Source organism: Seonamhaeicola sp. NFXS20, assembly GCF_049132085.1.
In the GTDB taxonomy this organism is placed as follows: Bacteria; Bacteroidota; Bacteroidia; order Flavobacteriales; family Flavobacteriaceae; genus Seonamhaeicola.
The window spans coordinates 115,343-173,013 of the sequence record NZ_JAFMPU010000007.1 but is presented as its reverse complement, the minus strand read 5'-3'; the positions used below and the strand labels follow the sequence as shown (position 1 = coordinate 173,013).

At 31.3% G+C, this 57,671-nt stretch carries 45 protein-coding genes (2 of these 45 running past the window's edge); 21 read left to right on the top strand and 24 right to left on the bottom strand.

From position 1 onward, the window contains the following. Positions 1-1,684, top strand: the 3' portion of a protein-coding gene (locus tag J1D01_RS11675; protein WP_421150936.1) for an OmpA family protein. Its footprint begins 251 nt before the window's first position; only the last 1,684 of its 1,935 coding nucleotides appear in the window; its start codon lies beyond the left edge, outside the window; its stop codon occupies positions 1,682-1,684. Between the two features lie 372 nt (positions 1,685-2,056). On the opposite strand, the gene J1D01_RS11670 is transcribed toward J1D01_RS11675, so the two are convergent. Beyond that, the gene (locus J1D01_RS11670) at positions 2,057-2,497 is read right to left on the bottom strand and encodes a universal stress protein (RefSeq protein WP_421150935.1); all 441 of its coding nucleotides are present in this window, start codon (positions 2,495-2,497) and stop codon (positions 2,057-2,059) included. Positions 2,498-2,667: 170 nt separating this feature from the next. On the opposite strand from J1D01_RS11670, the gene J1D01_RS11665 reads away from it, so the two are divergent. Together J1D01_RS11665 and J1D01_RS11660 are read left to right on the top strand one after the other, a co-directional pair. Beyond that, the gene (locus tag J1D01_RS11665; RefSeq protein WP_421150934.1) at positions 2,668-3,129 is read left to right on the top strand and encodes an RNA methyltransferase; all 462 of its coding nucleotides are present in this window, start codon (positions 2,668-2,670) and stop codon (positions 3,127-3,129) included. 73 nt (positions 3,130-3,202) lie between these two features. Continuing rightward, positions 3,203-3,853 (top strand): peroxiredoxin-like family protein, encoded by a 651-nt coding sequence (locus J1D01_RS11660; protein ID WP_372937593.1) that lies wholly within the window; start codon positions 3,203-3,205, stop codon positions 3,851-3,853. A gap of 75 nt (positions 3,854-3,928) precedes the next feature. On the opposite strand, the gene J1D01_RS11655 is transcribed toward J1D01_RS11660, so the two are convergent. The 7 genes from J1D01_RS11655 to tsaD form a co-directional block, all read right to left on the bottom strand. Further along, positions 3,929-5,104 carry a THUMP-like domain-containing protein gene (locus J1D01_RS11655; protein ID WP_421150933.1) on the bottom strand — a complete coding sequence of 392 codons (1,176 nt, stop codon included), beginning with the start codon at positions 5,102-5,104 and terminating at the stop codon, positions 3,929-3,931. Positions 5,105-5,110: 6 nt separating this feature from the next. Next, complete coding sequence (locus J1D01_RS11650) at positions 5,111-6,199, bottom strand: AI-2E family transporter (protein ID WP_421150932.1); 1,089 nt, start codon at positions 6,197-6,199, stop codon at positions 5,111-5,113. A gap of 43 nt (positions 6,200-6,242) precedes the next feature. Beyond that, positions 6,243-6,743: a TrmH family RNA methyltransferase gene (locus J1D01_RS11645; RefSeq protein WP_421150931.1), complete on the bottom strand. Its 501-nt coding sequence runs from the start codon at positions 6,741-6,743 to the stop codon at positions 6,243-6,245. Positions 6,744-6,968: 225 nt separating this feature from the next. After that, positions 6,969-7,613 (bottom strand): DUF4159 domain-containing protein, encoded by a 645-nt coding sequence (locus J1D01_RS11640; protein WP_421150930.1) that lies wholly within the window; start codon positions 7,611-7,613, stop codon positions 6,969-6,971. A gap of 1 nt (position 7,614) precedes the next feature. Further along, positions 7,615-8,319 (bottom strand): 16S rRNA (uracil(1498)-N(3))-methyltransferase, encoded by a 705-nt coding sequence (locus J1D01_RS11635; RefSeq protein ID WP_372937588.1) that lies wholly within the window; start codon positions 8,317-8,319, stop codon positions 7,615-7,617. Next, the gene (locus tag J1D01_RS11630) at positions 8,319-8,957 is read right to left on the bottom strand and encodes a peptidylprolyl isomerase (RefSeq protein ID WP_421150929.1); all 639 of its coding nucleotides are present in this window, start codon (positions 8,955-8,957) and stop codon (positions 8,319-8,321) included. Before J1D01_RS11630 ends, J1D01_RS11635 begins: the two co-directional genes overlap by 1 nt. Positions 8,958-9,058: 101 nt before the next feature. Beyond that, the gene (tsaD, locus tag J1D01_RS11625; RefSeq protein WP_421150928.1) at positions 9,059-10,081 is read right to left on the bottom strand and encodes a tRNA (adenosine(37)-N6)-threonylcarbamoyltransferase complex transferase subunit TsaD; all 1,023 of its coding nucleotides are present in this window, start codon (positions 10,079-10,081) and stop codon (positions 9,059-9,061) included. A 184-nt stretch (positions 10,082-10,265) separates the two neighbouring features. Here tsaD and J1D01_RS11620 point away from each other — a divergent pair, with 184 nt between their 5' ends. The 5 genes from J1D01_RS11620 (at position 10,266) to J1D01_RS11600 (ending at position 19,075) form a co-directional block, all read left to right on the top strand. Next, positions 10,266-14,645 (top strand): translocation/assembly module TamB domain-containing protein, encoded by a 4,380-nt coding sequence (locus J1D01_RS11620; protein ID WP_421150946.1) that lies wholly within the window; start codon positions 10,266-10,268, stop codon positions 14,643-14,645. Positions 14,646-14,800: 155 nt separating this feature from the next. Further along, the gene (gene pfkA, locus J1D01_RS11615; protein WP_372937804.1) at positions 14,801-15,787 is read left to right on the top strand and encodes a 6-phosphofructokinase; all 987 of its coding nucleotides are present in this window, start codon (positions 14,801-14,803) and stop codon (positions 15,785-15,787) included. Positions 15,788-15,806: 19 nt separating this feature from the next. After that, positions 15,807-16,814 carry a type I glyceraldehyde-3-phosphate dehydrogenase gene (gene gap, locus J1D01_RS11610; RefSeq protein WP_421150927.1) on the top strand — a complete coding sequence of 336 codons (1,008 nt, stop codon included), beginning with the start codon at positions 15,807-15,809 and terminating at the stop codon, positions 16,812-16,814. An 81-nt stretch (positions 16,815-16,895) separates the two neighbouring features. Further along, positions 16,896-17,756 carry an N-acetylglucosamine kinase gene (locus tag J1D01_RS11605; protein ID WP_421150926.1) on the top strand — a complete coding sequence of 287 codons (861 nt, stop codon included), beginning with the start codon at positions 16,896-16,898 and terminating at the stop codon, positions 17,754-17,756. A gap of 98 nt (positions 17,757-17,854) precedes the next feature. After that, a complete protein-coding gene (locus tag J1D01_RS11600; protein ID WP_421150925.1) occupies positions 17,855-19,075 on the top strand; it encodes an ATP-binding cassette domain-containing protein in 1,221 nt (406 codons plus the stop codon). An 18-nt stretch (positions 19,076-19,093) separates the two neighbouring features. On the opposite strand, the gene J1D01_RS11595 is transcribed toward J1D01_RS11600, so the two are convergent. From J1D01_RS11595 to J1D01_RS11580, 4 genes are all read right to left on the bottom strand, one after another. Then, positions 19,094-19,987, bottom strand: coding sequence for a transglutaminase family protein (locus J1D01_RS11595; RefSeq protein WP_421150924.1), 894 nt, complete (start codon positions 19,985-19,987; stop codon positions 19,094-19,096). Beyond that, positions 19,988-22,546 carry a circularly permuted type 2 ATP-grasp protein gene (locus J1D01_RS11590; RefSeq protein WP_421150923.1) on the bottom strand — a complete coding sequence of 853 codons (2,559 nt, stop codon included), beginning with the start codon at positions 22,544-22,546 and terminating at the stop codon, positions 19,988-19,990. Between the two features lie 6 nt (positions 22,547-22,552). After that, on the bottom strand, positions 22,553-25,876 hold the full coding sequence (locus J1D01_RS11585; protein ID WP_421150922.1) for a DUF2126 domain-containing protein: 3,324 nt from the start codon (positions 25,874-25,876) through the stop codon (positions 22,553-22,555). Positions 25,877-26,092: 216 nt separating this feature from the next. Then, on the bottom strand, positions 26,093-27,133 hold the full coding sequence (locus tag J1D01_RS11580; RefSeq protein WP_421150921.1) for a GMP reductase: 1,041 nt from the start codon (positions 27,131-27,133) through the stop codon (positions 26,093-26,095). Positions 27,134-27,266: 133 nt separating this feature from the next. Here J1D01_RS11580 and J1D01_RS11575 point away from each other — a divergent pair, with 133 nt between their 5' ends. Continuing rightward, on the top strand, positions 27,267-28,682 hold the full coding sequence (locus tag J1D01_RS11575; RefSeq protein ID WP_421150920.1) for a response regulator: 1,416 nt from the start codon (positions 27,267-27,269) through the stop codon (positions 28,680-28,682). A 1-nt stretch (position 28,683) separates the two neighbouring features. Here the strand turns inward: J1D01_RS11575 and J1D01_RS11570 are convergent, their stop codons facing one another. Both J1D01_RS11570 and J1D01_RS11565 read right to left on the bottom strand, forming a co-directional pair. Next, entirely contained in the window at positions 28,684-29,064 is a 381-nt protein-coding gene (locus J1D01_RS11570) for a RidA family protein (protein WP_372936642.1), read from the bottom strand. A gap of 12 nt (positions 29,065-29,076) precedes the next feature. Then, positions 29,077-31,797 (bottom strand): putative LPS assembly protein LptD, encoded by a 2,721-nt coding sequence (locus J1D01_RS11565; protein ID WP_421150919.1) that lies wholly within the window; start codon positions 31,795-31,797, stop codon positions 29,077-29,079. Positions 31,798-31,948: 151 nt separating this feature from the next. On the opposite strand from J1D01_RS11565, the gene J1D01_RS11560 reads away from it, so the two are divergent. From J1D01_RS11560 to bshA, 8 genes are all read left to right on the top strand, one after another. Continuing rightward, entirely contained in the window at positions 31,949-33,061 is a 1,113-nt protein-coding gene (locus J1D01_RS11560) for an N-acetylmuramoyl-L-alanine amidase family protein (protein ID WP_421150918.1), read from the top strand. 142 nt (positions 33,062-33,203) lie between these two features. Beyond that, positions 33,204-34,151, top strand: coding sequence for an MlaD family protein (locus J1D01_RS11555; protein ID WP_421150917.1), 948 nt, complete (start codon positions 33,204-33,206; stop codon positions 34,149-34,151). A 1-nt stretch (position 34,152) separates the two neighbouring features. Further along, a complete protein-coding gene (locus J1D01_RS11550; protein ID WP_421150916.1) occupies positions 34,153-35,460 on the top strand; it encodes a 4Fe-4S dicluster domain-containing protein in 1,308 nt (435 codons plus the stop codon). Positions 35,461-35,479: 19 nt separating this feature from the next. Continuing rightward, the gene (locus tag J1D01_RS11545) at positions 35,480-36,271 is read left to right on the top strand and encodes a (Fe-S)-binding protein (RefSeq protein WP_372936632.1); all 792 of its coding nucleotides are present in this window, start codon (positions 35,480-35,482) and stop codon (positions 36,269-36,271) included. 4 nt (positions 36,272-36,275) lie between these two features. Further along, entirely contained in the window at positions 36,276-36,761 is a 486-nt protein-coding gene (locus tag J1D01_RS11540) for an ABC transporter ATPase (protein WP_372936630.1), read from the top strand. Positions 36,762-36,835: 74 nt separating this feature from the next. Further along, positions 36,836-38,059: a phosphoserine phosphatase SerB gene (gene serB, locus J1D01_RS11535; RefSeq protein ID WP_372936628.1), complete on the top strand. Its 1,224-nt coding sequence runs from the start codon at positions 36,836-36,838 to the stop codon at positions 38,057-38,059. Positions 38,060-38,193: 134 nt separating this feature from the next. Beyond that, positions 38,194-41,112, top strand: coding sequence for a glycoside hydrolase family 3 N-terminal domain-containing protein (locus J1D01_RS11530; protein ID WP_372936626.1), 2,919 nt, complete (start codon positions 38,194-38,196; stop codon positions 41,110-41,112). A 58-nt stretch (positions 41,113-41,170) separates the two neighbouring features. Next, entirely contained in the window at positions 41,171-42,307 is a 1,137-nt protein-coding gene (gene bshA, locus J1D01_RS11525) for an N-acetyl-alpha-D-glucosaminyl L-malate synthase BshA (protein ID WP_372936624.1), read from the top strand. 4 nt (positions 42,308-42,311) lie between these two features. Here bshA and J1D01_RS11520 read toward each other — a convergent pair whose 3' ends face one another. The 3 genes from J1D01_RS11520 to J1D01_RS11510 all read right to left on the bottom strand — a co-directional run bounded on the left by J1D01_RS11520 (position 42,312) and on the right by J1D01_RS11510 (position 44,334). Then, entirely contained in the window at positions 42,312-42,731 is a 420-nt protein-coding gene (locus J1D01_RS11520) for a DUF1801 domain-containing protein (protein ID WP_421150915.1), read from the bottom strand. 93 nt (positions 42,732-42,824) lie between these two features. Continuing rightward, positions 42,825-43,313: a hypothetical protein gene (locus J1D01_RS11515; RefSeq protein WP_372936620.1), complete on the bottom strand. Its 489-nt coding sequence runs from the start codon at positions 43,311-43,313 to the stop codon at positions 42,825-42,827. Positions 43,314-43,491: 178 nt separating this feature from the next. Continuing rightward, positions 43,492-44,334 carry a UDP-2,3-diacylglucosamine diphosphatase gene (locus J1D01_RS11510; RefSeq protein WP_421150914.1) on the bottom strand — a complete coding sequence of 281 codons (843 nt, stop codon included), beginning with the start codon at positions 44,332-44,334 and terminating at the stop codon, positions 43,492-43,494. Between the two features lie 185 nt (positions 44,335-44,519). Here J1D01_RS11510 and aroC point away from each other — a divergent pair, with 185 nt between their 5' ends. After that, positions 44,520-45,581 (top strand): chorismate synthase, encoded by a 1,062-nt coding sequence (aroC, locus tag J1D01_RS11505; RefSeq protein WP_372938731.1) that lies wholly within the window; start codon positions 44,520-44,522, stop codon positions 45,579-45,581. Positions 45,582-45,859: 278 nt separating this feature from the next. After that, a complete protein-coding gene (locus tag J1D01_RS11500) occupies positions 45,860-47,014 on the top strand; it encodes a sulfurtransferase (RefSeq protein WP_421150913.1) in 1,155 nt (384 codons plus the stop codon). 71 nt (positions 47,015-47,085) lie between these two features. On the opposite strand, the gene J1D01_RS11495 is transcribed toward J1D01_RS11500, so the two are convergent. The 4 genes from J1D01_RS11495 to J1D01_RS11480 form a co-directional block, all read right to left on the bottom strand. Next, on the bottom strand, positions 47,086-48,105 hold the full coding sequence (locus tag J1D01_RS11495) for a DUF2971 domain-containing protein (RefSeq protein ID WP_421150912.1): 1,020 nt from the start codon (positions 48,103-48,105) through the stop codon (positions 47,086-47,088). A 143-nt stretch (positions 48,106-48,248) separates the two neighbouring features. Next, positions 48,249-48,482, bottom strand: a complete 234-nt coding sequence (locus tag J1D01_RS11490) for a hypothetical protein (protein ID WP_421150911.1) — start codon at positions 48,480-48,482, stop codon at positions 48,249-48,251. Between the two features lie 280 nt (positions 48,483-48,762). Continuing rightward, positions 48,763-49,182 carry a thiol-disulfide oxidoreductase DCC family protein gene (locus J1D01_RS11485; RefSeq protein WP_372938128.1) on the bottom strand — a complete coding sequence of 140 codons (420 nt, stop codon included), beginning with the start codon at positions 49,180-49,182 and terminating at the stop codon, positions 48,763-48,765. A gap of 17 nt (positions 49,183-49,199) precedes the next feature. Next, a complete protein-coding gene (locus tag J1D01_RS11480) occupies positions 49,200-51,077 on the bottom strand; it encodes a tetratricopeptide repeat protein (protein ID WP_421150910.1) in 1,878 nt (625 codons plus the stop codon). A 308-nt stretch (positions 51,078-51,385) separates the two neighbouring features. Here J1D01_RS11480 and J1D01_RS11475 point away from each other — a divergent pair, with 308 nt between their 5' ends. Then, positions 51,386-52,957, top strand: a complete 1,572-nt coding sequence (locus J1D01_RS11475; protein WP_372938130.1) for a thiol-activated cytolysin family protein — start codon at positions 51,386-51,388, stop codon at positions 52,955-52,957. A gap of 39 nt (positions 52,958-52,996) precedes the next feature. Further along, positions 52,997-53,908, top strand: coding sequence for a leucine-rich repeat domain-containing protein (locus J1D01_RS11470; protein WP_421150909.1), 912 nt, complete (start codon positions 52,997-52,999; stop codon positions 53,906-53,908). A 65-nt stretch (positions 53,909-53,973) separates the two neighbouring features. Here J1D01_RS11470 and J1D01_RS11465 read toward each other — a convergent pair whose 3' ends face one another. From J1D01_RS11465 to recG, 3 genes are all read right to left on the bottom strand, one after another. Next, entirely contained in the window at positions 53,974-54,867 is an 894-nt protein-coding gene (locus tag J1D01_RS11465) for a polysaccharide lyase family 7 protein (RefSeq protein ID WP_421150908.1), read from the bottom strand. A 22-nt stretch (positions 54,868-54,889) separates the two neighbouring features. Further along, complete coding sequence (locus J1D01_RS11460) at positions 54,890-57,055, bottom strand: endonuclease MutS2 (protein ID WP_421150907.1); 2,166 nt, start codon at positions 57,053-57,055, stop codon at positions 54,890-54,892. 205 nt (positions 57,056-57,260) lie between these two features. Next, a protein-coding gene (gene recG, locus J1D01_RS11455; protein ID WP_421150906.1) for an ATP-dependent DNA helicase RecG crosses the window boundary here: on the bottom strand, positions 57,261-57,671 show its final stretch. Its footprint extends 1,695 nt past the window's final position; 411 of the gene's 2,106 nt are visible here — the last part of the coding sequence; its start codon lies beyond the right edge, outside the window; its stop codon occupies positions 57,261-57,263.

Genomic DNA, 57,671 nt, shown 5'->3' with positions numbered 1-57,671 from the left:
GTTTAAACTAAATCCTGAGCAGGAAGCAAACCTTTTGTTACGGTACTCTCAATCTCTTAGAGCAATAGGAAATTTGTCAAGTTCAAAAAAATACTATGATGCCTATGTGTCAAAGAGAGGTGGAAATCTACAGCTAAATCAGGCCATAGATTATTTGTCTTTAATAGAAGAGAACTCAGGCCGATATAAGTTACATCCAATAGAGGCAATATATAATGACGATCATATTGCTTTTGGCCATACTCAGGTAGGAGATACGTTGATATATTCTTCAACAGAAGATATAAATACGGTATTAAACAAAAGAAGTGCTTGGGATGGATTGAGTTTTCTTTCGTTGTATGAGGTTGAGATAGATACAGAAGGAAATGCAACAGGTAAGCCACGAAAAATAAAAGGAACACTTAACAGCAAGTACCATGAGTCGTCGGCAGTTTACACTAAGGATGGAACAACTATGTATTTTACCCGTAGTAACTTAACTTACAAAAATAAGAATAACGATCAAAACTTAAAGGTTTATCGTTCAGTTAAGAAGAATGGTAAGTGGCAGGAACCCAAAGAATTGCATTTTAACAGTGATGATTATTCTTGTGCACATCCAGCCTTAAATGCAGATGAGACCAAGTTATACTTTTCCTCAAATCGCCCAGGCGGATATGGAGAATCGGATCTTTATGTAGCAAATATAGCATCAAATGGTACAATAGGAGCGCCCAAAAACTTAGGGCCGAAGATTAATACATCGGGAAAGGAAACTTTTCCATTTGTTTCAAAATCCAATGAGTTGTATTTTTCATCAGACGGTCACTTTGGCTTAGGCGGATTGGATGTTTTTTATGTTAAGATAGAAGACGATGGCTATGGCAACCTTTTAAATGTAGGGCGTCCAGTAAATACGTACGCAGATGATTTTTCTTTTGGGATAGATAGTGAAACAAAACGAGGCTTTATTAGTTCTAATCGCACCGATACCGAAGGCCATTTTGTACGTGATAATATTTATACATTTGTGGAGACAGCGCCTATAAAAGATGTATACAAGGCCTTGATAGAGGGCTATGTTACCGATAAACAAACCTCTAAACCAATATCAGGAACAACCATAACATTGAGGGATTCTGAGGGAAATATCTATAAGGTGCTTAATACGGACAAATCGGGCTATTACTCAGTAGAAGCCAATAAGTATCATACCTATGCTATTCGAGCAACTCACAATATGTATGACACCGATGAGAAAATTTCAGAAACAGGCTATGAGTCTCAAAGAATAGATTTTCAATTACAGAAGAACAGAGCAGAACTTGTAGAAGGAACCGATTTAGCAAAAGTTTTAAATATACCTATTATTTACTTTGATTTTGATAAATCTAACATCCGTCCAGATGCAGCAGTAGAACTAGAGAAAGTAGTGACGGTACTTCAAGAATACCCAGAGTTGCGAATCAATATTAGATCTCATACAGATAGTAGAGGAACCGATTCTTACAATTTGATATTGTCTGAAAAACGAGCCGCCTCGACCTTAAACTATTTGGTATCTAAAGGTATTAGTAGAAATAGGTTGCAATCAGAAGGCCTAGGAGAAACAGAACCGGTAAACGGTTGTAGCAATGGCGCACCATGTACAAAAGCTGAACACCAAAAAAATAGGCGCAGTGAGTTTATAGTAATTAAATAAAAGCTTATGTTAAAATAAAAATAAAAGTAGATGTTATGCTCTTTTTGTAACTAAATACATAGAAAAATATCTGATTAATCTTTTATAAAGCAGAGTGAAGTTTAATAATAAACATTATCTCTTCTATTTTTAGTGATTGTAGATTGAGTTCATAGGGTTAGGTTATCATAATTGGTTAGGATTAATCACAATCACCACAATCCTCACTAGCAATAGTGAGGATTTGTTGTTTTATAACAATTTCTATTGATTATAAGTAACAAATAAACAGATTCTATTTTTACATTTTCATATATAACTTTTTTTAAGGATAATTGTGGTATTTTTCTATGTATTTGGTTGTATAGAAGATGCTTATTTACATCACAAATTCTATACCATAGGAATTAAAAGTACGGGAATATTGGCTATTTTAATAATACTATTAGATACACTCTCAACAAAAAGTTTATAAATAAAGCCATGTTTGTTATTGCCTACAATAATTAAATCTACATCTAAAGTTTCAACCTTATCCATAATGGTTTCTATAGTAGGACCTTGTACCATTAATGCCGTAGAATTTATGCCTTTTTTTGTCAGAATATCAGCGTATTCTTGAATAAGCTTTCGTTCAGTTTTAAGTGTGGTTGCTCTTGCTTCTCTTTCATCAAGAGGACCTGTTCCACTAATGTAAGGCACAAAATCTGGTTCTGGTGCAGCGATGTGTATAAGCCATATTTTTGAATTAAATTTTTCTGCTAATTCTTGGCCTGCATTAATTAATTTTTGAGCCATATTATCAAATTCAATTGGAATTAGTATGTTTTTCATAACAAAGGATTTTAATTTAAAATAATTTAAGAAAAATTAATAAAAAATAAAATGATAAACGTCATTATTTCAGTAGGTTATAATACTGTTTAATGAGTTTGACGTTTTAGAGTTATAGGTTTTATTGAGAAAAAACATTAAAAGCTATTATCTTTCATATTTTTGCACTTATGAATGATAACTTCACAAATGAGTTTTTCGGAATTGGTATTCAAAATGGTAAAACCCCAGAAAACTTAGGTGTTTTATGGCGTTCTGCACAAAACTTAGGTGCTAGTTTTATTTTCACCATTGGTAATAGGTACGCAAAACAAGCCTGCGATACACATAATGCCGTAAAAGCAATGCCATATTTTCATTACGACACGTTTGATGAATTTTTTAAAAACTTACCTAAAGGTGCACGTATAGTTGGTGTAGAGTTAACCGATGAAGCAGAACCGTTAGAAACATTTCATCACCCTAGACGTTGCGTGTATTTATTAGGAGCAGAAGACCACGGATTAACAAAAGAAGCAATACAAAAATCTCATTTTCTTGTAAAGTTTAAATCAGAATTAAGTCTAAATGTATCTGTGGCAGGTAGTATTGTAATGTATGATAGAGGTATTGATAAACCACGTTGTAGGTAATTGAATTAAATTAGATGTATAATTTTAGCAGAAAAAAATAACTCTTAGCTAATTACTAAAATTGTAAAAAAAAATGAAAAAGTTAAAAGAATTAACTGATGCTAAAATTGAATCAGGACGACAAGCAAATCCTGAATTTATGAACGGTGTTGATGATATTATTAAAAAAGAAAAAGAGTTTGAGAAAGGAAAAAATGCCATTAAAATAGGACAAAAAGCTCCAAGCTTTGAACTGCCTAACCCAGAAGGCAAACCTATATCATTAAATAATTTATTAGAGAAAGGACCTGTTGTTATAACGTTTTACAGAGGTAATTGGTGTCCTTACTGTAACTTACAGCTTAGAGCTTTACAAGCTAAATTAGATGAAATACATGCATTAGGAGCTACATTGCTAGCCATTAGCCCACAAGTACCAGACGGATCATTAACAAAAGATGAAATTAGTAATATGGATTTTACCGTATTGTCTGATCAAGATGCAAAAGTTGCTCAGCAATATGGTGTAGCATGGGAAGTACCTGAGTTTTTAGCCGAACATATGCGAGTAGATCGTAAGCTAGATTTAGAAAAAATTAATAATGGCAATGGAAGTATATTACCAATTCCAGCCACATTTATATTAAATCAAGACGGGGTTGTTGTATGGAACTATGTTAACGTTGATTATAGAACACGTTCTGAACCTGATGAAATTATCGAAGCTTTAAAAAATCTGGTATAATAATAATTTTTATCTAGTTTAAGTGTATTTAATTAAATGCAAATCTGCACAAAAACATTAGCCGTAAATACAAAATTAAACCTTTTTAGATGCTACAACTATTTTGTTATTATTCAAATCTGTAGTAAAAAACAAATAGGTGTTGCCACCATCTTTTATCTTGAATTTTTTTCGAATTTGAGCCACGTTTTCAGGGAAATTACGGGTGGTAATATTTGCTTTGTTTAGATTTAAACCTTTTAAAACCTTTTTATTAAAAGGAATAACATTTTCAATTTTAAATACTCTACCAGGAAATTCAATTAACGTGTTACTAGTATATAAATGCGAATGTTGATGAAGTTTAAAAACGTTTAATTGATTAGAAATTTCATTAAAACCACCAGATTTTAAAATAGCTGCATTAGGTTCATACAAATAGGAGAGAGGCTCACTGTAATTAGGTTTATTTTTATCTTTATTATAATTGAAACTGAATATTTCGTTTTGTTCTCTTTTTAAGTTGATGGTTTCAATATTTACAGAACCTTCAAAGTTGTTTTCTAAAATCCAAAGTAATTCTTTTACTTCATTATTTACAGCTATAATATGGATGGTTTTAACATGTTTTAATTCAGACAAACCAACCGAAATATCTAGTAAAGGTGATGTTTTTATTAAAATGTTTTTTGAAGAAGTAAATAAGGAATCTATATGCTCTGGTACATTAGGTAAGCAATCTTTTAAAAAGAAGACTTTGCCTTTGCTATCATGTCGTCTTGAAGGGTCTATATAAATCCAATCAACAGCTTTTGTACTTAATTTTAAATGTGTAATGCCATCAACAGGAAGTGTTTCAATGTTATTGATGGCTAATTGTTTAAAATTATGTTTTACTATCTTAGATAGGTTTTCATTTACTTCACAATGCGTAACATTGTTAAATTGTTTTGAAAAATAAAAACAATCTACGCCAAAGCCGCCAGTTAAATCAATAATTGTTTCCCCAGAAATTAATTTACTTTTATAACTGGCAGTAATTTCAGATGAAGTTTGTTCAATGTTTAATTTATTGGGGTAATAAATATTTTTAGCATTAAACCAAGAGGAGAGTTTTGTTTTGCAGCGTTTTTTAGCTTCAATTTGCTCAATAATTTCTTTGGTTTCAACATTTTTAAAAGCAGTACCTTTTAAAAGTAGTTTGGTGAGGTTAGTGTTTAAGTTTTCAGAAATAAAATTCTGAACTTTAGTATTTAAAATGGCTAAATTCAAAAGAAATTAGAGGTCTTTAGTAAGTTTTTTAACTATTTTATTTTCAGAAAGAAACTCTTTTAATACAACTTTAATAGCGGTATAAGCAGGTATGGCAATAATAAGGCCTAAAACTCCAAATAAAATACCAGCAATAAGAATTACTAAAAAGATTTCTAAAGGATGTGATTTTACACTTTTTGAAAAAATGATGGGTTGACTCCCAAAATTATCAACTAATTGTCCAGTAGCAATAACAAGTAACACCCAAAGCGTTTTAGGTAAAATAACATCGCTAAAACTTTGCCCCAGTGTGCTGGTCATTGTTAGTGTAATCATTAAAGCACCCCCAATTAACGGACCAACGTAGGGAATAAGGTTTAAAAGTGCACATAAAAAAGCAATAACTACGGCATTTTCTACACCAATAATTAATAGCCCAATCATGTAAATAATGAATAGAATGAGTATTTGAAAAATTAACCCCACAAAGTAGCGCGATAGTAAATCTTTAATTTTTTCTGATGAGGTTTTCCATCGTGTCTCTTTATTGTCTGGAATTAAAGTAAGAATACTATTTTCAAATAATTTACTGTCTTTTAAAAAGAAAAATGAAATAAATAATACCGAAAACAGACCAATGCTAAAACTACCTAACCCACTAATAACAGTGTTAAGGAAGTCTGGTATTACCGAAAAATCTAATTTAGAAAACAAGTTAGAATCTTTTAATGATTGTTCTACATCAATTTGGTGTAAATCAAAATAAGTAACAATTTCAATATAAAGATTTTCAATATTTACTTGTAATTCATCAATATTTAATAGTGATAAATTTTGACCCTGTTTAATAATTAAAGGAATAAATAAACTAACTAAACCACCAAAAATGGCAAGTAGTAAAGCCATGGTTGTAACAACCGCAAGGGTATTTTTAAATTTAAGTTTTTCTCTTAAAAAAAGCACAACAGGTCTTCCTATTAACGAAATAACAGCAGCTATAGCAATATAACCAATTACCGATTGAATTTTATATAGTAGGTAAAGCACTAAAACAACGCCACAAATTATGGCAATAGCTCTTAAAATACCATTTGAAATTATTTTAGAATTCATTTAGTAAATATAATAACTATTTGTTAGTACATGTTTTGAAATGTTACAACATTTGTTTAGTTATTTCATACAGTGCAATATTAGTGGCTTGTACCACATTCATACTACTATTTTTTCCGTACATATTAATATGAATAATAGTGTTAGAAAGCTTTAAAATAGCTTCTGAAACTCCAAAATTTTCATCACCAACCACAATAGCTATGGGGTTTTCTTTTGAAAATTTAAAGGTATGGATGGGAGTGCTTGATTCTGTAATTTCTAAAGCAATAATTTGATAATTTTTAGATTTTAAATTTTGAATAACTTTTAAAGCAGATTCATATTTTTCAAAATTTACTGATTTTTCTGTAGCTCTTGACGTTTTAGTCATTTTTCTGCCCATTGGGATATGGCTGCCACAAAGTATTAGTTTATCAACTCCAAAGGCATCACAAACTCTAAAAAGGCTTCCAATATTAGGCGCATTGGTAACATTATCGCTTACTACAATAATAGGAAACTTGTGTTTGGTAAAGTTGGTATTATAATGAGTTAGTTGCAATTTTTGATATTGATTTGTTTGTTTATAATTTGATTTACAGTAAATTAAGTATTACTTTCTTAAAGAAACCATAGAATGATTGTTAATATAATTAGGAAAATTAATACTTTCAAACATAAGATTAGAAGCCCTTTGAATGAGTATATATCTTTTTGGTTTTCAAAATACCATTCCGTGAGCATTACTAAAAATGCTTTCATAATTTATTTTTGTATTGGTACAGATTTAATTTTCAAAAGCATATTTAACAATATTAGCGCCCATTTTAAGAGCTTTCTCGCGTACTTCGGGTGGGTCGTTATGAACCGATTCATCCTCCCAACCATCACCTAAATCACTTTCATAAGTAAATAAAAGTACTAACCTGTCTTCATAAAAAATACCAAAAGCTTGTGGGCGTTTACCGTCATGTTCATGTATTTTTGGTAGTCCGTTAGGAAAACTAAAAGCGGTGTTAAAAATTTGGTGATTAGCAGGAAGTTCTACTAATTCTTTCTCTGGAAATACTTTTTTTAATTGTTCTGTAATATAAGGTTGCATACCGTAATTGTCGTCAATATGTAAAAAGCCTCCAGAAATTAGGTAGTTGCGTAAGTTTTCGGCATCATCGTCACTAAAAAATACATTGCCATGTCCTGTCATGTGTATCAATGGATATTGAAAAATATCTGGACTTCCAACTTCCACAGTTTGAGGTTTCGCTTCTATTTTTGTGTTAATGTTCTTGTTGCAAAACGTTATTAGATTGGGTATAGAGGTAGGGTTGCTATACCAATCGCCACCACCTTTGTATTTTAATACTGCTAATTCTTGCGAATTGATAGTGAGTAGTGAAATGTGAAAAATTAAAAGTATAATTACTTTTTGCATATTACTGGTTTATAAAAGCTACAGAATGACACGCTACTATAGCTGCGGTTTCTGTTCTTAATCTGGTATCTCCCAAAGTTACAGGAATATATTTATTAGCCAATGCCATTTGAATTTCTTTAGTACTAAAATCGCCTTCTGGACCAATTAAAATGGTGATGTCTGTTTTTGGTTTTAATTGGCTTTTAAAAGATTTTTTATTAGTCTCTTCGCAATGAGCAATAAATAAATTACCACTAAAGTTTTGTTTTATAAAATCTTTAAATAAAATAGCATCATTAAGTTTAGGTAAATAACAATTTAAAGATTGTTTCATAGCCGATTGTAAAATGCGCTCAAACCGTGCAGGTTTAATAACCTTACGTTCGCTATGGTCACAAATAATTGGTGTAATGGTATCAATACCAATTTCTGTTGCTTTTTCTAAAAACCATTCATACCTATCGTTCATTTTTGTTGGTGCCACCACCAAATGTAAATTGTAATCACGGGTTGGTTGTTTTGTTTTTGATGTGATAGTAACCAAACATTTGTTAATGTTGGGTATTGTTAATTCTGCTTTAAACAACCAACCGTTACCATTTGTAATATGTAATGTGTCTCCTGTGTTTTTACGTAAAACTTTTACAATATGTTTGCTTTCATCTTTAGGAAAAGTGAATTGTTTGGTGTTTTCTGTGATATTTGGATTGTAAAAGAGTTGCATTAGTTTTTAGGTTCAACAATTTTAAGGACTTCAATTTCTGTTATATCTTTAGGTTTATAGGTTTGAAGCACAACATAATACCAGTTTTTTGAAGGAATATTAATAGTGTAAATATCATTTAAAGCATGCTCATTATTAATTAAAGCGCTCTCAAAATCTGGATGCATATCTCCTGCTGTAAACCATCCGGTGTCACCACCTTTTTGAGCATTACTATCCATAGAATATTGATTAGCTAACTGATAAAAAGGTGTACCATTGTTGTATTTTTTAATTAAGGTTTTTCTAAGTTCTTCAATACTTTCTAATGAATATTTGTTTCCATCTAAGAAAATATAAGATACTCGGTAATATGATTTGGTATTTCTATTTAATATTTTATATAGTATTTTTTCAAATTCTTTTTCTTCTTGTTTTACCTGGCCTTTGTCTAATTTAAATAAAGATTTTGCTAGTAATGTTTTGTGTTTTTCTTCATTAAAGACAATTATTTTACTATTAAAATTATATTTATCCTTAATAAATTTCTCAGCTTGTTTGTGGGTTTCTATATTAGCTAATTCTTGTTCTGTATTAGTTTGGGCAGTTAAAATAGATGATAAAAAAGTAAAACTGTAAATAAGTAGGTGTTTTTTCATAGTATATAAATTAATTGAAATTTTTTCAAAATTAAATTTAAAACCATACGGTTATTTTAAAACTTAGATAAGTTTTTAAGAACAGGTTGTTTACAACTTATTTAAATTTTTAACCTAGCCGAAGCCATTATATCTTGTTTGGTAAAATTGCCTTCTAAATATTTTAAGTAGCCAACAATGGCAATCATAGCAGCATTATCAGTGGTATATTCAAATTTAGGCACATAGGTTGTCCACTCAAATTTTTGTTCGCCATCTTTTAAAGCTTGTCTAATTCCGGAGTTAGCAGATACCCCGCCACCAATAGCAATGTGTTTAATACCAGTTTCTTTTGAAGCTTTTTTTAGTTTATCAACCAAAATATCAATAATTGTATATTGAATAGAAGCACAAATATCATTTAAGTTTTCTTTAATAAAATTGGGATTTACTTTTGTTTCGCGTTGTACAAAATAAAGAATACCAGTTTTTAATCCAGAGAAACTAAAATTCAATCCATCTACTTTTGGTTTTGTGAATTTAAAGGCTTTCGGGTTTCCTAATTTAGCGCGTTTATCAATTTCTGGTCCAGCAGGATAACCAAGTCCCAGTATTTTTCCACTTTTATCAAAGGCTTCACCAACGGCATCATCAATAGTTTCGCCAATAACTTCCATATCAAAATAATGGTTCACTTTAACAATTTGGGTGTGCCCACCAGAAATAGTCATAGCTAAAAACGGAAAGGGTGGTTTTTTAAAACCTTCCTCATCAATGTAATGGGCTAAAATATGGGCTTGCATATGGTTAACATCTATTAATGGTATGTTTAAACCATAAGCCAAAGATTTAGCAAAAGAGGTACCAACAAGCAAACTCCCCATAAGTCCTGGACCACGAGTAAAGGCAACAGCACTTAATTCTTCTTTGGTAACACCTGCTTTTTTTAGAGCTTGGTGTACAACAGGTACTATATTTTGTTGGTGTGCTCTAGAGGCTAATTCTGGCACAACACCACCGTATTCTTCATGAATTTTTTGACTAGCAATTACATTACTTAAAATTTTTCCGTTATATATTACAGAAGCTGCTGTATCATCGCAAGATGACTCAATTCCTAGAATGAAAATATTTTGTGAATCCATTAATAAATTTTAGGCACAATAATTGTTAATTTTGGCAACGAATAGACATCTAAGGGTACTTTAACATTCGTAAGTACAAATGTAGTTTATTCTTAATAATATCATAACTTTAGCAGGTATCAAAAAAGTATTAAAAATAGCATCTAAAATAGCGGGTATTTTCCTGCTTATCTTCATCATTTTGGTGTTAGTGCTTTCTATTCCAGCAGTACAAACAAGTTTAGGTAATTATGCTACAAAAAGGCTTAATGAAGAGTTTGGTACTAATATTAGTATTAAAAGAGTAGGGCTACAACTAAACGGAGACGTAGAGTTTAAAAATATTTTTATTGAAGATTATAAAAAAGACACACTAATAAATATTGCAGAATTAAATACTTCTATTTTAAGTTTTCATAATCTGTATAATAACAAGATGACCTTTGGTGATGTTGATATTATTGATTTGTATTTAAACATTAAAACATATAAAGACACAACCGATACTAATCTTGATATTTTTGTTAAAAAAATTGAAGGAGATAACCCCAAAAAAGGAGATGGTACCTTTTTGTTATCGTCTAGTGATGTGTCAATTTACAACGGTGTTTTTAAGTTAACAGATGAAAATAGAGAGGTGGCTAAACGTTTAGACTTTAAAGACTTAAATGTTAATGCTACCAATTTTTTAATTAAAGGAAGTGATGTAAGTACCAGAATTAATAAGCTGTCATTTATAGATAGCAGAGGTTTGAGTATTAAAAATATGATGACCAATTTTAAGTACACACTCACCGGAATGACCTTTGATAATTTAAACATTAAAACACCACAATCTACACTAAAAGGAGACCTTAAATTTTTATATAAGAGAGAAGATTTACAGTATTTTACCGATAAGGTTTTAGTTGAAGCTAACTTTAAAGAATCTGATATCTTGTTAGATGAACTTAATTTAATTTATGATGAGTTTGGATACAATCAAAGAGCTATTTTTGATGTTAATTTAACCGGCACTTTAAACAATTTAAGGGCAACAAACTTAAACCTTAAAACTAATAGAAATACTAAAGTACTTGGTGATATAGACTTTAAAAATCTGTTTAGCAAAGAAGAAAATAATTTCTTTATGGATGGCAGATTTTCTAATTTAACATCAACTTATACAGACTTAAAAGCTCTTTTGCCCAATGTTATAGGAGAAGCTATACCTTCTACTTTTGAAAGATTAGGTAGGTTTACAATTACCGGAAACACACAAATAACATCTACAACTGTAAATGCAGATATTGAGATTGATACAGAGATAGGTGTTGTTTATAATGATTTAAAAATGACCAAAGTAAATGACATTGATAATGCCGTTTATCATGGTAAAGTTGAATTTAAGGAGTTTGATTTTGGTGTTTTTCTAGATGACCCCAAAATAGGAATAGGATCTTTAGATTTTGATGTTGAAGGTAACGGCTTTATTACAGAAACTATTGATACTAAAGTAAAAGGAGATATTTACAATATAGTTTATAACAATTACAATTATAGCCGTATAAAAGTTGCGGGTAATGTTAGAAACAAAATTTTTGATGGGAACTTAATTGTAAACGATAAAAATCTTCAAATGCAATTTAGCGGATTAGTAGATTTTTCTGAAGAAATAAAAAAATACGATTTTGAAGCCGATGTAGATTATGCCAACCTAAACACCCTTAACTTTATAAAAAAAGATAGTATTTCTATTTTTAAAAGTAGGCTTAATATGAACATGAATGCTAGCAATCTAGATGATGCCTACGGAAGAATTTCATTTAGCAATACTACCTATACTAATGAGCATGATACCTATTATTTTAAAACATTCAATATATCTTCAAGATTTGATAACAGCATTAGGTATATAGAATTTAAATCGCCAGATATTATTGAAGGCGATTTAAAAGGACGCTTTGTTTTCAACGATTTAAAAAAACTTTTTGAAAATTCTTTAGGGCACATATATACCAATTACATTCCACATAAAGTAAAAACTAATCAGAGTATAGATTTCAATTTTAAAATATACAATAAAATAGCAGAGGTTATTTTTCCCGAAATTGAATTAGGTAAAAACACCTTTATTCGTGGTAGAGTAGAAAGCGATGAAACCAATTTTAAACTCACATTTAAATCGCCACAAATAAAGGTTTATGATTACTTTGCAAATAATATAGAACTACAGGTAGATAATAGTAATCCGCTTTTTAATACTTATGTAGAAGTAGATAGTTTAAACACCAAATTTTACAACGTTTCTAAATTCAATTTAATTAACGTTACGGTAAATGATACCTTGTTTATGCGTTCAGAGTTTAAAGGCGGTAAACAAAATAAAGATACTTATAATCTAAGTTTTTATCATACTATTAATGAAGAATTAGAATCTGTTATAGGCTTTAAAAAATCAGATTTCACCATAAAAGACAGGAAATGGTATATTAATGAAAAATCAGATACTTTAAATAAATTGTCTTTTAATAAGGCTTTAACTAAGTTTAACTTCAATAACTTAAAAATAAACCATAAAGATGAAGAAATAAAACTATCTGGCTTTTTAAAAGATTCTACACAAAAAGATATTAAGCTAAATTTTAAAAATGTAAATCTTGCAAAAATAACCCCAGATATTGATAGCTTGTCGCTTGCAGGAAAAGTAAATGGTAAGCTAGATATACTGCAACAAAATGGTAGTTATTTACCAAACTCAACCATTGTTATAAATGATTTTAAAATCAATAATTTCCCGTTGGGAGATTTTGATGCAGAAATTAAAGGTAATGAAGACCTAACAAACTATGTGGTAAATGCCAATATTAAAAATGACATCTCTAAATCGTTAATAGCTCAAGGAAATATTAATGTAGTAGGAAAACAATCTACAATAGATGTAGGTGTTAATTTTGATCATTTCGTCCTATCACCACTCAATCCGTTGTTAGATGGAGTACTGTCTAATATTAGAGGCTTTATAACTGGAGAGGTAAATATAGTTGGAGACCTTAAAAAACCAAATATAGAGGGCAACCTTAAATTAGAAGATGCTGGTTTAGGCATACCCTATTTAAATGTAGATTATGCTTTTAATAATAATGCTTCGGTAACTTTAAAAGATCAAAGTTTTATTTTTAATAATATTCAGCTAACAGATACAAAATTTAACTCAAGAGGAATTTTAGATGGGTCACTAAGTCACGTAAACCTATCTAAATGGAGTTTAGATTTAAACATAAAAACGAAACGATTATTAGTTTTAGACACAGAAGAAACTGAAGAATCTTTGTATTATGGGCGTGGTTTTATGGGAGGTGTTGCACAAATAAAAGGGCCTACAGAACAATTAAATATTAATGTAATTGCCGAAACCAAAGCAGGTACAGTCTTTAAAATTCCTTTAAATGATACAGAATCTTTTGGAGATAATTCTTTCATTCATTTTGTTACCAAAAAGGAAAAAGAAGCAAAAAATAAAGGCGAAGAAGTAACCTTTGAAGAAATTCAAGGTTTAGAATTAGATTTTGATGTAGATGTAACTGAAGATGCCGATTTAGAAATAATTATAGATAAAGATACGGGCCATTCACTAAAAGGAAAAGGTAGAGGCGGTATTTTAGTAGAAATTAATACCAACGGAAAATTTAATATGTGGGGAGATTTTGCGGTATTTGAAGGGATTTACAATTTTGCTTACGGTGGTTTAGTGCAAAAACAATTTATAGTGCAACCTGGTGGAACAATAGCGTGGAATGGAGACCCTTTAAGAAATACTACTATAGATATGTTGGCCATTTATAAAACACAAGCAAACCCATCGCCATTGCTAGATAATCCTATAAATAGAAGTATTCCAGTTGAATTAAACATTGCTTTAACAGGCGATTTAGAACAGCCCACACCAGAGTTTAGTTTTGAGTTTCCTAATGTGAATTCATCTGTAAAATCAGAGTTGCAGTACCGTTTAGAAGCCCCAGATGATAAACAAAACCAAGCATTATATTTAATATCAACAGGGTCTTTTTCTCGTGGTCTAAATGAACTTAATTTCTCAGGAACCATAGCAGAAAGGCTCAATGGTATAATTAATGGTATTTTTTCTAACGGAAACGGTAAGTTTAATTTAGGAGTTAATTATGAAGCAGGACAAAACAGTCCAGATTACCAAACCGATGATAGAGTTGGGGTTACATTACAAACTCAAATTAGCGACAGAGTACTTATAAACGGTAAAGTAGGAGTGCCCATTGGAGGAGCAGATGCCACAAACACAGTTGTAGCAGGCGATGTTCAAATAGATTTTCTGTTAAACGATGAAGGAACTTTAGTAGCTAAAGTTTTTAATAGAGAAAATAGTATTCAAAATTTTGGTGAAGATATTGGCTATACGCAAGGGGTTGGACTTTCATATAATGTAGATTTTGATACCTTTAAAGAACTCATTCAAAATCTATTTAAAAAGAAGCAAACAGAAGAAGCTCGAGAAAAAGAAGTATTAGAAGAAAATAACAACAATTCTTTACCAGATTTTATAACTCACAAAACAACTTCAAAAAAGTAAAATTACCACTTTTTATACTTATTTTGCACATCATTTTCTCGCCTGTTATAAAATGTTATTTACTAAAACGTTATAGTGTTAAGTAAGCATTAAAATAGGGTAAATACTATGATTATATAGTTTTTGTTTAGTAATTTTACAAGCAAATTAAAGATATGCCAAATAGAATTAAAAAAATAGGAGTTTTAACATCTGGAGGTGATGCCCCAGGAATGAATGCTGCTGTTCGTTCTGTAGTAAGAACCTGTGCGTATCATGGTGTAGAATGTGTAGGAGTGTACCGTGGTTACCAAGGTATGATTGAGGGCGATTTTAAACCTATGGATGCACGTAGTGTAAGAGGTATTATTAACAAGGGTGGTACCATTTTAAAATCTGCTCGTTCAAAAGAATTTAGAACCAAAGAAGGACGCGAAAAAGCGTTTAAAAATATTGTAAAAGAAGGTATTGAAGGACTAGTAGTTATAGGTGGTGATGGGTCATTTACCGGAGCGTTAGTTTTCAATCAAGAATATGATTTCCCAGTAATGGGAATTCCTGGTACTATTGATAATGATATCTTTGGAACTACACATACCTTAGGATTTGATACAGCACTTAACACTGTGGTAGATGCTATTGATAAAATTAGAGATACAGCAAGCTCACATAACAGATTATTCTTTATAGAAGTTATGGGGAGAGATGTAGGTCATATAGCACTAAACACAGGAATTGCAGGTGGAGCAGAAGAAATTTTAATACCAGAAGAAGATTTAGGTTTAGAAAGATTAAAAGAGTCTCTAAACAAAAGTAGAACATCTGGTAAAACCTCAAGTATTGTAGTGGTTGCCGAAGGTGATAAAATAGGAAAAAACATTTTCGAATTAAAAGAATATGTAGATGAAAACATGGAAGGTTATGACGTGCGTGTATCTGTATTAGGGCATATGCAACGTGGTGGAGCTCCTTCGTGTTTTGATAGGGTTTTAGCTAGTAGAATGGGAGTTAAAGCCGTAGAATCATTGTTAAACGGAGAAACTAATTATATGGTTGGTTTACTAGACAATAAAATGGAATTAACACCTTTAGAGAATGCTATTAAAGGTAAAACAAAAATAAATTTAGAATTATTACGTGTCTCAGATATAATGAGCACATAACACACTAATTAACTTAGATATGTCAAAATTAAAAATTGGAATTAACGGTTTCGGTAGAATAGGTAGAATTGCATTTAGAGTTGCAGCTTCTAGACCTAATGATATTGAAGTAGTAGGAATTAATGACTTGTTAGATGTTGAACATTTAGCATACTTATTAAAATATGATTCTGTTCACGGCAGATTTGACGGGACAGTAGATATTAAAGACGGAAACTTAGTAGTAAACGGTAACGAAATAAGAATTACTGCAGAACGTAACCCAGAAGATTTAAAATGGGATGCTGTTGGAGCAGAAGTTGTATTAGATTGTACAGGTATCTTTACTACATTAGAAGGGGCACAAAAACACATTACTGCAGGTGCTAAAAAAGTAGCTATTTCGGCGCCTTCAAAAGATGCACCAATGTTTGTAATGGGTGTTAACAATGATAAAATTACTGCAGAAGATACTATTGTATCAAACGCATCTTGTACAACAAACTGTTTAGCTCCTTTAGCTAAAGTAATTAATGACAATTTCGGAATTGTTGAAGGTTTAATGACAACAGTACACGCCACCACAGCAACACAAATGACTGTAGATGGTCCATCTAGAAAAGACTGGAGAGGTGGTAGAAGTGCTATTGCTAATATCATTCCTTCATCAACTGGTGCTGCTAAAGCAGTAGGTAAAGTAATTCCAGAATTAAACGGAAAACTTACAGGTATGGCATTTAGAGTTCCAACTCCAGATGTTTCTGTTGTAGATTTAACTGTTAGAACTGAAAAATCAGCTACTTGGGATGAAGTTAAAGCTGCTTTAAAAGCTGCTTCAGAAAGTGAATTAGCTGGTGTATTAGGTTACACAGAAGAAGCTGTTGTATCTCAAGACTTTGTTTCAGAATCATTAACTAGTGTTTTTGATGCAGGAGCAAGTATTGCTTTGAATGATAACTTCTTTAAGTTAGTATCATGGTATGACAATGAATTTGGTTACTCAACTAAATTAGTTGATTTAGCTCAATACATTGCATCGGTAAAATAATTTAGTTTGTAATTATATCACTCCACAGTGTATTAAGTGTTTTACATTTGATTACTGTGGAGTTTTTTTATTTTTGGTTTTATGATTTTAATTGTTGATAGTGGTTCTACCAAATCAGACTGGTTAGCGGTAGATAAAAACGGTAATAAGTTAATGGATAAAGTTAGGACTAAAGGTCTTAACCCAGCCATTTTAAGTGAAAAAAAATTATATAAAATCATAAAAAAAAGTGAAGCGCTTATAAATAATAGCGACAAAGTAACTCACGTATTTTTTTATGGGGCTGGTTGTGGAACAGAAAAACCTAGCGAAACACTTAAAAGCGTTTTAAAAGATATTTTTAAAAATGCACATGTTGAAGTAAATGAAGATACTTTGGCTGCAGTTTATTCAACTATTAATCATCCCAAAGAAGCAGCTATTGTTTGTATAATGGGTACAGGCTCTAATTGTAGTTATTTTGATGGCGAAAAAGTACACCAACGCGTTGTGTCTTTAGGATACACTCTTATGGATGATGCTTCTGGTAATTATTTCGGAAAGCAATTAATTAGAGATTATTATTTTAATCACATGCCCGAAAATGTAAGAGTAGCATTTGGATCTAAATTTAACATGGAGCCTGACTTTATTAAATATAATTTATACAAACAACCCAACCCTAATGCTTATTTAGCAAATTTTGCAGAGTTTATGTTTTTGCATAAAGATTCAGAATATACTATTAATCTAATTAAAGACGGGATACGTTTATTTGCTAAAAACATGATTATGCAATATAAAGAAGAGCTTAAAACTGTTCCAGTACATTTTGCAGGTTCTATTGCTTATTTTTCTCAAAATGAAATAAAAGAAGTAGCTGAAGAAATGGGCTTTAAAGTTGGTAATTTTGAGCGCAGACCTATAGATGGTTTAGTACCATTTCACACTAAAAACTTATAGTAAGAAGAATTAGATATTATTAAAAAGAGGGGTAATCCCTCTTTTTTGTTTTATATATTTTAAATAGTTTAGTGCTCTTTTAAAATTTAATTAAAGTTTTGAAGAAACATTTAGCCATATACATATCTAATAAAGACGATAAAAGAACGCTAATAAAAAATATTTTATCAGGTAGCATTATTAGCGAATTACAAAATTTAAAAGGAGCGTTGTTTTCTGAAATAACTATAAACAAATTTATTGAAGAAGAAAAACGTCACGGACATATAGGTGTTGCTACTACTAATAAAAACGGACTAACAAAATCATCTGAAGGAGAAAGAAAAAAAGCTTTAATAAACCATATTATTGCAAATAAACCAGAATATATTATAGCCGATAATGTATTTGGAAACCTAGATGTACAAGCCCAGAAAAATATTGCAGAAACTTTAGAAGATTTAAGTAAAAGCATCTGGATAGTTCAAATAGCAAACAGAAAAAGAGATATTCTTCCTTTTATTAATACTGTTTATAAGCCATCTGGTAAACGTTTAGAATTAATAAATGATATTAATTCAATAACCCCAAAAGTAACCAAACATTTTATTACTGATTTGCCACAACCCATTGAAAAGGTAACAGTAAAAAATAAATCATTAGTTAAGTTTAATAAAGTTACAGTTTCGTACTTAGATAAACCAATAATAAAAGATATTAGTTGGGAAATTAAACAAGGCGAATTTTGGCATTTAAAAGGACCAAACGGTTCTGGAAAAAGTACCATATTGTCACTTATTTCTGGTGATAATCCTAAGGCATTCAATCAAGATATTCATCTTTTTGGAGTAAAAAAGGGTAGTGGAGAAAGTGTTTGGGATATAAAAAAGAAAATTGGCTATTTTACATCAGAGATGCTTCAGGGGTTTAGGCGTTCTGATACTATTGAAAGAATGATTCTTTCAGGGTTTTATGACTCGGTTGGGTTATATAAATATCCTAATGAAAATCAAATATTAATAGCTCATCAATGGTTAAACTTATTGAATATGCTTGATGTTAAAGATAGAAATTTTCAAACCTTATCAAGTGGGCATAAGCGTTTGGTTTTAATTGCCAGAGCCATGGTAAAACATCCGCCATTACTTATTTTAGATGAACCTACAAACGGACTTGACGATAGTGATATTAACATTTTTACTGAGTTAATAAATAAAATTGCTAAAGAGAGTGAAACCGCAGTTTTATATGTATCACATAGTAAAGAAATAGGCTTAAAACCAGATTTTGTTTATGAGCTTATTCCAGATAAAAAAGGTTCTATTGGTAAAAAAATATAGCCTAAAATATGAAGCTGTTTATTCATCAGCGGGTCTTATGTCAACAGCTACTTTCATTTTGTTCATCCCAGTGCTATAAATAACACCTTTAAGTGGTGGAACATCATAGTAATCTCTTCCATAAGCAATAACAATATGCTGGTTTTTAGGAATTTGATTGTTTGTAGGGTCAAAATCTACCCAACCAAACTCAGGAATATACACCGAAAACCACGCATGCGAAGCATCTGTTCCTACTAATTTTTCTTTTCCAGGTGGAGGTAATGTTTCAATATACCCACTTACATATCTTGCGGGTAAGCCAACAGAACGTACACAGGCAATAGCTATTTGAGCAAAGTCTTGACAAACACCTTTTTTCTTTTCAAAAACCTCTTTAATAGGGGTGGCAACATTGGTTACTTTAGTGTTAAATTCAAAATCTGTATATATACGTTGCATTAATTCATGTGCAGATTCAAAAACAGATCGGTTTGGTTTAAAAGATACTTCGGCATACGCTTTAATTTCGGGTGTTATTCCTGCAACAAGTATAGATTCTAATATAAATTGGCGTATATCTAAAAGTTCAGAATTTATATTTTGTAATGCTAATAAAGACTCCTGTAAAGTAATGTTTTGCCCTCCAGGGGAATTATAAATATTAGGTTGTAAACTACTGTCTTTTTCAATAATACTATTAGCGGTTACTGTTAAAACAGAATGATGTTTTTGAATTGAAAACCTAGTTACAGTATTACCAAAAAAATCTAATCTTTCAGATATTTCAGTTGGGCTAGGAGTAACGTTTAAATTGTAACTCAATACGGTTTGCCCAAGCATATTCTTGGGTTTTATGGTTGCTATATTATGACAGAAAGTAACGCCTACTTCATACCTATAACTAGTGGTGTGTGATACTTTGTATTTCATTTATGAAAGCGGAAAATTTTGATTTAATAATTGCTTTTGTTGATAAGAATGGTTAAAATACATATCTGATAGTTCTATAGATGCCTCATGAAGTAAATTGCTTAAATCTCTTAAAACATGGTCTAAGTTTTGCCTTATTGCTTCATGTTCATCTAACTGTAAAAGCATATCTGAGTTTAAATTTTGAATTAATAAACTAGCTTCTGCAATTTTTTGTTGACATTTAGATACGCCCATAGTGTTTGTTGGTAATGGTAATCTATCAATATCTTTTTTAATACGATTAATTTGGTATGTTAAAGACTTAGCATATTCTTTATCTAGTATTAGTAAGTTTATTACATTTTCAATGCTTAAATGAGAACGATAGCTATATCTGTATATATTTAGACTTTCATTACTAAGCAGAAAAGATTCTAAAATTTCATATTGTTTAGCTTCATCAAAATTAAAAACAAGAAGCGACCTACTTTTGGCAATATTCATCATAGCTTGTTCTGCTTGTAAACCAATAAAGTATATAAGAAGTCCTTGGTTTACTAAAATGCTTTCTTCAATTAACCCCATAAAAGCTATTAAACGTGTAACAATTCGGTCTAAAAATTTAACCAATTCTGGAATTGAGTAATTGCTGTTTTCTTTAAACTTATTCCAAAGTTTTTTAATACTATCAAAAACACGCCACATGTCTCTAGACCATAAACTTCTTAAAGTGTAATAAGAATTATTGAAACTAAACATGGTTTGTGCAAAACTTCCTAAACGAGTTTCATCTGTTATTAATGAAATAATTTCCTTTAAGGGATTTTTTAAAACTTCTTCAGAACCTTTTCCAACAAAACCGGGAAAAGTAGAGGTAATAGTTGTAACAGATTTTAATAAAAACACCAAGTTCTCAGAATCGGTTTTTTTATTTTGAAATTGTTCACTATTCATTCTATTAAGTACCATACGTAAGTACCTAGCCGTATTTAAAGACCTACTTAAATATCTACCAGACCAATATAGGTTTTCTGCCATGTTGCTGGGTAAATCATTAATATGAGATATGGAAATTTTACACGTATTATCCCAAGAATATTTTTGAATATTAGGTTGAAACTCATCTGTAATAATCCAAAAATCTTTACTTACGCCACCTCTTTGGTTTGATACAAATAAATTTTCTCGTTCTGGAGCAACCCTTACCAAGCCACCAGGCATTGCAGTATAGGTGTCTTTAGTTGCTATAGAAAATGTTCTACAAACCACTTTTCTTGGTTCTAAATTACCATTTACAAAATCGGGTGCTGTAGAAAACGAAATTTTTTCTTGTGCCACAAATTGATATGGAGTTAATAGAATTTCATCTCTTAAAGCTTTTAACTCATTACTGTCTAAAAACTCACAGAAAAATATATTTTCTCGGTTAGATCTGTCAATACGTTTAACAACTAAATCTTTTAAATTATCTAGTACATATGTACATTCTTTTTCTTGACCACACCACCAAGAGGCAATTTGTGGTAAAATTAGATCTTCATTAAAAAAATATTGGCAAATGGCATTCATAAAAGGAATTAAACCAGAGTTTTCTAAAATACCACTTCCTATAGGGTTTATAATGGCAACACGCTGTTCTCTAATAACATCTAATAAGCCAGCTACTCCTAAGTAGGAATCTTCGCGTAGTTCAAGTGGATCCATAAACACGTCGTCTACACGTCTTAAAACCACATCAACTTGCTTAAGTTCTTTTAAGGTTTTCATCCAGAGTTTACCACTTCTAACAACTAAATCGTTACCAGTAACTAACGGATAGCCTAAAAAAGAAGCCATATAAGCGTGCTCAAAATAGGTTTCGTTAAGTGGTCCAGGTGTAAGTACAACAATGTTAGGGTTATCTTTATTTTGAGGAGCAGATTCAATGAGCATTTTATTAAAATGAAAGAAGAAGTTTGAAAGATCTTTCACATTAATACCTTGAAAAATATTAGGTATGGTTTTGCTTAAAGAAAACCTATTTTCTAAGGCGTAACCCATACCAGAAGGGGCTTGTGTTCGGTCATTTACCACCCACATACGTCCATCTGGACCTCTAGCCAAATCTGCCGAATGTATTAGTAAATTTTTAGCTGTTTTATACTGAATTTGATCACATTGTCTTAAAAAGCCACGATGTGCAAAAATAACTTCTTGTGGTACAATGCCATTTTTAATGAGCTCTCGCTTACCATAAATATCTTTTAAAACTAAGTTTAGTAATTCGGCTCTTTGAATAATACCTTTTTCAATGGCTTCCCACTCTTTTTGATGTATTAAAAACGGAACTATGTTTAAGTTCCATGAACGGTTCATGCCTTTGGGGTCATTATAAACGTTATAGGTAACACCATTTTCATCCATTAACCAATCAATTTCCTCTTGTTTAGCTATTAAATTTTTGTTGCTAAATTGAGTGAGATTATTGAGTAGTTTTTCCCAATTGGGATTTATGGTCATGTTAGATTTTAATACTTCATCATAATTCTTAAATTCAGAAAAATAATTTTGAAATAATGTATTAGAACTAAAGGGCATATAACGTTATTTTTTTCGCAAATCTAAGGTATTTGGAAAATCTATGTTAATAGGAAGTTCTTTATACTTAAATTTTTTCTGTTTTTGTTGTACTTCTACTTTTCTTGAAGAAGGTTCAAAACCTTGAGAAATGTTTTCTATATGGCCTTGTGAATGCCCAAATTCCCAAAAACGGTTAATTCTTCTAGATTCTGCCTCTAAACTGTTAATAGGTGCAGCTTCATATGAACGCCCTCCAATGTGTGAAACAAAATAAGTACAGCCACCAATAGAGCGTTTATTCCAAAGGTCTACTATATCAAAAACCAATGGAGTGTCAACACCAATGGTAGGATGTAAAGCAGAGAAAGGATTCCAAGCTTTGTACCTAATACCAGCAACATATTCTTCTTTTACTCCTGTATTTTTTAGGTCTACTCTTATGCCATTACAAGTAAGTACATACCTATCGTTGTTAAAATTAGAAACTTTTACCTGCATTCTCTCAACCGAAGAATCTACATATCTAGCAGTGCCGCTACCAGTTGCTTCTTCACCTAAAACATTCCAAGGTTCTATACCTGCTCGTAATTCTAAGTTAATATTGTTGATTTTCACCATGCCATGTAGTGGAAATCTAAACTCAAAAAATGGATTGAACCAATCTTCCTTAAAGTTATAACCAGCGGCATTTAATTGCTCTACAATGTCTTTAATATCTTCGCGTACAAAGTGTTCTATTAAAAATTTGTCATGCAACTCTGTTCCCCATCTAACTAGTTTGTGCTCGTAAGGTTTTTTCCAAAACCATGCTACTAGTGTTCTAACCAATAAGTTTTGCATTAAACTCATTTGTGCATGCGGTGGCATATCAAAAGCACGTAGCTCTAAAATACCAAGTCTTCCAGAAGAAGAATCGGGTGAATATAGTTTATCTATACAAAACTCAGCTCTATGGGTGTTTCCTGTTATATCAGTTAATAAATGACGAAATAATCTATCGGTAAGCCAAAAAGGAACATCTCCATTTTTTGGTATTTGTTCAAAAGCAATTTCTAACTCATATAGGTTATCCATTCTGGCTTCATCAACTCTAGGTGCTTGACTTGTAGCTCCAATAAAAGCACCAGAAAAGAGGTATGATAATCCGGGGTGATGTTGCCAAAAAGTTAGTAAGCTTCTTAATAAACTAGGTTTTCTTAATAACGGACTATCGGCAGGAGTTACACCTCCTAAGGTAACATGATTGCCTCCGCCAGTACCGGTATGTTTACCGTCTAGCATAAATTTTTCGGTGCCTAATCTTGCTTTTTTAGCTTGTTCGTAAAGTTTTAGAGTGTTGTTTGTTAGTTCCTCCCAGTTTTTAGCAGGATGAATGTTAACTTCAATAACGCCGGGGTCTGGAGTTATTTTCATAGACTCTAAACGGTTATCATGAGGCGGGTCATATCCCTCTAAAACAACAGGAATGTTTAGCTCTTGTGATGTTGTTTCAATGGCAGCAATTAAATCTAAATAGTATTCGGCAGCATCTAATGGTGGTAAAAATAAATGTAGTTTTTCATCTCTAATTTCGGCACATAATGCGGTGCGAACAAAGTAGTTAAATTTACTTGGTTTAAGCCTTTTGGTTTTAAAATCTCTTTTGCGCTTTGCAACTAACTCTGAATAATTTGGAAATTCTTTTTGTTCTGAAAATTGATTTGGCTCAAAACTAGGAAACTCACCTTGTTTTGGTTTTTTTATTAGAGATTCTAAAGGCAGTCTGAGGCCAACAGGAGAATTGCCTGGAATTAAAAAAAGGTGTTTTCTTCTAAATTCCCATGTACTTGTATACCAAGTGTTTTGCGAGTTGTTTAGAGGTAATACGTATCCCACAGGTTTTGTAGTTCCTTCTTTTAAAATTTCTTGTAATTTATTTTTTACTAATAAATTACCATCTTTTTTTGTAGGATCTATATCAAGAGGTATTTTGCCTTCTTCCCACAGAAAATAAAAACTATCTTCAAAGGTTGGCATAATTGTCCAATCAGTTACACCTAAATATTTAGTTAGTTTTTCAAGAAACTTTTTATCGGCATTTTTTGGTAGTTTTGGATTATCAGAAAATAACGATAGTAAGTTTTTGTTTTTCCAAATAGCTTTACCGTCTTTTCTCCAACATATTTCAATAGACCAACGCGGTAGGGGTTCTCCAGGATACCATTTACCTTGTGCTTGATGTAAAACGCCTCCTTTACCAAAGGTGTCATATAACCTTGTTGATAGATTTTTTGCTAGTTCTCTTTTATGTTCACCATCGGCAGCGGTATTCCATTCAGGAGATTCCATATCATCTATTGATACAAATGTAGGTTCGCCTCCCATGGTTAGCCTAACATCACCTTTTTCTAATTCTTCTTCAACTTTAAAACCTAAATTGTAAATGGCATTCCACTGTTCTTCAGTATAAGGTTTTGTAACCCTTGGTGATTCAAAAATTCGTGTTACAGAGTTTTCAAAAAAGAATTCGGTTTCACACACATCGGTAGCACCTGTTACAGGGGCAGCACTTTCAAATGAAGGTGTACAGGCTAAAGGAATATGCCCCTCTCCGGCTAAAAGACCAGAGGTGGCATCAAAACCAATCCAACCTGCTCCGGGTATATAAACTTCTGTCCAAGCATGTAAATCTGTAAAGTCTTCTTCGGGGCCAGAAGGTCCGTCTAACGATTTTTCATCAGATTTTAACTGAACAATATAGCCTGAAACAAACCGAGCACCAAACCCTAAATGGCGCATAGTTTGTACAAATAACCACGCATAATCTCTACAAGAGCCTTTTTTTAAAGATAGAGTTTCCTCGCAGGTTTGTACTCCAGGATCCATTCTAATATTGTATTTTAAATGCTCATATATTTTTTTATTAATATCGATTAAAAAATAGATGGTTTTTCTAGGAGTATAATCAATAGTTTTAAGAAACTCTTTGAGTAGCGGACCGTTATCTGTAATTTCTAAATAAGGTAAAAGTTCTTTTTTGGTAGTTTCTAAATATTTAAAAGGATATTCTTCAGCATATTTTTCAACAAAAAAATCGAATGGATTAATAGATTGTAAATCTGCTATAATTTCTACGTCAATAGAGAGTTCTTTTGTTTTTTCAGGAAACGTTAAACGCGCTAAGTAATTTCCAAAGGGGTCTTGTTGCCAATTTAAAAAATGTTTTTCTGGTTTTATTTTTAAAGAATACGCCTCAATTGGTGTTCTGCTATGTGGTGCAGGTCTTAACCTAAAAATATGAGGGGAAAGAGAAACTGAACGATCATATTTATAAACTGTTTTGTGTGAAATTACTACTTTTAACGCCATAGGTATACTAGGTTTTTTTTAAAATAAATTCAACTAAAAAAGCAATTGCAGTAACTGCTTTTTTAGGATTTTAATAACGATGTGTTTTAAATGTAATTAATATTTGTAAAATAATAAGTATTAAACATTTAAAATTACAAGATGCTGAAATTTATGTTTAATAATTTCACGTATTAACAAAAAAACACCTAAAAAATACTTAATGAGAAGTTTAATTTAAGAGTTGTATACTTGGTTTTCTTGTTCGGCAACTCTAATAAATGTAGTGCGTTTTGTAAGTTCTTTTAATCGTTTTGCGCCAACATAGGTACATGTACTTCTTAATCCGCCTAAAATATCTTGCAGAGTAGAATTTACTTCACCTCGGTACGGAACCTCTACTGTTTTGCCTTCGCTAGCTCTATATTCGGCAACACCGCCAACATGTTTTTCCATAGCAGTTGTAGAACTCATACCATAAAACTTTTTATAGGGTTTGCCGTTTTTTTCAATAGTTTCACCGCCACTTTCATCATGTCCTGCAAACATGCCACCTAGCATAACAAAATCTGCACCCGCACCAAAAGCTTTGGCTATATCACCAGGGATAGTACATCCGCCATCGCTTATAATTTGACCACCTAAGCCATGAGCAGCGTCGGCACATTCAATAATGGCAGAAAGTTGTGGATAGCCCACACCAGTTTTAACTCTAGTAGTACAAACAGAGCCGGGGCCAATACCTACTTTAACAATATCGGCTCCAGAAAGTAATAATTCTTCAACCATTTCTCCGGTAACAACATTACCTGCAATTATTACTTTATCTGGATATAATTCTCGGGTTTGTTTTACAAAATCTGCAAAATGTTCAGAGTAGCCGTTAGCTACATCTATGCATATAAACTTTATAAACGGGTTATGTTTTAAAATTTCTGCTAATTTTTCAGAATCCGCTTTACTAATACCAGTACTTACTGCAATATAATTTGAGAATTCATCAGGTAAGTTTGCTGAAAAAGTATTCCAATCGGCTATAGAATAATGTTTGTGAATTGCGGTAAATAGCTTGTGTTTAGATAGGGCTTTAGCCATTTCAAAAGTGCCAACTGTATCCATATTTGCTGCCATTATAGGGATTCCTGTCCATGTTAGCGGACTGTGCAAAAATTTAAAATCTCTTTCTAAGTTTACTTCGGCTCTACTTTTTAAGGTAGATCGCTTTGGACGAATCATTACATCTTTAAACCCCAATTTTATCTCGTATTCTATGCGCATTTATTTTCTAATTTTAATAAATTAAAAGTACAATTTTTTGAATAACTTTAAACATGTAATGAAAGATAAATATGTTTAGTTTGTTTTTATTATTAGTATATTTATAAATATGTTTATAGCCCACAATTTTTAAATGAATTTTCTATTAAAGTTTTTGAGAATCAACGTAAAAAGAATTCTTTCTTTTTTAATTTTTGCATCTATTGTTCTAATTCTTTTTTTAGGATACGCCTTTTTAGAGAATTTTTTTGATGTAAGAACCATAGTAGTTTCTTTATTTACCATAGCTATAGTACAAGTTTTTGTTTTGCAATATTTTTTTAAAAATCAATTAAAAAATGACATTACTAGAAACAATTTGGTAGAAAGAGTTAATGAATTAAAAAGTTCTCTTGATGAAACCGAACGATTGGCAGAACATAAATCAATTTATTTAGCAAACATGAGTTATGAAGTTAGAACACCTTTAAACACTGTTATGGGCATGCTAAATATGTTAGAACAATCTGAATTAAATAGTGATCAACAAGCACAGATTGAAATTGCTCAGTACTCATCAAAACACTTATTGCAATTAGTTAATATGGTAACTAGTAATGCAGAAGTAGATGCTGGAGATTTTAAATTAAATATGCTAACAATTGATTTAGAAACTGACCTAACAAAACTTTTTAAAGTTTTTGAGTATCAAGCTTGGGAAAAAGGTTTAGAGTTTGAGTATAAATTTCTTTCTGAAGAAAAAGATAAGTTTTTGGTTTTGGCAGATTCTGCCCGAATTCAACAAGTGCTAATAAACCTTATAAACAACGCTATTAAATTTACCAATTCTGGTAAGATTTCAATTATTATAGATCAAACAATTGGTATAGACAATGAGCAAATTATAACGTTTTATATAAAAGATACCGGAATAGGTATGAAACCCGAAGAGGTAAGACGCATTTTTGATAATTCTGAAGTAGCTTATGATGCTACTATGATGCGTGATTATAGAGGCGGTGGTATTGGGTTAAGTATTTCACACCAATTAGTAAAATTAATGGGAGGGGAGCTAAAGTTAGAAACAAAAGAAAATGAAGGTTCTACTTTTTACTTTAGTTTACAACTAAAAAAGACATTGAATATAAAGATTGAAGAAAAAGAATTTAAACCCATTTTAAAGGATAAATTTAATGTTTTAGTGGCAGAAGATAACAGAATGAACCAAAAGGTTATTAAATTTTTACTAGAGCGTCAAGGAGCCGATTGTACGTTTGTTAAAAACGGGTTAGAAGCCTTAGAACTTTATAAAATATTAGATTTTGATATGGTGTTTATGGATATTTATATGCCAGATATGGATGGGTATGAAGCTACAAAATCTATACAAAGAACCAGAAAATACTCAAAGGCTAAGACACCAATAATAGGGGTTTCTGCCAGTGCATTTAAAGATGATATAACCAATGCAAAATTAGCAGGAATAGATGATTTTTTATCTAAACCTATACAGGTTGAAAAGCTAAAACAGTTACTTATTAAATACTCTAAAAAAGAAACTTCTGCCTAATTTAATTTACGGCAATCATACTAATTTCAACATTTACATCTTTTGGTAATCTAGCTACTTGAACGGTTTCTCTTGCTGGTGCTGTAGCTTCATCAAAATAGCTTCCGTAAACTTGATTTATTAGACCAAAATCATCCATATTACTTATAAAAATAGAAGATTTAACAACGTTATTAAAAGTCATATTTGCAGCCTCTAAAACAGCTTGTAAATTTTTCATTACTTGGTGTGTTTCTGCTTCAATATCATCCAAAATAAGGTTCCCGGTTTCTACGTTTATAGCTATTTGACCAGATATATATAGTGTGTTATTACTAAGAATAGCTTGATTATAAGGTCCTAACGGTGCTGGGGCATTTGTGGTAGTTATTATCTTCTTCATTAAAAATAGATTTTATAATTGTTGGTCTGGTTGTCTTCGTTTTTCGTATTTTAAGTCTTGTAAAATACTAGACTTAATACCAATAAAGAAATTCCATGATTTATTATCGCTAAACGGAATCCAGCTAAAATTCATTTTCCAACTTAGTAAATCTCTAGAAAACCGTAATTGCGTATAGGTAAACCCTTGGTTTTTTAAATCATACCCCGATGATGCTCCAATAGACCATTTACTTGTTAGCTCAATATCTCCAGAGAACATAAGTGAGTGTGATGATATTTGATTTTGCCTTGTAGAGTTGGCATAATTTATGGCGTATGCTAAACGGAGGCTCCAAGGTATTTTATGGTTAAAAAATTCATTTTCTTCTTCTTGTTCTTCATTTTTTCTGTTGTCTCTTTGGTTCCTGTCAATTTGCTCATTGGCAAAATCTAAATTTTCTGGTAATACGTCTTCAGGGTTGTCACTCCCAGCAGCGGAACCTCTACCTTTATCTTTGTTGTTGCCATCTTTACTAGATAGAGACCAGCTAGCTGTTAAATTTGCGCTGGTTAACCTAAACAGACTGCCACCGTTATCAATATTAAATGTATTTATTCTGGTGTTATTATTATCTAGTGCGTAGGGGTCTAAGGTAGCACCAAAGTTAACGCTCATTTTGTTATCAAAAAGTTGGGTACTACCACTAACTCTTACAGGGCTCCATTGTAGTGAATCTGCAGCAAAATTATATGCTGTTGAAAAGTTTAAACTATTTAAAAGTTTTATTTTTTTATCTTCAGTAGCAGTAGAATCTTTATCTCTTACTTTGGCTTCAAAGTTATTGGCTAAAGATATTCCCATAGAGCTTGAGAAGCTTTTATTTGGAGCGCCATAAATAGATTCTTCAAACCTTGAATATTCTACATCTGTAGTTGTTAAACCATCGGCAGTAATAACTTCTTCTTCGTAGGTATCATAGTATTTATCAAAAGCAGGATTAATGTTGTAGCTAATAGAAGGAGTCATAACATGCCTAATGGCTTTTAAGTAAGAGTCTTTGCCTTCTTTTTCAAAATTAAACATACCGTAAAGAGTGGTTCCTATACTGGTGCTAAAATTGTAAGTTCTATAAGAATCAAAACCATTTATGGTTTCTGTTACTTCTTCTCCTTCAACAGAATCATAATATTTTTCAATGGTTTTAAATGTCCATACTTCGTTATAACTAGTACTAGCGCTAACACTAAAATTCTTAAATACTTTAAAGTTTGTGCTTAATGGTATGGTATGCTTAAACCCAGCTTTGGCATCATCAAACATTTCTTTTTTAAAGAATAGAGAATCTGTAGTTGTTATGCTGTTTTCTCCTGTTACATTGTATTGTAAGTTTATGTTTTGAATAATACCCTTTTTTGAGCCTGTTTTGGATGCAAATGGATAAACTCTTCCTATACTTCCTTGAAAGGTTGGAAGGGTCATATTTATGGTTTCTGTATTGGTGTTTTGAGAATGTGTGGCACTTAAACTGTAATTAATTGCAGGTTCCGTATCAAAAGTTTTTGAATATGAAACTGATGATGATAATGTGTTTGTTAAATAATTACTACCAGTATTAATTTGATTTATTGATGACTGGTAATATTTGCTACTACCTAAATTAACTGAAGCAGAAAAACGAGAACTAGGGCTGGCTTTAGAATCTTGACTATGAGACCACCGTATGTTGTAAATAGTGCTCTTAGCATAGTCTGGGAAACCAAATTCACTAGTAATTAAGTTTTCATATCTAAAGGCTACATTACCTCTAAAACGGTATCTTTTTGCATAGGCACTTTCTAACCTTAAACCGTAACTTCCGTTGGTGTAATAATCTCCTAAAACAGCTAAATCTACATAATCATTTATAGCAAAGTAATAGCCGCCGTTTTGTAAAAAGTAACCGCGACTATTTTGTTCACCAAAAGTTGGAATTATAATTCCAGAGGTGTGTTTTTCACTTTGTGGAAAAAAACTAAAAGGTAACCAAACAGGGGTAGGTACATCATAAATATATAAACCAGCTGCTCCGGTAACTATTTTTTTACCTGGTACTATTTTTGCTTTTAAAAGTCTTATGTAATAATCAGGATCTTCAAGGTCTTCAGCGGTAGTGTATTTTGCCTCTTTCACAAAATATACAGAGTCATTTTCTTTTTTGGTAATACTAGCTATTACGGTACCTTCTCCTTGTTCTGTTTTAGAATTGTATATAAGAGCTTTTTGTGTTTCTGTATTAAAAATAATAGAATCTGGTTCTACAACATTACTACCTTGTGTAAAAACCGGTTTTTGTGTGTAACCCTCAATGGTATCGGTTATACCTTTGGCATATACAGTGTTTTTGTTATAGTCTATAGTAATGCTACCAGCAGTTATATTCATATCTCCGTAATCTATAGAGGCATTATTGTATAAATACAGTTTTTGCTGTTTTTGGTTAAACTTTGTGTAATCTGTAGCACTGTATTTAACTATATGTTCTAATAACTCCTTAGGTTTTACAGAATCTGTTACAGTAGAATCTTGATTTTTTTCAGAAATTTCAATGTCTTTTTCCTTTTTAATGTCATTAGCATTAATAACCAATGTGTCTTGAACAGGATTTCCTATAATGGGTTTTGGTTTTTTAGGAATGTCTTGACCAAAGCTTATAGTGTTAATAAACACTGTAAAACTTAGAGCAAAAAGTATTTTAAAGTTGTTTGTTTGCAACGCTTTTAATGTATTTTTGTAAAAGTATGGCTCGGTTTTTGAATTGCCAAAATTACATATATTTTTCTGTGTATTGATTTAAAATTTAAAATAAAATCTACACTTAAAAATAACAAGTAATAAACCGTTTTTTTTAGACGTTAAAATATTTATGCAAACGTACAGATTATCACTTTTCGTATTAATTATAACAGTATTAACATTTTCTTTAGATACTAATGTATATGCTCAATCATCTGCAAAACCATTTGTAATAATGATAGATCCAGGTCATGGAGGTAGAGATACAGGAACTCCAGGAACGGGTAGATACAAAACAACTGAAAAAGATATAGCTTTAGATGTAGCATTGGCTTTGGGTAAAGTTTTGCAACAAAAACTAGCTAATGTTAAGGTTGTTTATACTAGAAATAAAGATGTTTTTCCAACTTTAAACGGAAGAACAATGGCTGCAAATAAAAAAGATGTAGATTTATTTATTTCTATTCACTGTAATGCACAACCAGGAAAAAACGGTACAGCCTATGGCTCTGAAACCTATGTGTTGGGTACCACTAAGAATAAGCAAAATTTAGAAGTAGCAAAAAGAGAAAATAGTGTTATTGCTTTAGAAGATAATACAGAAGTTTACAAAGACTTTAATCCAAATTCTACAGAGTCTGTATTAGGTTTAATGTTAGCACAAGAAGAATATTTAGACCACAGTATAAAACTAGCTCGTTATATTGAAGATGAATTTCAAGTTACCGCTAAACGAAGAAGTAGAGGGGTTAAACAAAATATTTTCTACGTTTTGGCTTACACTTATATGCCTAGTGTTTTAGTAGAGCTAGGGTTTTTAACCCATAAAAAAGAAGAAGATTTTTTAAATTCTAAACAAGGAAAAGATTTAATGACAAAGTCTTTATTCAATGCCATTGAAAAATATTTAAAATATTTAAATTTTAATACAGAAAGTGATGTTTTAGTTGAAGCGACGCAGGTTGAGCAACCTAGCAATGATATAGAATTTAAAATTCAAATAGCAGCTAGTTCCAAAGCATTAGAAACCAAGCCGTATAATTTTAAAGGTTTAAATAAAATTACCAGAATAAAAGATGGTAGTTTGTACAAATACTATTATGGTAGCACAACCAATTATGAAGCTACAAAGCAGTTAGAAGAAGATGCCAGAAGCAAAGGCTATAGCTCTAGTTTTGTAGTAGCTTTTAAAAATGGTAAAAAAATACCGTTAGCAGAAGCCTTAAAAACAATAGCCAATTAAGAGTGTTCTTTTCAAAATTATTTTAAATTTGTTTTTCAAACATATTTATTATAAAATGAGCCATAAAATAGAATTTATAAGAATTTTAAAATTCACATGGCCAGTTACATCTGCCCCAACCATAAAAATCAACTAACACTAGATGAAAATAACAAAAGAAGTTAAAACAGCTTTACTAGTAATTTCAGGAATAGTACTTCTTATTTTTGGGTTTAATTACTTAAAAGGACAAAATCTACTAGATTCTTCACGTAGGTTTTATACAGAATATGATAATGTTGAAGGCTTAACCCCATCAATGCCAGTAACTATTAGCGGTAAAGTAATAGGTAAAATCACTAAAATTGATTTTAAAGGCGATGGTTCTGCTAAGCTTAGAGTAGAATTATTGGTTGATAGCGATTTTCAATTTTCAAAAAATAGTAAAGCCGAATTGTATGAAACAGGTCTTATTGGTGGTAAAGCTATTGCCATTGTACCAGCATTTGATGGCGCAGAAAATGCCAAAGATGGAGATGTGTTAGCTGGAAGTGTTAAGGCAGGTTTAAGTGAATTAGTGAACCAAAAACTTACGCCACTACAAGAAAAATTAGAAGCTGTTCTTGGTAGTAGTAAACAATCACTATCAAACATAAATGATGTTTTTGATGAACAAACAAAAGCTAATTTAAGAAGTAGTATTGCAGAGCTAAACGGAACAATTAAAGCTTTTAAAATTTCAGCCCAATCTATTAATAAACTATTGGCAGATGATAATAGTAACTTAAATAAATCATTGTCAAATGTAGAAGTAATAACATCTAATTTATCTAAAGTATCAGATTCTATAGCTAATACAAACATTGGTAAGACTATTGATAATTTAGAGTCTACTTTAAATAACTTCAATACCATTTTAGCTGGTTTAGAAAGCGGCCAAGGCTCTATGGGTAAATTGTTAAAAGAAGAGACTTTATATAACAATTTAGAAGGCGCAACAGAAGAATTAGAGGAACTTTTAAGAGATATTAAACTACACCCAAAACGCTATTTTAGAATACTTTCTAAAAAAGAAATTCCTTATTCAGCAGACGAAGAAGAAAACAACTAGTATGAATTATTTGCCAAATATAATTTTTGCAATTCTACTCATTTTCGGTATTGGTTATTTTACTAAAAATGTAAAAAAACTAATTAGAAACATTAAGCTTGGGCAAGATGTAGATGTAAGCAATAATAAAAAAGAACGTTTTAAAAACATGATGCGTATTGCCTTTGGGCAAAGCAAAATGGTGCGCAGACCTATTGCAGGCATTTTACATGCTATTGTTTATGTTGGGTTTATTGTTATTAACATTGAAGTTTTAGAAATAATTATTGATGGTTTATTAGGAACTCATAGAGCATTCTCAGGAATAGGAGCAACCTATGGTATTCTAATAGGTGTTTTTGAAATATTAGCCATTTTAGTTTTAGTATCTGTTACTCTATTTTGGATTAGGAGAAATGTAATTAAAATACGCCGTTTCTGGAATAAAGAAATGACTAGTTGGCCAAAAAATGATGCCAATTACATCTTGTATTTTGAAATGGTGCTTATGACACTGTTTTTAATAATGAATGCTACCGATGTATCATTTCAAAGCATGAATAATGGCAATGTTATCAGTCAATTTATAGCACCGTGGTTTAGTAATTTACCAGAAGTTACTTTACATATTATTGAAAGAGCTGCATGGTGGCTACACATTGTAGGTATTTTAATCTTTTTAAACTACTTATATTTTTCAAAACATTTACATATTCTGTTAGCATTTCCAAATACTTATTATGGAAGCTTAAAACCTAAAGGACAGTTTAATAATTTAGAATCTGTAACTAAAGAGGTTAAGTTAATGATGGATCCTAATGCAGATCCATTTGCGGCACCTGCCGAAGATACAAACGAAGAAATACCAGCCAAATTTGGCGCTAGCGATGTACAAGATTTAAATTGGGTACAACTACTTAATGCTTACACCTGTACAGAATGTGGTAGGTGTACATCATCATGTCCTGCTAATTTAACAGGTAAAAAACTATCACCTCGTAAAATTATGATGGATACGCGTGATAGATTAGAAGAAGTAGGTAAAAATATAGATGTTAATAATGGAGAATTTAAAGATGATGGTAAACAATTATTAGGAGATTATATAACCCATGAAGAACTTTGGGCATGTACTACCTGTAATGCTTGTGTAGAAGAATGTCCGGTAAGCATTAACCCATTGTCAATTATTTTAGATATGCGTCGCTATTTAGTTATGGAGCAAAGTGCTGCCCCAACAGAACTGAATAACATGATGAGTAATATTGAAAATAATGGAGCTCCATGGCCTTATAATCAAATGGATAGATTAAACTGGAAAAATGAATAATTCAAAATAACCTAACGGTATGAGTGATGAACTTAAAGTGCCAACCATGGCAGATTTAATGGCAGAAGGCAAGCAACCCGAGGTTTTATTTTGGGTAGGATCTGCTGGTAGTTTTGATGATAGAGCCAAAAAAATAACCAAAGCTTTTGTTAAAATTCTTAATAAAGCAGAAGTAGATTTTGCCGTTTTAGGTACCGAAGAAAGTTGCACCGGAGATGTAGCTAAACGTGCTGGTAATGAGTTTTTATTTCAAATGCAAGCATTAATGAATATTGAAGTGCTAAATGCTTACGAAGTAAAAAAAATAGTTACCTGCGATCCCCATTCATTTAATTGTTTAAAAAACGAATACCCAGAATTAGGAGGAAATTATGATGTAGTGCATCATACACAATTTATTCAAGAATTAATTAAATCAGGTAGATTAAAACTAAAAGGCAACTTATATAAAGGAAAGCGTATTACTTTTCATGATCCATGTTATTTAGGAAGAGCTAACAACGAATATAATGCACCAAGGGAGATTCTAAAAAGCACTAATGCAAGTATTGTTGAAATGAACCGACATAAACGTAATGCATTATGCTGTGGAGCAGGTGGAGCTCAAATGTTTAAAGAACCCGAAAAAGGCGATAAAGATATAAATGTGCTAAGAACCGAAGATGCATTACAAACAAACCCAAATATAATAGCAACAGGCTGCCCTTATTGCAATACTATGATGACCGATGGTGTTAAAGCCAAAGAAAAAGAAGCCGAAATTTCGGTTTTAGATATCGCTGAACTGATTGCTAATTCAGAAGAATTATAAAAAAATGCTAGTAGATTTTAATACATTACCAGAAGAGTCTAAAGTTTGGATTTACCAAGCTAACCGTTCTTTTACAGAAGAAGAAATAGCCGAAATATCCTCTAAATTAGAAACCTTTATTGAAAACTGGACCGCTCATGGTGCCGATTTACATTCTGGGTTTCAAATAAAATATAAACGTTTTATTATAATTGGTTTAAATCAAAACTTAAATGCAGCTACAGGATGCTCTATAGATGCTTCTGTACATTTTATTCAACAATTAGAACAAGAATATAATGTAGATTTAATGGATAAAATGAATGTATCTTATAAACAAGGAGAGTTCATTGCCTATAAATCTTTAGCAGATTTTAAAAAAATGGCAAAAGATAGAGCCATTTCTAAAAATACCATTGTCTTTAATAATCTGGTTAATAACATAGCAGAGTTTAAAGAAAACTGGGAAGTACCAGCTAGTGAAAGTTGGCATAATAGGTTTCTTAACTAAATTTTATTTCACTTCTTTTTATATTTCAAATAGAATGTTGATTTTTACAACTTTCAAAGCGTAAATCCAAAAAAATGGCTAACGATATTTTCTTATTAAATATTTCCGGACAAGATAAACCCGGATTAACATCTGGTTTAACCTCTGTATTGGCAGAATATGGAGCTAAAGTGTTAGATATTGGTCAAGCCAATATTCATGATACTTTATCATTAGGTATCATGTTTGAAATCCCAAAAGGAAAAAAATCAGCAGCCGTATTAAAAGATTTATTATTCAAGGCTTATGAGTTGGGTATTACGGCAAAATTTACCCCCATTTCTTTAGATGATTACGAAAATTGGGTGAGTCTTCAAGGTAAAGATAGGTATATAGTAACTATTTTAGGAGAAAAATTAGCTGCAGAACAAATATCTGAAGTCACAAAATTAGTATCAGAAAAAGGTTTAAATATAGATGCCATTACACGTCTTACAGGGCGTTTATCTTTAGTTAAAGAAGAAGAATATCCCAGAGCTTCAATACAACTTTCTATAAGAGGTAAAATTGATAATAAAGCAGAGTTTACAGAAAAATTCATGCAAATTTCACAAGAAATGGATGTTGATATTGCGTTTCAAGAAGATAATATTTACAGACGCAACAGACGCTTGGTATGTTTTGATATGGACTCTACACTTATTCAAACCGAAGTTATTGATGAGTTAGCAGAATTAGCTGGTGTTGGAGAGCAAGTAAAAGCCATTACAGAGTCTGCAATGCAAGGAGAAATAGACTTCAATGAAAGTTTTAAAAAACGCATGAAACTATTAGAAGGCTTAAGTGAAGAGGTCTTACAAAATGTAGCTGTTAATTTGCCCATAACAAAAGGCGCTAGAAGATTAATAGATACCTTAAAAAATTACGGATTTAAAACAGCTATTTTATCTGGAGGATTTACCTATTTTGGGCACTATTTGCAAAAAGAATTGGGTATAGATTATGTATATGCTAACCAATTAGAAATTAAAGATGGTGCTTTAACAGGTAACTATTTAGGTGAAATTGTTAATGGCGAAAAAAAAGCAGAATACCTTAAAGAAATTGCTAAAAAAGAAGGAATTGATATTAGTCAAACCATTGCTGTGGGCGATGGCGCTAATGATTTACCAATGCTTAACCTTGCAGGTTTAGGAATTGCATTTCATGCCAAACCTACCGTAAAAGAAAATGCAGAAAATTCCATTTCTAGCATAGGGCTAGATGGTGTTTTATACTTATTAGGGTATCATGATAGGCACATCGATTTAATTGAATAGTTTATTAATATTATTTGGTTAACTTCTTCTTTATAAAACTATCTTAAAGTCTTTTTATCTTGTTACTAAAAGTAGTACTTTGGCATGATTATTAGTATTAATTACTTAATGTTAATATGCTTAAAAAATTTTTTATGCGTCAAATTTTAACTACTGTATTTTTTCTTTTCGTTATTAATGTTATATGGGGGCAAATAAATTCTAACCCTTTGCTTTCAGAGGATGTTGAAGCTCAAAAAAAATGGGTTGATAGCATCTACTCTTCTATGACCTTAAAAGAAAAAGTAGGGCAATTGTACATGGTGCAAGTCATGTCTAATCAAGACCTTGCAACCAAAAATAAAATTATTAAACTTATAAAAGAGCATCATATAGGTGGTGTTATTTACTCTAACGGTGGTCCTGTAAGGCAAGCTAAATTAAATAATGAGTTGCAATCTGCTTCTAAAGTACCGTTATTAATAGGTATGGATGCAGAATGGGGCTTAAGTATGCGGTTAGATTCTACTTATGCATTTCCTTGGAATATGACATTAGGTGCCATAAAAAATAATGAGCTTATTGAGAGAACCGGAAAACATATAGGAGAACACTGTAAACGTATTGGTGTACATTTTAATTTTGCCCCAGTGGTAGATATTAATACCAACCCTAAAAACCCAATAATTGGCAACCGGTCTTTTGGAGAAGATAGAGATAACGTAACCGAAAAAGCTTTGGCCTTTATGAAAGGAATGCAAAGTGCAGGCGTGTTAGCCAACGCAAAACATTTTCCTGGTCATGGCGATACAGAACAAGATTCTCATAAAACCTTACCAACAATAAATTTTGATGCAAAAAGAATAGATTCTGTAGAACTGTATCCTTATAAAAAACTTATAAAAGAAGGACTTTCAAGCGTAATGGTGGCGCATTTAAATGTACCTAGTTTAGAGAGTCGTTCAGGTTATCCATCATCATTATCTAAAAATATAGTAACCAATATTCTAAAAGGTTCTTTAGGCTTTAAAGGACTTATTTTTACAGATGCCTTAACCATGAAAGGTGCTGCAGATTTTGATTTAACAGGCGAAATTGATGTAGCAGCTTTTAAAGCAGGAAATGATGTTATGCTTATGTCGGAAGATGTTGAGGTTGGCATTTTAAGAATTATTAGAGCTTATAATAATGGCGAAATTTCAGAAGCTAGATTAGCACATTCTGTTAAAAAAATACTGCAAGCTAAGTACAAAGTAGGTTTGCATAATTATGAACCTGTTGGAGTCTATAATCTAACTAAAGATTTAAACAGATTAGAAGATGATATTTTATATGAAGAGTTACTTGAAAATGCCATAACTGTTGTAACTAATAAAGATAATTTATTACCAATACAGCACTTAGAAACTAAAACAATTGCCTATGTAGAAATGGGAGATGATACTGGCGCTACTTTTTTTAACGAATTAAAAAAATATACCAAAGTTCATCATGTAAAAGCAGAACTGCTAGGAGAATTAATAGGGAAATTACAAGTTTATAATACGGTTGTTATTGGTTTTCATAAATCTAATGCTAACCCATGGAAATCATATAAATTTACAGATAAAGAACTTGCTTGGATACAAGAAATAGCCAAAACACATAATGTAGTTTTAGATGTATTTGCAAAACCTTATGCGCTGGCCGATTTAAAAAGTATTGATAATATAGAGAGCATTGTTGTTAGCTATCAAAATAGTAAAATAGCACAACAAAAATCGGCACAAATAATTTTTGGTGCATTAGCCTCTAAAGGAAGCTTGCCAGTTTCAGTAGGAGCCTTTTTTAAGGCAGGAGATGGTGTAAAATTAAATGATATTAAACGCTTAGGATATACTGTGCCAGAACGTGTTGGTATGAGTTCAGAAAAATTAAAAATAGTAGACTCTATAGCACAATCGGCTGTAAGTCGTAAAATGACTCCTGGAATTCAATTACTAATAGCCAGAAAAGGAAAAGTTATTTATAATAAGAATTTTGGAAAACATACCTACGAAGGTAAAACCAAAGTTAGTTATGATGATATTTATGATGTAGCTTCTCTAACTAAAATTCTAGCAACACTTCCGTTACTAATGGAAATGGAAGAACAAGGAATTGTTTCTTTAGATAGCAAATTATCAGACATATTACCAGAATACAAAGGTTCTAATAAAGAAAATATTACCATAAAAAAAATGCTATCTCATTATGCCAGATTACGCCCTTGGGAGCCATTTTACTACCATACTTTAGATACGGTTACAAAAAAACCAAGTAAAAAATATTATAGAAAAAATAGGAGCGAAACTTTTAATATAGAAGTTGCTAAAAACCTATATTTAAGGTCTGATTATCAAGATTCTATTCAAAAAATCATCAGAGATTCCGATTTGTTAGATAGATTGAGATACCGTTACAGCGACTTCCCATATTATATTTTAAAGAAATTTATTGAAAACCATTACGACAAAGGTTTAGACGAGTTAGTTCAAGAACATTTTTATCAATCGTTAGGAGCCAATAATACTTTGTATAATCCTTATCATACTATTAGTAATAAAAAAATAGTTCCAACAGAGATTGATGATTATTATAGGCACCAAAAAGTTCATGGTTTTGTGCATGATATGGGAGCCGCCATGCAAAATGGAGTAGGAGGTCATGCAGGTATATTTAGTAATGCTAATGATGTAGCTAAGATTATGCAAATGTATTTGCAAAAAGGGTTTTATGGTGGTAAACGCTATTTAAAACCAGAAACAGTTGATAAATTTAATACCTGCTATTATTGTGAAAAGCACAATAGAAGAGGTGTAGGTTTTGATAAACCACAATTAGATGAAGAAGGTCCAACCTGTGGTTGTGTGTCTATGAGCAGTTTTGGTCATTCTGGTTTTACAGGAACCTATGCTTGGGCAGACCCCGAAGCAGAAATAGTATATGTGTTTTTAGCAAATAGAACCTACCCAAAAGCAGGTAAAAATTTATTGCTAAAAGAAAATATTAGAACTGAAATACAACGCTTTATTTATGAAGCAATTGAAGATTAATAAAGTACTTAACACTAAAAGTTTTAATAATTATTTTTAAGTACTAAAAACTTGATATATGAAAATAGGAATGGTTTGTTACCCTACTTTTGGAGGGAGTGGTGTAGTAGCTACAGAACTTGGTTTAGAGCTCTCTAAGCGCGGTCATGAAATTCATTTTATTACATACAATCAACCAGTACGGTTAGAATTAATAAGCCATAACGTACATTATCATGAAGTTAATGTGCCAGAATATCCGTTATTTCACTATCAACCTTATGAGTTAGCGTTATCAAGTAAATTAGTAGATATGGTAAAGCTTCATAACATTGAAATTTTACACGTTCATTATGCCATTCCGCATGCGTATGCAGCTTATATGGCAAAACAAATGTTAAAAGAAGAAGGTATTAATGTTCCTCTTGTAACAACACTTCATGGAACCGATATTACTTTGGTAGGGAGTCACCCGTTTTATAAACCAGCAGTAACATTTAGTATTAATAAATCCGATGCCGTAACTGCTGTTTCTAAGAGTTTAAAAGATGACACTTTGCGTTTATTTGACATTAAGAAAGATATATACGTAGTTCCTAATTTTATAGATTTAGATAAATACAACCATAGTTTTACAGATTGCCAAAGACATATTATGGCAGAAGATAATGAAAAAATTATTACCCATATAAGTAATTTAAGACCTGTAAAAAGGGTGCAAGATGTTATTACTGTGTTTTATAATATTCAAAAGGAAATTCCCGCTAAATTAATGTTTATAGGAGAAGGCCCCGAAAGAGAATATGTAGAGCAGCGTTGTATTGAGCTTGGAATTGATGATAAAGTAATTTTCTTTGGAAGAAGTAATGAAATTGATAAAATATTGTGCTTTAGTGATTTATTTCTACTACCATCACTTACCGAAAGTTTTGGTTTAGCAGCCTTAGAAGCTATGGCATCTAAAGTACCTGTAATTTCTAGTAATACAGGCGGTATTCCTGAAGTTAACATACATGGGTATTCTGGATTTTTAAGTGATGTTGGTGATGTAGAAGATATGACCAAAAATGCCCTGTATATTTTAAGTAATGAAAATAGATTAAAAACCTTTAAAGAAAATGCTAGAACCCAAGCTTTAAAATTTGATTTACATAAAATAGTACCTCAATACGAAGTTGTTTATCAAGATACTTTAAATAAATGTTTGGTGTTATAACTTTTTAAATACCTAATGTAGGTAAGTGTTTTACTTTGTGATAGGTTAATGCAGTTTTTATACAAAGTTTTAAAGGCTCCTTAGGTATTTCATCATTTAATTGAAAGATAATAGCGCGTGTACCTTCAAACTCAAAATAATTCTTAAAAATACTTTTAAAGGTAGAAACTAACCTGCTAGTACATTGAAAGTACATGGCATATTGGTTAGGTGTTTTTGGTTTCCAATCAATTCTTAAAGTGCTTCCGTGTTTAGTAATGTAGCTTGGTTCTCCCCATTTTAGGGTTTCTTCTAAAACATCAATACTTTTAGTTTCGTTGGCGGTTTCAATAATAAGAGCTCTAAGTGCAGCCATTTCATTTTTAATATGTTCTGGGTAATTATTAAAAATAGTAGCTACATTTTTGTTTGTTTTTAGTTTCATAATAGAAGATTAAATTATAAAAAACTCTTATTGAAGATAACAAAAAAGCCTCACTAAAAGTGAAGCTTTTTATATTATTAAATTAAATGTTATTTAGAATTGATAACGAATACCAAGTGCAATATCAAAATCTAAATCATTGTTATCATATAAATCTTCTCCAAAACCAATTTCAGGTCTAAAATCAAGAGATAATTGTAACGGAATTTCAAAATCATATTCAATACCTATATCACCTGCAGCAAAAATAAATGTGTCTGTATCATCAATTCCTGGTACATCAACACTATAAGAGCCAATACCACCACCAGCTCCAACATACCAATTAAAACTACCGTCTAAAGGCATAACCCATTGGTATAAACCAGCTAGTTTAAACCCGTCATAGTCATTACCATCTCTCCAACCTAAATCAAATTCTAAACGATTACTGTCACTTAAAGCTCTTTGGTATGACACTTCGGCACCAAACCCATCACTATCACCTAAACGTAAACCAATAGCATTATCGGCTATACTTTGTGCATTGGTAGAGAATGCAAACCCTATTACTGCTAATGATAATAAAAATAATTTTCTCATAAGTTTAATTTTTGTTGTTTAATTATTCGTACTTCATAGTAAGTACGTTAATTTTATTATTCTAGATTAGTTTACAAAAATAACGCCAAAAGCGTATATATATTTAACTAATTAAAGATATTAATTAAAAAATAAATTAAAGGCTTGATAATAAAGTTTTTGTAGAGCTAAATTTAGCTTATTTTTTTTCGTGCTTTTCAACTATAGTAATGGCAGCAATTAAGTCTTTTACTTCCATGTCTGCCATAGATTCATCAACGTAAAAAGCTGCTAGTTTATCTTTACTGTAGTTATAAATTTTCCAACGTTTAAATTGGTATTCTAGAGCAGTAAAATTTTCAACCCAGTCGCCAGAATTCAAATACATAGTGCTACCGTACTTATTTTCTTTATACTCCATTTTAGGTTGGTGTATGTGTCCGCAAACCACATAATCATAGCCGTTTTCTATAGCTAAATCAGAAATAACCGTTTCGTAGTCGTTTATAAATTTAACAGCTTTTTTTACACTGTTTTTTATTTTTTTAGAAAGCGAATAACGCTCTTTCCCTCGTTTTTCTAAATACCAATTAACACCTCTGTTTAACAGAATAAGAAAATCATAACCATAACCACCAAGTTTAGCTAACCATTTGGTTTGTTGTATAGAAACATCAAATACATCACCATGAAAAAACCATCCTCTTTTTCCGTCAAGGTCTAAAACAAGTTTATCTACAATAGAGATATTACCAATATTGGTGTTGCTAAATTTTCTTAGCATTTCATCATGATTTCCAGTAATATAAAATATCTCAACGCCATCGGCAGCCATATCCATAATCTTTTTAATAACTTTTAAATGAGATTTAGGAAAGTAGCGTTTACTAAACTGCCAAATATCAATAATGTCTCCGTTTAGTATTAATTTTTTGGGCTCAATACTGTTTAAATAAGTTAGTAAATGTTTAGCATGACATCCGTAAGTACCCAAGTGTACATCAGATATTACGGCTATTTCTATTTTTCTCTTTATTTTCAATATTAGGGAGGCTTATATAGTTACAAATAACTACTTTTACTATTATGTAATGATTACGGTATAATTATTTTATTATCAGTTTATTGTTAAGCAAGTGTTATGCTTTTAATTGAATTTACTGTGTTTAGCACAATTTCATTTTTGTTTCTCTTAGAATAGATTTACTTTAGCAAAAATTTTTTAACATGGCAGGAAATTCCTTTGGAAAACTATTTAATTTAACAACTTACGGAGAATCTCACGGCACTGCACTAGGTGGTGTAATAGATGGATGCCCTTCTGGAATTGAATTAGATTTTGATGCTATTCAGCACGAGTTAAATAGACGTAAACCAGGGCAATCTGCCATTGTAACGCAACGTAAAGAACCAGATACTGTTAAATTTCATTCTGGTATTTTTGAGGGTAAAACAACAGGTACGCCTATTGGATTTGTTATAGAAAACACCAATCAAAAATCTCACGATTATTCTCATATAAAAGATAGTTATCGCCCAAGTCATGCCGATTATACATACGATAAAAAATACGGTTTTAGAGATTATCGTGGTGGCGGACGCAGTTCTGCGCGCGAAACATCATGTAGAGTAGTAGCAGGAGCCATTGCAAAACAACTTTTAAAAGGCATAGAAATTACTGCTTATGTGTCTAGTGTAGGTACTATGAGGCTAGAAAAACCGTACACCGAGTTAAATTTGGCTAAAGCCGAAGAAAACATAGTGCGTTGTCCGGACCCAACTATGGCTTCTCAAATGGAAAGCTATATAAAAGAAGTACGTAGTAAAGGCGATACCGTTGGCGGTATAGTAAGCTGTGTTATTAAAAATGTGCCCGTAGGCTTAGGTGAACCAGTATTTGATAAATTACATGCCGAATTAGGTAAAGCCATGTTATCTATAAACGCTGTAAAAGGTTTTGAATACGGTAGTGGTTTTCACGGAAGTACCATGTATGGCAGTGACCATAATGATGCGTTTAATACAGACGGTAGTACCAAAACCAATTATTCTGGAGGCATACAAGGCGGTATAAGTAATGGTATGGATATTTATTTTAATGTAGCCTTTAAACCAGTAGCTACCCTTATCCAAAAATATGAAACCATAGATAAACACGGTAATACGGTAGAAATGCAAGGTAAAGGGCGCCATGACCCTTGTGTGGTGCCTCGTGCGGTACCCATTGTAGAAGCTATGGCGGCCTTAGTGTTGGCAGACTTCTATTTAATAAATAAAATGCATTCTTAGTAGCTCCCGCTTTAAGTTTATCCTGAGTTTGTTGAAGGACTAAATCTTTTTTATACGTTATTGCGAAGTAAATTTTTAATTTACTGTGGCAATCTCTTAGTTTAATGAGATTATTACATCTGTTTCTCTCTATAATGATGATTCATTTAGTACAAACCTAAAATTCAAGAAATAAAACCTATATTATTTAAAAGTGGCATTCAATCTAAACAAATGTTTGTTTCTAAAGAAGTATTAAGTATTTTTAATAATGATTATAATATTTTAAAACAACAAACATGACATTCTCAAATACTATTGTTTCTGTAAAATGGCTTTATAACAACCTAGAAAACAAAAATTTGATTGTTTTAGATGGTACTATAAATAAAGTATTTGATACCCAATTACCACAAATACCTAAAGCGCGTTTTTTTGATATAAAGCAAAAATTTAGTGATACATCGGGAGCATTTCCTAGTACGTTTCCATCACAAGAACAATTTCAAGCAGAAGCCCAAAATTTAGGGATACATAACCATAGTATTATTGTTGTTTATGATGATAAAGGTATTTACTCTAGCGCCCGTGTATGGTGGCTTTTTAAAGCTTTTGGGTTTAATAATATAGCGGTTTTAGACGGAGGCTTTCCAGAATGGTTAAAACACAATTTACCTACAGAACCTATGGTAGTATATCATGGCGAAAAGGGTAATTTTACAGCAACACTGCAACCAGAATACATGATGTTTTTTAATGATGTTAAAATAGCGTCACTACAAAAAACACATACCATTGTAGATGCCCGCTCTAGCGCCAGATTTAATGGTGAAGTACCAGAACCCCGAGCAGGATTGCGTAGTGGTACCATTCCTAACTCTATAAATTTACCGTTTACTAATTTGTTAAACAACGGACTGTTTAAACCCAAAAAAGAGGTTGAAGACATATTTAGCAAAACTATTAATAAAACCCCCAATGAACCTATAATATTTTCATGTGGCTCTGGTATTACTGCCTGTGTTTTGGCATTAGGAGCAGAAATGTCAGGTTATAACAATATAGCTGTTTATGATGGCTCTTGGACAGAGTGGGGTACTTTAACAACAAAAACTATGGATGCACCAAGCACTTGGACAAAAGAAGAATTGTTGGCGTATATTTTAATTTATGTAGCCAACTCAGATCTTAAAGAATCATGGAAAGAACATGACTATATTTTAAATAGAGTAGATGAAAAAGTGTATAAACGTATGCACCAACAGTTTGAAACCGATAACGATTACCAAAGCATTCAAAATATAGTTGAAGCCGTAAAAACACACGATTATTTTAAAAATGATTTAACCGATTTATTTGCCGATATAAAATTAATGGCTTTTGCCGATGGCGATTTACACCCCATGGAAGAAGCTATTTACAACCAGTTACGGAAAATTTTAAGGGAGGCTTAAGAAACGCTTATTGTGTTTCGTTAAGTAGACAGGACAGGTAAAAGTAATTATTTATATTGTTGTTGGGATTTTTAATTTATGACATCATTAAAATGACAATCGATTTTATCATTGATTTTACTAAAAACAGCCCAAGCTACACCAAATATTTCTTGTTCGTCTAAATAATAACGAATGAAAAAATTCTTTGCACTTCCAAAACAATTTAATTTTAGATATTCCGAAAATTCAATTAATTCTTTTTGACTAACTTCAGAGTTTAATAAGACTTCTAAATCACCTATTTTTGTTATTTCTGCATAATTTTTCTTAACTATTTTAAACCCAATTTTATTCTTACCAACAATATTCTTTGGTATTTGAGTAAGATATTTTGGTTCATTTAAATAAGGGTCTACAACTGATTTTGGTTTAAGTTTATAGCTTTTACTCTCTAGTTCCACTTGATAGTATTTTACACCACGACCTTTTAATTTTTTCATAATCAAATCTTTAAAATTATTTTCCATTCTTAATCCAAAATAAATTGACTTTAATGCATCGTATTCATAGTAATATGGACCAGAAAAATTTGTCGTAATTCTGTATTCTTTTTCATAACTCCATCTTAGGGATTTGTATCCAGCTAGTTTTTTAATCAATTCTTGATTTTTACTCGGAATATCTTTCAATTCAATATTTGGTGGATTTTTTGTGTAAATGATTGGGAAAGAAAAGAAAGTTCCAGAATAACTATTCAACAGTTTGTCTAAATCATATTCAATGCAGAAACCTTTGTGACCATTTGCATAGTGTGCCCAAAGAATTTCATCAAGTGCATTACCTGACAATGAGTAAATTCCTATTTTTTTCAAAGCTTCAAGCAGATTCATTAAAGCATTCTGGACTTTTGATAAAGCTTCTTTCCTTTTTTGATTTAAAAGCCAACCTAAAGATTTAGATTGTTTTTCAAACTTATCGGACTTGACTATAGTTTCCCAAGGGTCGTTTAGTGCATCAATTGAAGAACTCCAGAAATAATTTTCCTCTAGAGATTGAATATCTCTTTCGATGATTTCTTTTGTTCCTCCTCGATATTTGTAAACTAACAATGGTTTTTCTGTATTAGTTATAGGTTGAGCGGTTTAGAACTTAACTTTGCAAGTACACATCAAACTGAAAATTCGTTAGGATTTTCAGAAGTAGACGAGTAGAAGTAATTACTTTTAGCCATTGTTTCTAACTAATGTTATCTTTAAAGTAATGCTCCAAAACCACCTAAGGCAAAAGCTAAAATGACAAAAAATACAGGAATAGCAACAAGCCACCAAACAAGCATTGAAGTATTAGAACGTATTTTTTCGAGTTTCTCAACTTGTAATTTATTAGCGTACAAAAGTTCTTTTAAAGTTTCACTGTCATCAAGGTCTCCATACGTTTCCAAGAATTTAATTCGTTTTTTTGTTGTTGGTATTTTGTCTTGTCCCATATTCTTAATTTAAAAATTCAGCAATTATGTCATAGATATCTTTATCGTTATCAAGCAGCTCTTTAAAAACTACTACAGAGGCAATTAATTTGTTTTCTTTCATTTAAATTTAATAAATAATAATTGTGCTTCTAACTTATAGTTAACACCATTCCCATACAGAAACAAGTTCAGCACAGGTAATTTATATCCGTGAATGAGCTAAGTTAATTTTTTAACTTATAAAAGTCAATAATTACTACTTGATTTGAAAGAAAAGTTATAAACAGTGGTTTGTTTATTAATCTAAAAACTTGCTTTTAAGTTCTGGGGTAGGTATCATGCAAGCGTCTTTTTTACCATACCATTTGTAGCGGTTTTTGGCAATATAGTCATATACACAATTTCTTATAAAAGCGGGTATTATAAAAAATACACCCATAAGGTTTCTAGGAAATCCTAAATAGTGCGCAATTTTTAAGGCTGCGGTAGATTTGTAGCTAATGCCTTTTTCTGGGGTATAGAGTAAGATAGAATCTATTTTATTGGTGTCTATGTTATGACTTTCAATAATACTTTGCCCAATATTGCTTTGTAATGGTGCAAACAAAAACAAGTTGTTTTTATCGTGCTTTATAACATATTGTACAGCGCTGTTACAAAGGTTACAAACACCATCAAATAGAATAAGTTTTTTGTTTTTGGGAATTTTAAAAGTCATTACACAAAGGTACTACTTTACAAGCTTTTTAAAAAGGAATTTAAATCGGTCTCTTTATCTAGTTCTAGTTTCTTTTTAAGACGGTATTTAGACTTAAAAATACTATCTGGTTGCACATTAAGCATAGAGGCTATTTCTTTGGTGGTGAGATTCATACGTATAAATGAAGCTAATTTTATTTCTTTATCTGTAATATCTTTGGCTAAAGATTTTATTTTGTCATCAAAGTTATTGTGTACTTCAGAGAAATAGCTTTTAAAAATTTCCCAATCTTTATCTTCAGCATTTTGCTTTTTTAGTAGCATTACTAAGCGGCGAAATTCTATTTTAAACAATTCGGGAGATTTTTTAATTTTTTCTAAATTCTCTTTTAACTCTTGTATAAAGGTGTTTTTCTGCACCAAATGCAGGGTTTGAGATGCTAATTCTTTTTTCTTAAATTCAATTTCTTGTTTGTAAATGGCTTCTTGTTTTTCGCGTTCTATTTTATTTTTTTTAATACGTTGTTTAAAACTCAAATAGAGTAGACCAGCAATGGCTAAAAAAGAAAACATACCAATACCATAAAGGGTTTTAGTGAGTTGGTTATTTTTAGCTTGTACATTTAAGGTTTTTATTTCTTCTTCTTGTAAGGCAATTTCGGTTTCTTTTTTGTTAGAGTCGAACTGTATTCGTAACTCTTCAATTTTGTTCACCTTTTCCTTATTTAAAATAGAATCACTTAAAATTTTGAATTCTTTAAAATTTTCAAAAGCTAAATTAATTTGTTTAAGTTGTTTATAACCTTCACTTAAATGTTTAAGAGCTGTTCTTTTAATAGAAATATTTTGGTTTTGTTCGGCATACTGTTTAGCTCTTATACCATATTTAATAGCTAAATTGGGTTTGTTATTTAAAAGGTATAATTCGGCAAGTTTATTATTGGCAATAGCTATACGCCTTTTAGCACCAATTAACTGAGACGTTTTAATAGATTGATTATAATAATTAATAGCCTTTTGGTATTGTTTAAGTTGTATGTAACTGTTGCCTAAATTTGTTAAGGCAGCTGCTTCAATTGCTTTAACTTTAGCCTCTTTACTTTTATTAATACTTTTATTAAAGTATGTAATAGCTGTAGCTTCTTGATTTAAATGCAAAAGCATAACGCCAATATCATTTAATGCTTGGGCTTGGTAGTAAATATCATTATAGTCTTCATAAATTTTAAGAGCTATTTTGTTATAATTAATGGCTTTTTTAAAATTTCCAAGATTATTTTCTATGGTTGCCAAATGATTATATGAGTCTGCAATTCTAATGGTATCTGCAATGGCTTCAAATAGGGTAATTCCTTTTAAAACATTAGTTAAAGCAATAGAGTAATAGCCTTTATTTTGGTTTATGGTGCCTTTAAAATCATAGGCCAAAGCCATTCCCAAAGAATCGTTGTTTCTTATACAATTATTTAGAACTAAATTATTAATGCTATCGGCTTTTATTAAATTACCTTGTGAAAACTCTAGTATTGCCAACCCACCGTAGGCTTGAGAGATAAAAATATTATTGTTTATTTTTTCTGCAATTTTTAAGCTAGATTTGTAATAGTGTTTAGCAGAGTCTAGTAAATCAATGTTATTATAAACAACACCTAATTGATAATAAGCTAAACTTGTTCCTGATTTAAAATCAATTTTTTCTGAAAGATTTAGCGCTTCAAAAGCATATTTTTTGGCTAACTTGTTAGAGCGGTACATATAATAATTTATAATGTTATTAGCTGTTTTTATTTTTAAAGTATCTAACGGTTGCTTTTGGTATACGTTTAAAAGACTATCTATATTCATTTTGTTTTGTGCATAGGCTAAGGTATTACCATAAAAAATGAGAATAAGGAAAGTAAAAAATAGTTTCATACACTAGAGTTTTGTATGTCTAAGATAGTTATTAAATCCGTCTATAATAAGGTTTGTCTTATAGGTTAAATATGTTTGTCCTTAATAAATCTATGTTTTTATAGTTATAAATGTATTGTTTTATTTGTTTTAAAATGTTTATTATCAGCAGATTGAGTTTATTTTTTGAAATATTAAGGTATGAATTAAAAAAGGTGTTTTGGTAGTGTTTTTAGTTGTTGTGTCCATGGTTTGTCCATATGTAAAATTAGTTTTAGCAACCATTGCTTTCTAAGTTTGATATGTTGAATCACTAAAAATTAGAAATAATGAAAACACAGCTATTAACAAGTAAGCCTATAAAGTTAGGTGTAATTTTTTGTATTGTTCTATTTACCTTTTTTTGTTGTAGTACCGAAAGCACTAATGAGGGAGATGATACTTTAATCTCTGAAGAAGAACTAACCGAAATAAATGATTTTTTAGCAAGCCTTAGCAATTTTAGTCAAGAAGAGGCGAAACCAGATCAAGAATTTATAGAGGAGGTAAGTAAAGAAAGAGAAGGAAACACGAATGAATGTGTGGTTGAAAAATATAAAATGGCACCTGGTTTTGATGAGATGATACTCTTAGATCCTACAAGCGATGTTATTTACCCAGGCGCCATGTTAAAAGGCGAATCTATACCTACAGGTGAATATATTGGTATCACAGGAGAACGTACACCTATAACACTATCGGTGTCTTTAGAAAATTTAAACGGAAAGCCTTCTACAGTAATTAAAGAACCAAATATTGCCACAGTAAGAGAAGGGGTAAAAGATATGTTGCAGCAGGGTGTAACTGGGTCTGCTTCTGCAAAGGTAAATTTTACAACAGAAGAAGTGTATTCTGAAGAACATTTAAATGTAGCCTTAGGTGCCAGCTATTCTAAAGGTAAAAACAGTATTTCTGGTTCCTTTAATTTTAATAGTTCTGAAAAACAATATAAATATGTTATAAAGTATCTACAGGTTTATTACACTATAGATTTAACTATTGAAGACACACAAAACCCAGGCAAGCTTTTTACATCGGTACCAAATTTAAATTCTACAAGTCCTGTAATAGTATCATCTGTAAAATATGGTAGAATGTTATTATATACTGTTGAAACCAATTCAAAATTCACAGATACTCAAGCCGCTTTTAATGCTGCTTTTAACGATGGTACAGCAGGAGCATCTGGAGAGCATGAATCGTTCTGGAATAGTTCTACCGTAAAGGCTTTGGTAATTGGTGGCTCTTCTGGCGATGCTGCAAAAGTGGTAAGTGGTCCACAAGGTGTTTATAATTATATTACCGAAGGCGGAGAGTACTCTGTAGATTCTCCGGGTGCTCCATTGGGCTATACACTTAGGTACATTAGAGAAGGTTTTCCTATTGCTAATGTTGTATTGTCTAGCGAATATAATATTAGAACTTGCTATGAAGCGTATCAAAAATATGGGGTTGAGCTCCATGGTTTTAATTGTGTAGATAATGATGGTGAATCTGGTAAACTTGAAATTTATGGTAGCATGACAGGTGAAATTTATCAAAATAAAACCAGAATTAATGATGTTTTTTGGTCTAGGCTAGAAGAAAATCCTCTAAATGTAGATGAAAATACATTTTATAATGTAAATGTTGATGCTATGGAAGTTGAACTGTACAAACCAAATTTAGAAACTGATTATGTTGAGATTTGGGCAGAATTTTCAGAAAAAGATGCTTTTGATGATGATGATTTTGGTAGTGTTTCTAAAAAAATATTTCTTAAAGATGTCCAGGATTCTAAAACACCATACATTAGGTTAAACCTACAAGATGATCCCGGAAGCGATATGAGAGCTTATTTTTACGTTTGGCGCATTTATTAAAAATAGCTCAATAAAGACCATAATTAAAATATTAAGAAAATGAAAACATATATATATCTAGTATTTATCGTGTTAAGCGTAGAAGCATTAAAGGCGCAAACCTTTGAGGTAGAAGGTATAAATTACAATATTTTAAATGCAACTGATGTGGAAGTAATGAGTAAAACTGGTTGTTATTCAGGAGATATAACAATACCTGCCACTGTAGATTATGCTACTAATACTTATAGTGTAACTACCATTGGTTATGAGGCTTTTAAAAATTGCGATATTACAAATATTACCTTACCAAATTCAATAACCCAAATTGAAGATTATGCGTTTAGAGACTGTAGAGAAATAACAACCATAACCTTACCTAATTCGGTAACAAATATAGGATATGGTGCATTTTTATACTGTACAATTTTAGAATCTGTAAATATACCTGATGGTGTAACAGCAATTGATCAATTTACTTTTGGTTCATGTAATGCTCTTGAGTCTATAAACATACCAGAATCTGTGGCATCAATTGGTACTTATGCATTTACAAATTGCTCTAGTTTAGTTACTGTAAACTCATATATGGTAGCTCCTATTAATATTACAGTACATGTATTTTGGAATCTCGATTTATCATCAATAACCTTAAATGTGCCACCTGGCAGTGAGAGTGCGTATGCAGTAGTAGCTGTTTGGCAAGACTTTAAAGCCATTAACGGAACATTAAGCAATGATAAATTTGAGGCATTTAAAGAATTAAAGGTATATCCAAATCCCGTAATTAGTGAATTGAAAGTTGTAGGTTTAAATCAATTAGAAGCGTTTAAAATTTATAATGTTTTAGGAAATGTTGTAATGAAAAGTGATGTGGTAAACAACGAATCTATAAATCTAGAAGGGTTAGTTTCAGGATTATATTTTTTAAAACTTAAAAATAAAACCCCTATAAAGTTTATTAAAAAATAAATACATTTTTTAAAGCAGTTGGCTCCTAAAGTTGAGATTCAGCAACTTGGGGCTGGCTGTTATTTTTAATTATGTTCTGTTACTACTTTGTATAGAGTTACTTGTGCGGCTTTTTCGTAATCATCATGCCATCCAAAATAGTTTCCGGTTTTAAAGTAGTTTTCATAGCCATAACCATTGCCAACATAATCGTAAACAAAGGTATAATCAATATTAATATCTTTAGATTCACAAACTAAACCATAATAAAACTTACCGTTTTCAATTTTAATTTTAAAGGTAAATATTTCATTGTCAACATTGGCTATATCAAGTTTATCGTCAAAAGCACTAGTCCAAGGTTCTCCTTCATCTGGTTTTGTGTAATAATCTATTTGAATGGTGCCACTGTTCCATCTAATTTTTATTGTTGCAGGCGCGCCTTCTAATCCTGTAGTTTCTTTACCATGAACTTGGGCAACAATGGTTCTACCATTACCTTCTACATAATCTACTTTTAAGGTAGTTTCTAAAATATGTGTTCCGGTAGCCATAGACCAATTATCTGTAGTGGTTTGGTTACCACGCCAAAACTCTCTTAGTTCGGTTCTACAGTATTTATCGCCTAATTCAGAATACCCAGAGGTAGTATATCCAGTAAATTTGGTATACATGGTGTAACTACCATCACTGTTTTTGTAGAAATATTTTGATGTTTGTGGTCCCAAGTTATCATCAACAATATCTTGGTAAAAAATAGATGTGGCACTTCCGCTGCCATTATTTAAGGGAACTGATAAGTACCAGTTTTTCCAAACAATGTTTTCTTCGGTAGTTTCTTCTTCTTGTTCGGTTTGTTCTTCTTCAGGTGTTTGTTCTTCTTCTGTAGTATTTACATTTTCATCTTGAGATGAGCTACAGTTAAAAACCAAAACCATTGCTAATAAAGGCAGAAGTAAGATAAATTTCTTTTTCATCATTTTTATTGTAAAAATACGTAAATTATTTAGCCTCAACTAATTCTAGTTGCTCTACACTTACATTGGTGGTAAACATACCATAATTAACTACCGCCTTGTTTTTTTCAATTTTATCTATAGTACCTACAGAACGTCCGTCTTCTAATCTTACTCTATCACCAATTTTTAAAATAGGTTTTGGTTTAGCTGGTTGTTTTGCTTTAAGTTCTTTTTCGGCCTTTTTCTTTTTACGTATAACTTCAACTTTCTTTTCAACTTCTTTTTTTACTTGTTTTTCTTTGGCTTTTTCGGCTTTCTTTTGTTTGGCAGACAGCCGTTTACGTTTTGAGTTTTCAATTTGAACTAATTTAAAGAGTTCATTCATCAACTCCCGTTTTTGTTTGTTGTTAAAGTATTTTTCTGCTATATCATTTACTTTTTGTCCTAAGTAAATTAAACGCTGATTGCTATCGTATAGTTCTTGATAGCTTTCTAGTTTTCTTTGAATTTTTGCGTTTATTTCTTCTAGTTTATCGGCTTCTTCGCTCTTCTTTTTTTCGTTTAGTTTGAGTGATTGTCCGGTTTTTTCTAATCTAGAGCGTTCTTTTTGTAATTTAGCAATAGTGGCATCAAAACGAACCTTACTACGTTCTATTTTCTTTTTGGCACGATTAATTAAGCTGTACGGAATGCCATTTTTTTGAGCTACTTCAAATGTAAAACTACTTCCTGCTTGCCCTACCACTAATTTAAACATAGGTTCTAAAGTACGCTCATTAAACAGCATGTTAGCATTTATCATATGTGGCAATTCGGTTGCTAATATTTTTAGGTTAGAATAGTGTGTAGTAATTATACCAAAAGCTTCTCTATGATAAAACTCTTCTAAAAAAGTTTCTGCTAAAGCACCACCAAGTTCAGGATCGCTACCAGTACCAAACTCATCAATTAAAAACAGCGTGTTTTTATTACACTTTCTTAAAAAGTAATTCATTTGTTTTAAACGGTAACTGTAGGTGCTTAAGTGATTTTCAATAGATTGATTGTCTCCAATATCACTTAAAACTCTATCAAACAAACAGGTTTTACTGCGCTCATGCACTGGTATTAAAATGCCGCTTTGTAACATTACTTGTAGTAGTCCAATTGTTTTTAAAGTAATACTTTTACCGCCGGCATTGGGGCCAGAAATTACAATAATTCTGCTGTCTTGTTTTAGCTTAATGGTTTGCGGATAGGTTTTTACGTCCTTTTCTAAATTAGTTAAATAAAGTAATGGGTGATAAGCATCTCGTAAAAACAGGTTGCGTTCTTCTGTAATTTCAGGAAGAATGGCATTCATAGAGCGCGCGTATTTTGCTTTGGCAGCAATGACATCTAATTGAATTAAAAAGTCCTGAGAATCTTTTAAAAGAGGGGCAAACGGACGAATAAAATTGGTTACCTCTTTTAAAATCCGGATGATTTCCTCTTTTTCTTCATATTCTAAATTATTTAATTCCCTAGAGTATTGTAGGGTAGTTTCTGGTTCAATGTAAACAATACTGCCAGTTTTACTGCTTCCCATAATAGAACCACGAACCTTTTTTCTATACATGGCTTTAACAGCAAGTACGCGTTTGTTTTCAATTACAGATTCTCTAATATCATCTAAATACTCTTGACTATGATATTGGTTTAAGGCGGTAGCAAAACTCTGGTTTATTTTTCCTTTTACAAGATTAATAGATTGCCTTAATTGATAAAGTAGATCTGATGCGTTGTTTTTTATATCTCCAAATCTATCAACAATACTATCTATTTTTTGAATAATTTCATTAGTGATTTCAATATTTGAAGCCAAAGTATTTAGTTGAGGATAATACTCTTTAAACTTCTCTAGAAACAACACAATTTCATTGGTTGTTGAAGAGATGGAAGTTATTTTTTTTAAGCTGTAAACCTCTAAATATGTGTTTTCTATGTTTAGTAACTTTAACTCTTTATTTATGGTTTCAAAACGGTGGTTTGGGATGCGATTATCATTTTCAAAGGATGATAAATACTCGTTTGTGTATGTTAAAGATTTAATGATGTCTGCTTTGTTTTTATAAGGTGCAATTTTTAATGCAGCCTCATTACCTAATGGTGTAATACAGTGTTCACTTACTTGTTCTAAAACAGTGTAAAATTCTAAATCTTCTAACGTCTTTTTATGAATATTTATCATTATTATTTTTTGATAGGGGTAGCAAATTTACATAATCTATTGCGATGTTTTTATTTGTGTTAACATTCTTAATTAATGTTAATTAACAAAATTATAACTTATTTGTATTTTGATAGTAGTTAAATTGCTTAAAGAAATCAAAATCAATCCATTAATCAAACAACGAGCAATTAGCAAACTAAGCCCAATCATTTATGATTGGGTTTTAACTTATGTAATTCCAGATGTTTTTGTATTTAGATAATGCTTTGTATGTGTTTAAAATATTGAGGTTTTTGGGTTTAGATAAAGTAGGGTCTTCTTTAAGCGTTTTTTGCGCATAATTTCTAGCTTGTTGTAAAAGTGCTTTGTCTTTAACAATATCTGCTATTCTAAGGTTTAAAACACCACTTTGTTGAGTTCCCATAATATCTCCAGGACCTCTAAGTTTTAAATCTACTTCGGCAATTTTAAAACCATCATTGGTTTTAACCATAGTTTCTAAGCGGGTTTTACTGTCGTTTGTTAGTTTGTGGCTTGTCATAAGTATGCAATAGCTTTGTTCTGCACCTCTACCAACTCTACCTCGTAATTGGTGTAGTTGTGATAAGCCAAAGCGTTCTGCACTTTCAATAAT

Coding starts and splice junctions, on each gene's coding strand:
- J1D01_RS11670 (WP_421150935.1), bottom strand. CDS start 2,497: ATGAAAAACATACTAATTCCAATTGAATTTGATAATATGGCTCAAAAA.
- J1D01_RS11665 (WP_421150934.1), top strand. CDS start 2,668: ATGAATGATAACTTCACAAATGAGTTTTTCGGAATTGGTATTCAAAAT.
- J1D01_RS11660 (WP_372937593.1), top strand. CDS start 3,203: ATGAAAAAGTTAAAAGAATTAACTGATGCTAAAATTGAATCAGGACGA.
- J1D01_RS11650 (WP_421150932.1), bottom strand. CDS start 6,199: ATGAATTCTAAAATAATTTCAAATGGTATTTTAAGAGCTATTGCCATA.
- J1D01_RS11640 (WP_421150930.1), bottom strand. CDS start 7,613: ATGCAAAAAGTAATTATACTTTTAATTTTTCACATTTCACTACTCACT.
- J1D01_RS11635 (WP_372937588.1), bottom strand. CDS start 8,319: ATGCAACTCTTTTACAATCCAAATATCACAGAAAACACCAAACAATTC.
- J1D01_RS11630 (WP_421150929.1), bottom strand. CDS start 8,957: ATGAAAAAACACCTACTTATTTACAGTTTTACTTTTTTATCATCTATT.
- tsaD (WP_421150928.1), bottom strand. CDS start 10,081: ATGGATTCACAAAATATTTTCATTCTAGGAATTGAGTCATCTTGCGAT.
- pfkA (WP_372937804.1), top strand. CDS start 14,801: ATGCCAAATAGAATTAAAAAAATAGGAGTTTTAACATCTGGAGGTGAT.
- gap (WP_421150927.1), top strand. CDS start 15,807: ATGTCAAAATTAAAAATTGGAATTAACGGTTTCGGTAGAATAGGTAGA.
- J1D01_RS11605 (WP_421150926.1), top strand. CDS start 16,896: ATGATTTTAATTGTTGATAGTGGTTCTACCAAATCAGACTGGTTAGCG.
- J1D01_RS11595 (WP_421150924.1), bottom strand. CDS start 19,987: ATGAAATACAAAGTATCACACACCACTAGTTATAGGTATGAAGTAGGC.
- J1D01_RS11590 (WP_421150923.1), bottom strand. CDS start 22,546: ATGCCCTTTAGTTCTAATACATTATTTCAAAATTATTTTTCTGAATTT.
- J1D01_RS11585 (WP_421150922.1), bottom strand. CDS start 25,876: ATGGCGTTAAAAGTAGTAATTTCACACAAAACAGTTTATAAATATGAT.
- J1D01_RS11580 (WP_421150921.1), bottom strand. CDS start 27,133: ATGCGCATAGAATACGAGATAAAATTGGGGTTTAAAGATGTAATGATT.
- J1D01_RS11575 (WP_421150920.1), top strand. CDS start 27,267: ATGAATTTTCTATTAAAGTTTTTGAGAATCAACGTAAAAAGAATTCTT.
- J1D01_RS11570 (WP_372936642.1), bottom strand. CDS start 29,064: ATGAAGAAGATAATAACTACCACAAATGCCCCAGCACCGTTAGGACCT.
- J1D01_RS11560 (WP_421150918.1), top strand. CDS start 31,949: ATGCAAACGTACAGATTATCACTTTTCGTATTAATTATAACAGTATTA.
- J1D01_RS11555 (WP_421150917.1), top strand. CDS start 33,204: ATGAAAATAACAAAAGAAGTTAAAACAGCTTTACTAGTAATTTCAGGA.
- J1D01_RS11550 (WP_421150916.1), top strand. CDS start 34,153: ATGAATTATTTGCCAAATATAATTTTTGCAATTCTACTCATTTTCGGT.
- J1D01_RS11545 (WP_372936632.1), top strand. CDS start 35,480: ATGAGTGATGAACTTAAAGTGCCAACCATGGCAGATTTAATGGCAGAA.
- J1D01_RS11540 (WP_372936630.1), top strand. CDS start 36,276: ATGCTAGTAGATTTTAATACATTACCAGAAGAGTCTAAAGTTTGGATT.
- serB (WP_372936628.1), top strand. CDS start 36,836: ATGGCTAACGATATTTTCTTATTAAATATTTCCGGACAAGATAAACCC.
- J1D01_RS11530 (WP_372936626.1), top strand. CDS start 38,194: ATGCGTCAAATTTTAACTACTGTATTTTTTCTTTTCGTTATTAATGTT.
- bshA (WP_372936624.1), top strand. CDS start 41,171: ATGAAAATAGGAATGGTTTGTTACCCTACTTTTGGAGGGAGTGGTGTA.
- J1D01_RS11520 (WP_421150915.1), bottom strand. CDS start 42,731: ATGAAACTAAAAACAAACAAAAATGTAGCTACTATTTTTAATAATTAC.
- J1D01_RS11515 (WP_372936620.1), bottom strand. CDS start 43,313: ATGAGAAAATTATTTTTATTATCATTAGCAGTAATAGGGTTTGCATTC.
- aroC (WP_372938731.1), top strand. CDS start 44,520: ATGGCAGGAAATTCCTTTGGAAAACTATTTAATTTAACAACTTACGGA.
- J1D01_RS11500 (WP_421150913.1), top strand. CDS start 45,860: ATGACATTCTCAAATACTATTGTTTCTGTAAAATGGCTTTATAACAAC.
- J1D01_RS11490 (WP_421150911.1), bottom strand. CDS start 48,482: ATGGGACAAGACAAAATACCAACAACAAAAAAACGAATTAAATTCTTG.
- J1D01_RS11485 (WP_372938128.1), bottom strand. CDS start 49,182: ATGACTTTTAAAATTCCCAAAAACAAAAAACTTATTCTATTTGATGGT.
- J1D01_RS11480 (WP_421150910.1), bottom strand. CDS start 51,077: ATGAAACTATTTTTTACTTTCCTTATTCTCATTTTTTATGGTAATACC.
- J1D01_RS11475 (WP_372938130.1), top strand. CDS start 51,386: ATGAAAACACAGCTATTAACAAGTAAGCCTATAAAGTTAGGTGTAATT.
- J1D01_RS11470 (WP_421150909.1), top strand. CDS start 52,997: ATGAAAACATATATATATCTAGTATTTATCGTGTTAAGCGTAGAAGCA.
- J1D01_RS11465 (WP_421150908.1), bottom strand. CDS start 54,867: ATGATGAAAAAGAAATTTATCTTACTTCTGCCTTTATTAGCAATGGTT.
- J1D01_RS11460 (WP_421150907.1), bottom strand. CDS start 57,055: ATGATAAATATTCATAAAAAGACGTTAGAAGATTTAGAATTTTACACT.